Source organism: Streptococcus salivarius (genome assembly GCF_009738225.1).
Classification (GTDB): domain Bacteria; phylum Bacillota; class Bacilli; order Lactobacillales; family Streptococcaceae; genus Streptococcus.
This window is the reverse complement of record NZ_CP018187.1, coordinates 1-57,671: the sequence shown is the minus strand read 5'-3', so window position 1 is coordinate 57,671 and position 57,671 is coordinate 1. Positions and strand designations below refer to the sequence as shown.

The following is a 57,671-nucleotide window of genomic DNA, read 5'->3' as shown; positions in this document are numbered from 1 at the left end:
CAACTCATGATAATGGGTCGCAAACATGGTTTTAGCCCCCACCTTGTCATGAATAAACTCAATGATAGACTGGGCCAGAGCCATACCGTCATAGGTGGCTGTCCCACGTCCCAACTCATCAAAAATAATCAAGGAATTAGGTGTCGCTCGCTTAATGGCCTGATTAGCCTCCATCATCTCAACCATGAAGGTCGACTGGCCTGAAATCAGGTCATCTGCAGCACCAATACGTGTATAGATGGCGTCAAAAACTGGCAAGTCAATACTATCTGCTGGCACGTAAGACCCCATCTGAGCCATAACGACTGACAAGGCTAACTGACGCATATAGGTGGATTTACCACTCATATTTGGTCCTGTGATGAGCTGAATATTGGTCTGACTGTCAAAGGTAATGGTGTTTGGAATGTATTCTTGAACGCCCATAACCTTCTCAACCACTGCATGACGGCCTTGATCAATAACAATACGATGCTCATCATTGAACACAGGACGAACATAATGATTGGTCTCTGCTACAACAGCTAGACTCTGAAGCACATCGACTGTCGCAATAGCTTTAGCCAAAGATTGCAAACGGTCAATATAGCGTTCCACCTGCTCACGGACACGCATGAAAATATCATACTCTAGCGTTGATGATTTTTCACGCGCCTCAAGCATCTCACCTTCAATTTTAGCCAACTCAGCAGTTCCAAAGCGCTCTGAATTTTTCAGAGTTGCCTTGCGGAAGAAATGGTCAGGAACCAAGCTAAGGTTAGAGTTGGTCACATGGAAGTAATAACCATCTTTACGGTTATAATCAATCTTTAGTGTTGTAATACCAGACGCTTCACGTTCTTTAGCTTCGATATCTGCGATCCATGAGGTTCCCTCACTCATCACCTTGCGATACTTGTCCAAGGTCTCATCAAAACCAGCACGGATAATGCCACCTTCTGTAATGGTTGCAGGAGCATCTGGATCAATAGCCGACCGAATCAAACTCTCTAATTCTGGCAGAGCATCTAACTCTTGTAAAAGGCGTGACAAGGCCTCATCATTAAAGGACTCCAAAATCGCCTTAATCACCGGTACTTGAGCCAAAGTATGACCTAGCTGAATCAAATCTTTTGGATTAGCCTTGCCAAAGGAAACACGACTGGCCAGTCGCTCAATATCGTAAACACCTTTTAGACTCTCAGTCAAGTCACTACGCTCGAAGAAATTGTCCAAGAAAACTTGGATAATATTCTGACGCTCGGTGATAGTGGCTTGATTCACTAAAGGACGATCAATCCAAGTTCGCAAGAGACGCATTCCCATAGCTGTCTTGGTTTCATCCAAGAGCCAGAAAAGAGATCCGTGTTTCTTGCCCGTTCTAGCATTTTCCAGTAAATCCAAACTTGACTTGGTCGCATAGGACATCTGCAAGTAATCCTTAATCTCATAGTGCTGAGCCTTTTGTAAATGACTGAGCTCTCGCATCTGAGTACGATGAACATACTGGAGAAGTTTACCCGCCACACTGCTTTCCAAATCTGTCAAACTAGTGTCAATCAAGTGGACATCATCGTAAACCTCCGTTTCCTTGGAGAGAAGCAGGTTGAGTTGCTTCACCAAAACTTGTTCATCAGCTTCAGGTAAATCATACCCAACGACTACTTCACGTGCCTTAAGATTCTGAATTTCACTGCAAACTGAACTAAAATCATCCAACTCTGTCGCAAAAAATTCACCCGTTGATACATCCATATAGGCCAGGCCGAATCGACTTCCAACCTTGTCAATGGCTACTAAGAAATTGTTGGCATTATCAGGTTTAGAGCTGTCAACCACTGTCCCTGGCGTGATAACCTGAACTACCTCACGCTTAACCACGCCAACAGCCTGTTTAGGGTCCTCCATCTGCTCAGCAATGGCTACTTTGTAGCCCATCTCAACCAAGACATCAATATAGGCTTGAGCCGAATGATAAGGAACACCTGCCATAGGAATGGGATTATCTGCGTTCTTATTACGACTGGTTAGGCTAATTTCCAAAATTTGAGCAGCCTTAACGGCATCATCGTAAAATAATTCGTAAAAATCCCCCATCCGAAACAGCAAAAAAGCATCTGGATAATTTTCCTTGATATCCAAATACTGCTGCATTCCTGGAGATATCTTTTCCTTAGCCATGTCTTAACTCCTCGTTAATCTTTTCTTCGATAGACTTGGTCACATATTGAATCAAGTCACTGGCATCTTGCATCTTTTGACGGTAATCCTGAACAATGGGCAAATTTTCCAACTCATTCTGAATCAAATCTGCCTGCTCACCTGCCTCCTCATAGGCACGTTGTTTCTCAATTTTTTGAAAAAGCACCGCTTCTTGTTGATAGGCCTTCATCTGTCCAGCCATAGAACTAATCTGAGGGATCTGTCCAATAGCTTTCTCAGCCTCTTGAAAAGCAAGAACCGCCTCATGGTGTTTGAGGAGGTCGATTAACTCTTCTTTGGCTTTTTGGAAATCCTGATGGGGAGTCTTCATCAGTGAAACTCACTTTCCAATCTTTCAGCAACCACTGCGTCCTTACAGATTACCAATAGGGTATCTGCGCCAGCAACGGTTCCTAAAATTTCAGGATTACCGTCACTATCAATCAGGTTAGCCAAAACATCTGCTTCACCCAATTCTGTATGGAGAACCAGCATAAACTGGGCACGGGAAACTGATTTGACATAGTCCTTAACCGTAGGATCCAAACTTGAAAGCACATGCTCAGACAAACTATAGTAAAGTTTACCTTCCTCATCACGAAGCTTCAACAGGCCAATCTCACGCAAATCACGTGACAAGGTAGCCTGTGTAACCGTGATACCTTCCGCCTCTAGGCGTTGCTTAATTTCCTCTTGTGTCCCAATCTTATCTCTTGAAATCATCTGTTTGATAACAGCTTGACGATCTCTCTTCATTATCTTTCCTCTTTTTATGTATATTCCTTGCATATTATAACAGAATTTTTGTATTTTTTCATGGAATACTTCCTAATAGATGCTTTCTTGTCCCTACCCTATTAACTAAAATAATGGTAAAATAGGTATGAATGACAAGATTTGAAATGGAGTACCTATGAATACTAAAGAACTCATTGCAGCAGAAATTGCTAAAGTTGTTCCCGAATTGGAGCAAGAAAACATTCAAAGTCTGCTTGAAACCCCTAAAAATGCTGACATGGGGGACCTTGCCTTCCCTGCCTTCTCATTGGCTAAAGTCTTACGCAAGGCTCCTCAAATGATTGCAGCAGACATCGCTGAAAAAATTGATGCTTCAAACTTTGAAAAAGTTGAAGCTGTTGGTCCTTACATCAACTTCTTCCTTGATAAATCAAAAATCTCAGCGGACGTTCTTGGACAAGTCATCGCTCAAGGCAGCCACTACGCTGACCAAAACATCGGTCACGGACGTAACATTGCCTTTGATATGTCTAGTCCTAACATCGCTAAACCTTTCTCTATCGGTCACTTGCGTTCAACAGTTATCGCTGACGCTCTTGCTAACATCGTAGCTAAACAAGGCTACAAACCAGTCCGCATCAACCACTTGGGTGACTGGGGTAAACAGTTTGGTATGCTGATTGTTGCCTATAAGAAATGGGGTAGCGAAGAAGCTGTCAAAGCCAACCCTATCAATGAACTCCTTCAACTTTATGTGCGTATCAATGCTGAAGCTGAAGAAGACCCTTCTGTAGACGAAGAAGCTCGTGAATGGTTCCGTAAATTGGAGGCTGGTGACGAGGAAGCAACTGCCCTCTGGCAATGGTTCCGTGACGAAAGCTTAGTAGAATTCAACCGTCTCTATGATGAACTTGGTGTTTCTTTTGATAGCTACAACGGTGAAGCCTTCTACAATGATAAGATGGATGAAGTCGTTGACATCTTGACTGAAAAAGGACTTCTCCAAGAATCTCAAGGTGCCCAAGTGGTTAACCTTGAAAAATACGGTATCGAACACCCAGCCCTCATCAAAAAATCAGATGGTGCGACACTCTACATCACACGTGACTTGGCTGCTGCCCTCTACCGTAAACGTACTTACGACTTTGCCAAAGCCATCTATGTGGTTGGTAATGAACAATCTGCCCATTTCAAACAGTTGAAAGCTGTTCTTAAAGAAATGGGTTACGACTGGTCTGACGAAATGACTCACGTTGCCTTTGGTCTAGTAACTAAGAACGGTAAGAAATTGTCAACTCGTAAGGGTAACGTTATCTTACTTGAGCCAACTATCGCTGAAGCTGTTAACCGTGCTCAAGCTCAAATCGAAGCTAAGAATCCAAACTTGCCTAACAAGGAAGCTGTTGCCCACGCTGTTGGTGTCGGAGCTATCAAGTTCTACGACCTTAAAACAGACCGCATGAATGGTTATGACTTCGACCTTGATGCCATGGTATCCTTCGAGGGGGAAACTGGACCTTACGTACAGTATGCTCACGCTCGTATCCAATCTATCTTGCGCAAGGCTAACTTCACGCCATCTGCAGATGCCACATACAGCCTAAACGACGTTGAAAGCTGGGAAATCATCAAACTCATCCAAGACTTCCCACGTATCATCAACCGTGCATCAGACAACTTTGAACCATCTATCGTTGCTAAATTTGCTATCAGCTTGGCTCAAGCCTTTAACAAATACTATGCCCATACACGTATCTTGGACGAAAGCCCAGAACGTGACAGCCGTTTGGCTCTTTGCTACGCAACAGCAACAGCCCTCAAAGAAGCACTTCGCCTTCTCGGTGTTGAAGCTCCAGACGAGATGTAAGCCATATTTAAAACGCCTAAGGGCGTTTTTTTAGTGACCAAAAAAAGAACCCAACACATGGTGTTGAGCTCTTTTGGAGATTATGAAAAAGAAAAGTTCGTTGTTCTACAAAAAGTGTAAGCCAACGAGACTTACTGAACAAGGTTCAGTAAAAGTTATTTAGGAGACTTAAAGTATAACCTCCCTACCTTAAAGAAACCTTAAATCGCAGAAAAAAATCCCCAAAGGGATTTTCACAGCAGCCCAGAGACCACTGAAAAGATACGATTGTACAGGCTTCCCAACCTCTTCTTCCTAATCCTCCAAGGTGACCACTTGTCCAATAGAATCTTTATATAACTATATTACCTTGTTTTGGAAGGGTTTTCAAGTATTTTCTTAAAATATCCTAATAAAACCTCAAAAAAGAAGAAAAAAGCCTAGATTTCTAGACTTTCTTCGGGGAGATTTGTTATGAAAAAATTATGTTTACCTCTAGCTCACAAAAGCTAGTTGCTTTATTAGGATGGTTATAATATATCTTAATAAGCTTAAAGGTAACTTAAGAAATCGTTATCTTGCATCACTTTTTAAAACGATAAGTAAAATAAGTAATAGTAAGCACCCATTAGGAATATCCATATCTAAAAACCAAGACGGTGCTTTAAGACTACCAATATCATTCATAATCCGGATGATATTATAAGCAACACTTACTATTAAGAGACTAAGTTCCGGTAAATAGCTAAGTCGTCCTTTTAAGATGGCTAACTTCTCCTTTCTGATAGTTTTCTAGCGATGACTCTATTATAAGGCTGAAAAGAGAACAAAAATAGTGACATAAATGTCACCATCAAAAAAAGCAGGTCAAACCTGCTTTCTGCTATCTTGCTTCAATTAGTCACCCAAACCAATGCGTTCAAAGATTTCATCAACACGTTTAGTGTAGTAAACAGGGTTGAAAATTTCGTCGATTTCTTCTTGGGTGAGGCGAGAAGTTACCTCTGGATCTGCTTCAAGAAGTGGTTTGAAGTCTACTTGGTTATCCCATGATTGAGCAGTCTTTGGTTGAACAAGGTCGTAAGCTTGCTCACGCGTCATGCCTTTTTCAATCAAAGTAAGCATCGCACGTTGGCTGAAGATCAAACCAAATGTAGAGTTCATGTTGCGGATCATGTTTTCTGGGAAGACCGTCAAGTTCTTGACGATATTTCCAAAACGGTTAAGCATGTAGTCAATCAAGATAGTCGTGTCTGGTGTGATGATGCGCTCAGCTGATGAGTGAGAGATGTCACGTTCGTGCCAAAGAGCAACATTTTCATAGGCTGTGACCATGTGACCACGGATAACACGCGCAAGACCTGTCATGTTTTCAGAACCGATTGGGTTACGTTTGTGAGGCATTGCTGAAGACCCTTTTTGTCCTTTGGCAAAGAACTCTTCCACTTCACGTTGTTCTGATTTTTGAAGACCACGGATCTCAGTCGCCATACGCTCGATAGAAGTTGCGATGCTAGCAAGAACTGCAAAGTACTCAGCGTGAAGGTCACGAGGAAGTACCTGTGTAGAGATTTCTTGAGCACGGATACCAAGCTTGTCGCAGACGTATTTTTCAACGAATGGTGGGATGTTGGCAAAGTTCCCAACCGCACCAGAAATCTTACCAGCTTCCACACCAGCAGCAGCATGCTCGAAACGCTCGATGTTACGTTTCATTTCGCTATACCAAGTGGCCAATTTAAGACCAAATGTTGTAGGCTCAGCGTGCACACCGTGGGTACGACCCATCATGATGGTGAATTTGTGTTCTTTCGCCTTATCTGCCACGATTTTAGTGAAGTTTTCAAGGTCACGACGGATAATTTCATTGGCTTGCTTGTAGAGGTAACCATAGGCCGTATCTACCACGTCAGTAGATGTCAAACCATAGTGAACCCACTTGCGCTCTTCGCCAAGCGTTTCAGAAACCGCACGTGTGAAGGCAACCACATCGTGACGCGTTTGCTGCTCGATTTCCAAAATACGGTCGATGTCAAAGTCCGCTTTTTCACGAATCAAAGCTACATCTTCCTTAGGGATTTCTCCCAACTCAGCCCATGCTTCGTCAGCCAAGATTTCCACCTCAAGCCAAGCACGGTATTTATTTTCTTCACTCCAAATGTTCGCCATTTCTGGGCGAGAGTAACGTTCGATCATGTTGTTTCTCCTTTAAATTATCTAAAAAATGCAAATATCAAAAATAAAACTAGAAATACTGCCGTAGCAACTGCCCACTTTAGTCTTTCTTCCTTAGAAGTCTGAGTTTTTTCTGCTGAAGTTACATTTGAATAAAATGTTGCGTTTTCATCTAATTCATCTTCATTATCATCAGAAGATAAACCTAATGCATTTCCCCCACACCCAATAAATAGTACTAAAAATAACCACTTCATCTATAGCTACCCCTTCAGTAGAGTCTGTCTATATTCGAATGCTTCAGCGTTCTCATTTAATTCTATAGTCAACTCTTCGTGTTTATCTAAAAGTGCCTTAATTTTTTCAAATGGAACCTTGAAGTACTCTTTACGGTTATTTACTTTATTAACCTTATACTCACTAAGTTGATTATGTAATTCAGTCTCTAATGCAAAAGCTTCTTCACTAAAAATCAAAGCATGGACATCAAATTGAAAAGGTACTGATGCGCTACTTAATTCCCTGATGCGTTCAAGAGGTTCTAAACGACGAGTAACTCCAATTTTATAAACATCTTCACCAAAGGAACCAATGTTAGAAATAACATATACGTAGCCTGCAGTTGCATGACCTTCACGATAATCAATATCTTCTTCGATTTCATCTAGTTCGGATAATTTATCTTGATACTCAGATAACTGTCTCTGAAGTTCTTCAAGCTCCTCACCAGTAGCATTTTTCAAAAGTTCCTCAACCTTAGAAACCATATTTTTAAAGTGGGTTCTATCTTTTTCCAATTGCTTTCGACGTGCTTTAATTTCAGCCTGAAGTTTTTTGTCCTCACGCTCTTTTGCTCTTTGCTCACGAAGCAATTCTTTTTCTTCTTGCTTCTGTAATTCAAACTCAGCAGCTAGGCGCAATTCTTCAATTTTTAAATTTAGATAGGGTATCGTTATTTCAATTTGATTACGTGAATACATTCTATTCAGTTGTTGGAATGCTTTCTTCAATGCCTGAATTTTCTTTTCAACATTCGAAACAGAAACTTTTACTAACAAGGCATCCGCTTCACCATTAAAACCACGAATAGCCGCTTTAATAAGCTGATTCTGCATTGCCTTCCCCTTGCTTTTATTATTATCTAAAAGCATAGGTACTATAATTCTACCAGCCTGACCAGATTTAACTAAATCTTTCTGCTGTTTTCGCAAATTATCCAAAGCTTCCTTATATTTTGTGCTATCGGAAAACTTATACTGTCTCTCAAAGAATCCAAACTCTTGTAATCCAAGTGTGTCATTAGCTAAAGAAATCTCGTTCTGAATAGCAAATAATTCTGACCGCTTCTGAGATAACTCCGTATTTAATGAGACTATCTCGTCTGCTATCTTTATTTGAGCTTTTAAATCTGCCAATTTTGCTTTTTGAATAGCAATCTCTTGATTTAATCTCTGAATTTTATTTTCTAAAGCTTCATCTTTGGGTTTTCCAAAATTAAATATCGACATTAAGGTCTCCTATTCAAACTCCTCTTTCCCAATCCACACTGATGGATAGTGATCCAGTGTATTCAAATCAGTATCCATCGGCAAATCATAGATAGCTAAATAGTTTTCAGGATATTGAGCAATCAACTCTTCATACTTAGCTCTCACTTTTTCGTGATTGCTACTAGCATACAAGACTTCGACGACTGCTCCAGTCTTATCTTTTTCAACAAATGCGTTGACGATGAGTTGAATCATAAAACCTCCTAAATCGAAATTCCCTTCATGTTTGCTTCTAGAATGGGCATGTCCACACCTAACTCCTGACCGGTCTGATAGACACTTTGACAACAGTAGAAAATATCCTGTTTATCATTGTGTAAGGTCATGATTTTTCGGGTCAGCTCATTTTTCGCAAACATGACTTTCATGGCTTTTCCTGCAATCCAAGCGGGAATTTTGTATGGCAAGAGTTCTGCCTTATAAAGCTTCAAATTTACGCCACGCGCTTCTACGACTTTCAAAGCCTCTTGAATGGCCTTGATGGCCAATGACAATTCCGAAGAACTATTCATCAAATTCAGAGCCAGCTGTTCTGGATTTTCCAAATTTCCTGAACGAGCAGCTGTCGAAGTAACACCCGCATTAATCGCCATGTGAATCCAAATCCACTCGACCATATCATGAGGAACTTCCCACTTCAAATCTGCAGAAGTCAATAAATCTGTCAGATCAGCATAGTTAGAAATGTCTGCTTTTTGCTCACCTTCTAGCATTAAATGGTCGAACAAGACACCATCCAAATGGTCCTCATGCATATGACCGCCCGCTGTCGGAAAAGCCAGAATATAGTCGTAATCTCCTGCCCACTCTTGAACCTCTTTTCGTGTATTCCAGAAATTGCAGAAGAAAACGAGGGTGCCTTTGATATTATTTTTTCGCAAGGTTTCCACGGCTTCTTTGACAAAACCATGACGCACACTCAGAAAAATAAAATCATATTCTGAATGAGCTTCTGCCACATGAACTTCATAGGTGTCGTGTTTGTTCTCACCTTTGGAATGATAGCGACCATCTAGTAGATCAACCAACAACTCCTTGGGAGCATTGTTTTTCTTACTATCTCTAAGTACGTGTTCCACTTGATGGCCTGCTTTTTGAAAAGCGTAGGCGTAAGTGGTCCCGATAACTCCGAGTCCTAGGATTGCTATTCTCACCTAAAAATCAATTCCTTTCCCGAACTCAACCACACTATCTGGTTCATTACTAAACAAAGTCACATGTCCCATTTTGCGGTTGTGCTTCGCTTCTAGTTTACCATACATGTGGAGGTGGGCGCTTGGATTTTCTGTGACATAACGCTCAGCAGCCTCGACATGTTGGCCGAGGACGTTGAGCATGACAGCAGGTGCATGGAGGTGAATTGCTGGGAGTGGCGCTCCGAGAACGCCCAAGATATGCGTGTCAAACTGTGAAAAGTCGCAAGCTTCGATTGAGTAGTGGCCTGAATTGTGTGGGCGTGGCGCAATTTCGTTGACGATGATGTCATCAGCAGTCGCAAACATTTCCACACAGAGAGTACCAGAGAGGTTAATCTGCTCAGCAATCTTCACCGCCATAGCTTTCGCTTTCTCAGCTAGACTGTCAGAAATGCGAGCAGGCACGATGGTTTTAGAGAGGATGTTGTTGCGGTGAATATTTTCCTGAACTGGGAAAACTGTCACGTCTTTACCATTACCAGACACGATAACCGAAATTTCAAGGTCGAAGTTAACGAACTCTTCCAAGACACACTCGGCTGAGTTAGCAAGGGCATTTGCCTCTTCCAAATCGTCGGCTGACGTGATGACCTTTTGACCGTGACCATCGTAACCACCTGTCGCAGTCTTGAGGACGTTTTTTTTAGAAAGGTCAATATCTTCCAAATCAAGACTAGATGTCACAACCTTGTAAGGGGCAACGGTCACTTTAGCCTTGTTTGAGAGGAAGTCTTTCTCAAAGATACGGTTTTGCGAAATGCGAAGCAGGTCTGTTCCTTGTGGAAGCTGACCGTCTTTGATAACAGCGTCAAGGCCGTCAGCATCGACATTTTCAAACTCATAAGTGAGAACATCACAGCGGTCCGCCAACTGACGAAGGGCATCTACGTCATCGTAGGGTGCCACGATAACCTCAGACACACGAGAAGATGGACAATCTGCTGCAGGATCAAGGGTGATAACCTTGTGGCCCATGTAGATAGCTGAGATAGCCATCATCTGACCGAGCTGGCCACCACCGATGATACCAATGGTTTTAGTTGAGCTCATTTGTAGACTCCTCTGCGATTTTTCCTTGTTCTTCAGCAAAGTTAGCAAGCGCATCCGCAATGGTCTTGTCTTCTACTGATAGGAGACGGAGGGCAAAGAGGGCAGCGTTAGTCGCACCCGCTTCACCGATAGCCATGGTTGCGACAGGTACACCACCCGGCATCTGAACGATAGAATAGAGCGAATCTACACCGCTAAGGGCACGTGATTTGACTGGCACACCGATGACTGGAAGGGTTGTTTTAGCAGCAACCATCCCTGGCAAGTGAGCAGCGCCACCAGCACCTGCGATGATGACCTTGATGCCACGGCTACGTGCTTCTTCCGCATGTTTGAACATGAGGTCCGGTGTACGGTGTGCGGAAACAACTTTCTTTTCGTAAGCGACGCCGAAGTTGTCGAGAACTTCAGCAGCTTTTTGCATGGTTGCCCAGTCGGATTTTGAGCCCATGATAATGGAAATTACTGGTTTAGTCATAATTTTTCCTTTTCTTTTTTGATAATGGTCTTAGGTGGTGGGGACGGAAGCAAACCTTCGGTTTCATTCCTAAACTTTGAGACTAAAGTCTCAAAGTTTCCCCCGACCAGAACAGATGCTGTTCTGGTCTTTTCACCACGGCGACCATTATCGGATTGGCGACTTCGTCGCCTAAAATAGCATTGATATTCGAAAACTCAAAGAAAATCATAGAGTGACAAGGCAAAGCGACGAAGATAGAACTAAAGTTCATCAAGGAGCTTTAACACAGTCAATCGAAGGTTTTCAAAGAGTTTTATTTATTCGCCTTGCTACCGATATCCGTACGGTAGAAGAGGCCTTCTGTGTTTTGTTTGTTGAGTTCGTTGTAGATGATATTTTGGCCATCTTTGACGGTATCTGCTGTGGTAACCAGCATGTAGACACGTCCACCGTTTGAGAGAAGGTCTTGGCCATTTTCAGCGATTTTGGCACCGGCATAGTAAGTGATGATATCGCCTTCTGTCTTGGTAGGAAGCTTGACACCTTTCTCATAAGCGAGTGGGTAGCCATTTGAAGCTACAACCACGCCCAGTGTCACACCCTTATCCGTCCAAGTAATAGCTGGCTCTTTGCCATCCAAAATGTCAGTGATATTTTGCGCAAAATCAGAAGTCAAACGAGGCAAGATGATTTGCGTTTCAGGATCGCCGAAGCGAGCGTTAAACTCGATGACTTTCGGTCCGTCAGCTGTCAAGATAAGCCCCGCGTAAAGGACACCAAGGTACGGACGGTCTTCTTTAATCATACCTTCAAGAACTGGCTTGACAATGGTGTCAACCGCTCTGTCAACTACGCTCTGTGGCAAGTGAGGAACTGGCGCATAGGCACCCATCCCACCAGTGTTAGGTCCCTTGTCGCCATCGTAGGCACGTTTGTGGTCCTGAGCTGTTGGCATAATGTAGAATTTATCTCCATTGACAAAGGCAAAGAGAGAAAACTCTTCCCCGTCAAGAAATTCCTCGATGACTACTCGCGCACCTGAATCACCGAATTTATTGTCCAAAAGCATCTCGTGAGCAGCTTCGACGGCTTGCTCAACCGTCTCCGCAACGACGACACCTTTACCTAGGGCCAATCCGTCTGCCTTGACGACGATTGGAGCGCCTTTTTCCTCGATGTAGGCCTTGGCTTCCTCGAAATCTGAAAAGGTCCCATAGGCTGCTGTCGGAACGTCGTATTTGACCATGATTTCCTTAGCGAAATCCTTAGACCACTCCAGCTCAGCCGCAGCCTTGGTCGGACCAAAAGCCTTAAGACCAACTGCATTGAAATCATCCACAATTCCAGCCGCAAGCGCATCATCTGGACCGATAAAGGTCCAAGCAATATCGTTCGCTTTTACAAAGTCAATCAGCTTAGAATGTTCGGAAATTCCGATATTGATCAAATCAAGACCGTCCAATGTCATCCCGTCATTACCAGGAGCTACGAAAACTTGCTCAACGTCTTTAGACTCCAATAATTTCTTGGCAATCGCATGTTCACGACCACCAGAACCAACAACCAAAAGTTTCATTTGAAAGATACCTCAATATCAAATAAGACTAGGGGCAAATGCCCGTTAACGACAATCATTCGGAAAAATTAGCAATTTTCACGAATTATACATAACCATTATAACATATTTGTTCGGAGATATGGGTATGTATCCAAATTTGGACATAAAAAAGGCATCCCTTCAGGTAGCGGAATGTACTGCTCCCTCAAAGCTAGACAATTTATCATAACGAAAAAGTAGTAAGTACTTTCTCCCGTCGGAGATTTCCTCACTACTAATCTTAATTTTTTTATAACAACTTGATATAGTCGCTTTTAGAACTAAAGATGTGGGAGACTACAATCTCTTTTCTACTTTCGTCTATAAAATAAAGTATGACATAGCGTTTAACGACAAGTGCTCGTGTCTCAAATGTGTCATTGATTCTTTTACCATAACGTTGATCTGCATTAAAACCAGCCTCAGGAAAAGTCTTCAAACTTTCCATTCCTTGCAAAAGCTTCGAAACTATCTTCTTGGCAGCAGTTTCATTAGAAAGTACATCACGAATGTAGTCATATATACTTCTCAAAGAAGAGCGAGCACGCTTAGTGAGTGAAAGACTATAGGTTGTATTCATCCTTAACCTCCTCAAGGGGTATTATATTACCCGCCTGATACTCAGCTACACTCTCTGCTACTTCAGCTTTAAGCTGCCTAAACAGTCTTTCTTTTAGCAATTCATCCTCCGTCATTACTGGTATTTGCTCGGTAGCAACAATCGTCTCCAAAAACAAATTAAACGATTTACTCATATCTAAATTATTTGCCTTTACAATTTTTCTTGCCCTTTCCAACAAAATCGGGTTAGTTTGGAAATTTACTTGAACACGCTTCTCTACAACAGTCATAATTAACTCCTTATATATTATTTTATATAATTATATATAGTTTTTTGAAAATAGACAAATTATCTTCATTTTCCAGAAAAACTACGAATAAGTAGGTGGAGGTTAAAATGAAGAAAAAAATACTAAATTGTCTTTTACCGCTAGCTTGTCTAGCGACTGTATCGGTTTCGTGTGGCTCCTCTGCTCAGGCGGCTGTCCTCGGAGATGACTATCCTTCCTCTTGGAAATATGGAGGCTTCGGCGTTGATCCTTGGACCATGTACTGGCGTCAGTGTACATCCTTTGCGGCCTATCGCCTCAGTAACACGAATGGTTTCAACCTACCTGTAGGCTATGGGAATGCCATTACATGGGGAAGCATCGCACGTGCCAATGGTTACCGTGTCGACATGAATCCTGCCGTAGGGAGCATCGCTTGGTTTTCAGCTGGTGTCAACGGGGCCGGTCACATGGGGCATGTAGCCTGGGTTGCTGACGTTCAAGGAAATCAGGTAACGATTGAGGAGTACAACTACGATGTGGGGCAAGGACCTGAGAAATACCACAAACGTAGCTTCCATAAAAGTCAAGTATCCGGCTATATCCACTTTAAAGACCTTGAATCAGGAACTCAGACTAGTAATACAACCAACTCTTCTATCAACATTGGTGATACTGTCCGATTTACAGGTACTTTCCGTGTAACATCTATAGTAGGAAATAACATCACCAGCCAAGATTTAGCAGGAGGCACACCAACCAAACACAATATCGTTGATCCTGGACCTGTTCTTGAAGTTGATGGACAAGGCAATCCAACTTCAGACCAGTACCTCAATCCTGGTGAGACCTTTACTATTCCAGGTAACTTCAAAGTGCTAGCCATTGACCCACCTAGCGATGGCGTCCTCGTCCAAATCGGAAATCGCAAGACTTGGGTAACCCAGTCTGTCCTTGAAAAGGTTTAAATCTATTGAACAATCGTGAGAACGGTTGTTTTTTTTGATGCGCTGAAATAAAAAAGCCCAGCGGATACTGAGCTCTTAGGAGATTTATGAAAAAGAAAAGTTTTTTAGGATGGTATTAGTATAGCTTGGAGAGCTTAAATTATAAAGTAGTTAAATCATATTTATCTTTTCTCTCCTGATCTTTTTTTACCACAATGTGAATTTTCACTTCATGTTGAAAACTATAAGATTCTATCACCAATTTCAATAATTGTAGTCTCTGCATTGAGTTTAAATTTCCTTCTTTAAATTGAATGTTTCCTCCTATAACTGAACAAACTACGGACTTTCCATGTGAGTTAGTATCTATAAATTTACAGAGTTCATAAATCATAGAAAAATAATCATTATACGTGTCTAATTCAATATTATCTCCATTTACATACTCTGAGACTCTTAATAAGAAAAAATTATCAATCGCTATTATTCTTTCATTTCTTTTCCTCAATTTCTCTAATCTTTCGTATGTTATGAATTCTTTTTGTCTAAACTGGTACTGAACTGATTTTTCTCGGATATTACGTCTATCACAATCTAAGTCTTGATCCATTGGAATAACACGAATAAATTCATTGAATTTTATATCAAATATGTCATCATAATAAATATTTAAAATCAATTTAGAGTCCCTACTAATATAGCGATATAAGTATTTTTCTAAAATTCTATATTCTAATACTTTATTCCAAATTATAGCTAGAATAACGGTTATAACCAAAACTATTCCTTCAAATTTATAAAATGATAGATCTGGTTTAAAAGGTTGAAAAAACTGAAAGAAGCTAAAAATAGCGGTTAGGGGAAAAAGCCACTTTAATATTATTTCTATTATATCTTGAATCTTTTTTTGTATTTCTATACTCATTTTACTTTCCTAAATTTCTATAATAATGCTTTGGTGGGTTCTGTTTCATAGTACTGTCTAAGTTATTTAATCGCTTATGCTTTATTGCTTCCAAATCAATATCACAAATATCAACATGAGTATTTTTAGCACCTTTATGTAGTGAGATTTGTCGCTTATACTCTTCCTTGTAGGGGCTAAATACTTCAACTCCTCCAAATTTCGAATAGTTTGTTATCGTAGATACTGCCATTAGATCTCGTGATAGACTCTCTGCTATCTGATAATAATACTTAATATCTTTATTATTAGTAATTAAGTGAACTATTTCTGGCTCTTCCTTGGAAATTTCATATTTTAAATCTATTGAGGTGGCCTCATAACAATTTAATATTGCGTGGTAACTTCCTTTAAATTCTATTATATGCTGATTTTTCCATTCATCCGGGTTGGGGATATAAATTTCCCAATTGTCTCCTGAATAAGCTCTTGAATTATGAAATGTTTCATATTCAATTGGTGATGGATAGATCTTTGGAAGTAGTATTATCTCTACATCTTTATACTCTTTCTCTCCTTTCAATACTTTAAATGGTCTGATAATAAAGGTTAAATTCAGAACCTTTTCTTTCTCCTTCAGGTAAATAAAGTCCATTCCTCCGATAACTAGTGTTTTTGTTTTTTTTGAAAATCGTACAAGTGAGTATATCTCTTGAATTGGTATTCCTTGTTCTGGATACAATAAAACATCTGCATTATTTCTATCTGACTCATTTAGAGTAATAACAATATCAGTAATATTAGATTTATTTTTAGAATTTGAAAGAAAATACTTTTCCCTTTTACTATAAGTTTCAAAGTTACTCTGAGATAGCACAATCCTATCTTTTGATTCATAACCTTCAATTTTCGTATCTGCATTATCAAAAACTTTTATATCTTGTGCAGCAGGAAAATTATTACAAAAATTCTTCTTTATTATAGTCAAAAAGTCTTCATTTTTACTCGAAATAGATAGTGACTGAGAGCACTTAAATTGCACTAACTTCCTTAATTGTTTTTCAAAATAAAATAAACTAGTCTCATCAATTATATTTTCTAATTTATATCTTGGGTATCTAAAATACTCCTGAATCTGATATAATGGTGTATTTATTTTACAACTAAAAATTTTTTCAACTTTCTTTTCAAAGTTCGATAAAAACACATTTAGGTAATCATTTTCCTCATTTACATTTTCTTTTAGCAATTGAAATCTGTTCCAAAATTTCAATTTATACTTTTTTATACTAATTGGACTTTTAGAATGCTCACTTAATAATAATTTCTTTGATACCAATTCAATAACAATCAATTGATACCAATAATCAAATAAATTTAGTAAAAATTCATCATCCACAAATGAATAAAAATAATCAATAAATTTCTTCGATAGCCTTACATTATCTCCATCGATATCTTCTTTAAGATTCCAAAAAATATAATTAAAAATTGTCGATATTGTTCGGCTAATATACTTTTTATCCCTTACAATTGTAAACAAATCTGAAAGTTTCGTTAATCCCTGGGTTAATTTATATGCATTCTCAAACTCTTTATCATATTCATTAGGATCTATCAAACGATAATTATCACTGGAAAGCTGTTGAGTTTCTTTCTCAAATTTATTCAAATAATTAATATCATTTTGTTTATTAACAATAAAAAACAAGGTTTTCTCTTCATTAAGTTCAACTGAATTCTTCAAAGAATTCTTTATTAAACTAAGCTTACTTTTGATACGTTCAACTTCTGGTAACTCCGATGATAAATAATTCTCAGAAATATCTGTTTTTATCAAAAAAACAATATCATCTACATAACGACTATAGTTAACCGGATAAAATTCTTCTTTAATTTTTTGGTCTAACTCTAACAAGTAAAGATTGCTCAAAATATTACTAGGCAAAAAGCCTATGGGAAGCACTCTATCAATACTCTCTTGATTTTTTTCTTCTGAGTTATTTAAAGTTGCTAAAAATTCTCTTACCTCTTTTAAATTGTTATATTTTTCAATAATTGAAAAAATATATTCTGTAATAAATTCAAGACCACTTATAGAATGTTTTCTTAGTTCGTTTAGCAATCTCTCTTTAATATTTTGTACACTAACATTATAATAACACCTTGACAAATCAGTCTGTATATATATACCTGTCTCCTTATTATTTATCCATTGACGCATCTTATCAAAGTTCGAATCACGAAACTCAGAATATGCATCAAAATATGGTTTAAAAAAACTACTTTGCGATACTGACAATCTGTTAGCATAAATATCACTATCAAACCCATTATCAACTATTTTTCCAACAGTTTCTACCCAAATCACACTCACAATAAAATCTTGTAAACTTAACTGAATGAAATAATTAAATTCTATTTTCCCAGTAATTTTCTTAGAAGAAGAGAATGTAATAACATTATGAGATTGACTTCCTGAATTATCCTTAACTTTTTTATACATTGGGATGGCTTCGATTTCTTCCAATTTAGGATTAAGAGTACCTTTTAGTAACTCGTTTTTTATATTAGAAATCTCTGAAACAAGTAATTCTCGAATATTCTCTTCTTTATCTCCCCTAAACCATATCGGCCAATTATAAAACATTCTCTTGTTATACTTAAGCTCATTCAAAATCTTTATTGCTAAAATCCCTGCATTAATACTTTCAATCTCCACTTATTTATAATCCTTTCTCTTAATTACTCTAGTATACCAATTTTTTTACTTTATTATCTTTTATATTACACTCAAAGGAAAAACATCCAATTTCTTGGATGCTTTGAAAATTCTTAATGACGGAAATGTCTTACGCCTGTAAAGATCATTGTCAAACCATGTTTATCAGCCGCTTCGATTGACTCTTGGTCACGTACTGATCCACCCGGTTGGATGATTGCTTTAATACCTGCTTTAGCGATTTCTTCCACATTATCCGCAAATGGGAAGAAGGCATCTGAAGCAAGAACAGCGCCGTCAAGACGGTCTTTAGCTTGGTCAATGGCGATACGGACAGAAGCCACACGGTTAGTTTGACCAGGACCAACACCAAGTGTCATGTGGTCGTTAGTCACGATAATACCGTTTGATTTGACGTACTTGATGGCTTTCCAAGCAAACTCAAGAGCTGTTGCTTCTGTTTCAGTTGGTTGGCGTTTAGTAACCACTTGCCAGTCAGCTGGACTTTCTTTAACAACGTCTTGGTTTTGAACGAGAAGTCCACCGACAACACCAGTGTATTCTGCTTCCACTTCGCTAGCATCTTGAGCGTCAAATGGCAACTCAAGGATACGCAAGTTTTTCTTCTTGGTTGTCAAGATTTCAAGCGCTTCGTCTGTGTAGCTTGGTGCAATGATGATTTCAAGGAAAACACCATGCATTTTCTTAGCTGTCGCAGCATCAACTTCACGGTTGAGGACTACAATACCACCGAAGATTGACACTGGGTCAGCTTCATAAGCGTAGTCCCAAGCTGTTTCAATGTCATCAGCTTGACCGATACCACATGGGTTCATGTGTTTGAGAGCTACAACTGTTGGACGGTCTTTGAAATCACGGATGATACGGATAGCGGCATCAGCGTCACGGATATTGTTGAATGACAATTCTTTACCGTTAAGCTGTTTAGCTGAGGCAATTGAGTAAGCCGTTGGCAAACCTTTTTGGTAGAAGTCTGCGTCTTGTTGAGGGTTTTCACCGTAACGCATAGGTTGCTTGAGGTCATAAGTCAAAGTGAGTTTTTCAGGTTTTGTTTCACCCACTTGAGCTGTGAAGTATTCTGCAATCAAAGCGTCGTATGAAGCTGTGTGACGGTATACTTTCGCTGCCAAACGTTGGCGAGTTTCGTAGCTTGTTTCGCCGTTTGCTGACAATTCATCAAGAACAACAGCATAGTCAGCAGGGTCTACAACAACTGTCACGCTAGCATGGTTTTTAGCTGCTGAACGAAGCATTGATGGACCACCGATATCGATGTTTTCAACTGCGTCAGCGTAAGTCACGTCTGGTTTGAGAATGGTTTCCTTGAATGGATAAAGGTTTACCACAACAAGGTCAATCAATTCGATATTATTGTCCTTAGCCGCTTGAAGGTGGCTATCGAGGTCACGACGAGCGAGGAGACCACCGTGGATATTTGGGTGAAGGGTCTTAACACGTCCGTCCATCATTTCTGGGAAACCAGTCACATCGTCGATGGCGATAGTGTCTACCCCAGCATTGTCAAGGGCAACTTTGGTACCACCTGTTGAGATGATATCCCAACCTAATTTTTTGAGTTCTTGGGCAAATTCAACGATGCCCGCTTTATCTGAGACTGAAATAAGTGCTCGTTTAGTCATGTATTCTCCTTACTAAAAATAAATTTATTGCGTTATCTAATCTTCATTATTAGAATATTTCTTTTTTAGTTCATCGTAATAGTATATGATATCAGAGAGATTTTCACTTTTATCTAAAATATGATATTGTCTTTTAAATTTAGGGATTTCTTCCTTTATCCACTCTCTGCGTATAGATCCATTATTATTTGATAAACCACCTATTGTCTCTTTCAATTGTTGTTTATGAGTTTCTACTTGAAGAAGGTAATAATCTGAAAAATCAGAGCTATTTCTCACTATCATGTATAGTACTGTATTACGTTCACTAGAAATAGAAAAGCTAGAAATTGTATTATATCTTAGCGAATACTTCAAATATCTTTTTTTATCTGTGTATTTTATTACAAAAAATGCTTGTAATATAAGGCGGAATAAAATCAGACAATTTACACTCCATAAAATATTTAAAATATTACTATTTTCTTGGTTTTTTAAAAATATAAAATAATCGTCAACTATATAAAAGTTTGGATTGATAATAAAGATTAGGCAACAGTAAAATATAAAATAATCAGTTGATAAACTAAAAATCAAACTAAATAATCTATTGACTGCACTAAGTGGATTCCAAGAAACAACCGTTCCATCAGTATACTCAATATCTTCTGGTAATTTATTAAAAATATTAGTTTTCTTAAATAACACCAAAATTAAAAGAGCAATGAGAGTTACTATCAGAAGAATCCCAATATAGTTGTTAAAAATTATTGATAATAATTCAGTTAATAATGTTATAATCTGCCTTATAACATTACTCAAAGTAATAACCTCTGAAATTTGTTGCCCTTTACCAGAATAGATTAATACATTTAAGAGAAAGAACATCATGTATGTGAAAGGAACCTTAATCGTTTCCTCAGTTATTTCCTTCAGTTTTGACCAAATATCAATAATATTATTCATTAATACCTCTCCACTCCCAAACTATCCAAGACTTCTGGATAGAGTTTGTACTCTGCTTCGTGGATGCGAGTTTCGAAAGTATCAAGGGTATCACCTTCAAGGCGTGGCACACGGACTTGTTTGATGACCTTTCCGGTATCAACGCCAGAATCCACCCAGTGAATAGTTACACCAGACTGGTCAACACCTGCATTCCAAGCATCCTCAATACCATGAGCCCCTGGAAATTCAGGGAGATAAGCCGGGTGAATATTGATAATACGGCCTTCATAAGCTGCTAGCAAGGTTGGGCCGACGATTTTCATATAACCGGCCAAACAAACCAAATCAATCTGGTGATCATCCAAGAGTTTGACGATAGCCTCTTCATAAGCCGCTTTATTGTCAAATTCCTTGAGTTCAAAGGCATGGCTAACCACATTGAGATTCTTGGCACGTTCTAAGACATAGGCATCACGGTGATCTGAAAAGACAAATTCTACTGGAAATTGTTCTGCAATCACCTGAAAGTTTGAGCCGTTGCCAGAGGCAAAAACAGCAATCTTTTTAGCCATTATTTAATCACCACACTTGCGCCATCTTTCTTCACAATACGACCGATTTCATAAACAGGTTCGTCAAGAAGTTCTTTGACGCGTTCAACATTTTCTGGTTTAACCGCAAGCATGAGACCAATACCCATGTTGAAGATTTCAAACATTTCTTCATGTTTGATTTCACCATATTTTTCAAGGGCTTTGAAAATTGGAAGGACTGGCACTTTGCTTTCGTCAATTTCAGCAGCCAAGTCATCTGAGAACATACGTGGCACATTTTCGATGAAACCACCACCTGTGATGTGGGCAATACCGTTAACCAATTCTTCTTTGATAGGTGGCAAAGCTGCTTTAACGTAGATACGAGTTGGTTCAAGAAGAACGTCTTTAAGTTTTTTGCCTTCAAGTTCTGGGAGAACTTCTTCACCTGTGTAATCCGCAAAGACACGACGCACGAGTGAGTAACCATTTGAGTGGATACCACTTGAAGCAAGTCCAAGAAGCACGTCACCTTCAGCTACTTTTGATCCGTCGATGATTTGAGATTTTTCTGCGATACCTACCGCGAAACCTGCCAAATCATAGTCGTCTTCACCATACATACCAGGCATTTCAGCAGTTTCACCACCAATAAGGGCTGCACCAGCTTGCACACAACCTTCAGCAACACCAGCAACGACCTGCTCCAATTTAGCTGGTTCATTTTTACCAGTTGCTACGTAGTCAAGGAAGTAAAGGGGCTCAGCACCTGCGGCGATGATATCGTTAACACACATAGCGACACAGTCTTGACCGATAGTATCGTGTTTGTCGTACTTAATAGCAAGCATGAGTTTAGTACCGACACCATCTGTACCTGAGATCAAAACAGGCTCTTTGACACCTGTTTTTGAAAGGTCGAACATACCACCGAAGCCACCTAGAGCTCCCATGACACCTGCACGCTCTGTACGAGCAACGTGTTTTTTGATACGTTCAACAACTTCATAACCTGCTTCAACATCTACACCCGATTGAGCGTAAGCATTTTTAGACATAATTTTTTCCTCTTTTTTCTTCTGCACTGCTCTTAATAGAAAGAAGTGTGTTCTTTCAAACTTTCCAAATAGCGTTCTTCGTAGTCATACAATGGTGTTGGATATTTACCATCAAAGTAAGCCACACAAAGGCCACCGTTTGGTGCATCTGTGTCAATTCCAATAGAATCAATCAAGCCATCAATAGACAAGTAAGTCAAGCTATCCGCACCAATAATTTCGCGAGTTTCTTCTACTGTATGATTGGCCGCAATCAATTCCTTACGTGTTTGAATATCGATACCGTAGAAACATGGGTAAGCAAGGGCTGGGCTACCGATTGCCACGTGGACCTCTGTTGCTCCTGCTTCTTTTAGCAAATTAACGATACGGCGTGATGTTGTCCCACGTACAATAGAGTCGTCAATCATAACCACACGTTTTCCTTTAACAACACCGGATACGGCAGAGAGCTTCATACGAACCCCTTGCTCACGCAATTCTTGTGTTGGTTGGATAAAGGTACGTTGGGTGTATTGGTTTTTAATCAAGCCCATTTCATTTGGCAAGCCTGATTCTTCCGCAAATCCCATGGCTGCGCTAAGTGATGAATTAGGCACACCAACGACAATATCTGCTTCATGTTTGAACTCACGTGCCAATTGAGCACCCATACGTTTACGAGCTGTATGGACATTGACCCCTTGGATATTTGAATCAGGACGGGCAAAGTAGATATACTCCATCGAACAAACAGCCAATTGTGTATCCGTTGTATAGGTATCGTAAGTGATGCCATTATCATCGATGATAACAACCTCACCTGGATTTACATCCCGAATCCATTCTGCACCAACACCCTCAAAGGCACATGTTTCAGATGAAACCACGATAGCACCATTGCTCATCTTACCAAGAGAAAGGGGACGGAAGCCATTTGGATCCAAAGCTGCAATAAGCTTGTCCTCAATCATAAGAAGATAAGCAAATCCACCTTTAACAGTGCTCAGAGCTTCTTTTACTTTACCCATGAATGATGGGTTGTGGCTACGGCGAATCAAGTGAGCTAAGATTTCTGAGTCAGAAGTTGAGTTTAAGATAGCTCCATTTTTCTCCAACTCATGTCTTAGTGACTCTGCATTAGTCAAATTCCCATTATGAGCAAGACCAAGCTGTCCATCGTGAAACTTAAACATGAATGGTTGAATATTGTCTACAGAAGCTTCACCAGCAGTCGCATAACGAACATGACCGATAGCAGCCGTTCCAGTTAGCTTATCCAAGTTGGCTGGATCACGGAAAACTTCTGAGAGAAGCCCCATATCACGATGACGCTTCAATTGACCCGCATCATTTGAGAGAATTCCTGCTCCCTCTTGACCACGGTGTTGGAGACTGTGAAGTCCGAAATAAGTTAATTTGGCAGCATCCGGGTGACCCCAGATACCAAAAACACCACATTCTTCATTAAGAGATTTAACTTCGTATGTCATTTTTTATACCTTTTATTTTTGATATTTTCCTAATGTTATGCAAACGAAAAACTGTTCCTAGCCGCTCATTTCACTAATGTGAACTCAAGTTTTCAAGCTCTTTAAAACTACTGCTACATTGAAAAATATCATTACTGAGTGCACTTGGCACTCTATTATTTTCCAGTAAAGTATTTAACCGCTGACGCAAAGAGGTGTTGGTCTTTATTTCCTGGAATATTTTGGAATAGACCGTCTTCGAAACGTTCTGAGTGACCCATCTTACCAATAATTTGACCGTTCTTACTTGTGATACCTTCGATAGCATTCACAGATCCGTTAGGATTGTATTTAGAATCCATGCTTGGTTTACCTTCGAAGTCAACATATTGGGTAAAGATTTGACCATTGTCACGAAGCTCTGCAAAGTCCTCATCTGTCACGACAAATTTACCTTCACCGTGTGATACTGGGATGGCATGGATGTCACCAACTTCTACTCCGGCAAGCCATGGTGAGTTAGTGTTGGCAATACGTGTTTCAACCATCTTAGCCACGTGTTGGTTGGCATCATTGTAGAAGAGGGTTGGACTCGTGCTGCTTGCATCTTCAAAGTTACCGTATGGAAGAAGACCTGATTTAACAAGGGCTTGGAATCCGTTACAGATGCCAATAATCAAACCACCACGTTCGATGAAGCTATCAATGGCTGCACGTACTTTTTCATTGAGCAAGATGTTAACGATAAATTTAGCTGATCCATCTGGTTCATCCGCTGCTGAGAAGCCACCTGCAAAGAAGATAATGTTAGCTTTTTCGATATTGTCAACCATAGTGTCAACAGACTTGACAATAGCTTCTTCATTAAGTGTTACAAATGGTACCAAGTTAACTTTTGCACCTTCTTTTTCAAAGGCCTTAGCTGAATCGTACTCAGAGTTAGTACCTGGGAATACTGGAATGTAAACTACTGGTGTCTCAACTGTTTCTTTAGCTTTGATCACAGCATCTGATGCCACAGCTGGCACTTCTTCCAACTCAGTTGCTTGTGCAAATTCCGTTGGGTAAACTTCTTCCAATTTACCTTGGAAGGCACTGTCAAGTTTGTGTCCATCAAGCGTTACATCATTGACAGTTAGTGTAAAGTCAGCTACTGTTTGTCCAATCTTGGCAACACCTGAAATCTCTTCCGGAGATGTGAAGACGAATCCACCCAATTGAGCTGTCAAGGCAGTCTCAAGATTTTCAAGGGTTACAGTGGCACCAATATGGTTACCAAATGTTGCAAGGGCAAGAGCTTCAACGACACCACCATATTTGACAGCTGATGCAGATGTGACTTTATGGTCACCTTGGATGGCTTCAAATTGAGCAAAGTTAGACTTGATAAGATTGAAGTCAATTTCTTGTGCCAAAGCTTGACCAGGAATGTAGTAAATATTTTCACCAGCAGCTTTGAATTCTGGAGAAAGAACCTTACGGCTATCTGCAGTTGTTACCCCAAAAGCAACCAAGGTTGGTGGTACTGTCAATTCTTCAAAGGTACCAGACATAGAGTCTTTACCACCGATAGATGGCAAACCAAGTTGAATCTGAGCTTCGATTGATCCAAGGAGAGCTGATACTGGTTGACCAAAGCGCTCCGCTTGTTTATCCATACGCTCGAAGTATTCCTGATAAGAGAAGCGAGCCTTAGACCAGTTTGCACCAGCAGCAACCAAACGAGCTGTTGCTTCGATTACTGCATAGGCAGCGCCATGATATGGAGACCATTCTGCTACATAAGGGTTGAATCCTTGCGCCATAACAGAAGCAGTTGTTGTCACGCCATGTTGGACTGGCAATTTCTGTACAGAAGCTTCCGTTGGTGTGATTTGGTAGCGACCACCGAGTGGATGATTGACTGTTGAACGACCAACTGAACTATCAAAGATGGTTTGTAAACCTTTTTGACTGGCATGGTTAAGGTCAGCCAAGACTTCAAGAGTATCAGCTTCAAGGGTTTCAGCAGATGTTTGACGTTCTTCTGGAAGCTTGACATCCTTGTCAACCACCTTAGCATCTACAACCACACGTACACCGTTTGTATCAAGGAAACGACGTTCCAAATCAACGATGGTTTCACCATTCCAGTGCATGACAAGATTTGGTTTTTCAGTCACTGTCGCAACAACAACAGCATCAATATTTTCTTTGTTACATTCAGCAACGAAGGCATCTACATCTTCTGGACGAACCACTACGGCCATACGTTCTTGAGATTCAGAGATGGCAATTTCTGTACCGTTCAAACCTTGGTATTTCAATGGCACTTTGTCTAGATCAATTTCAAGACCATCTGCCAATTCACCAATAGCCACACAGACACCACCAGCACCAAAGTCATTTGATTTCTTGATAAGACGTGTCACATCCCCATTACGGAAAAGACGTTGAATCTTACGTTCTTCGATGGCATTCCCTTTTTGAACTTCAGCACCAGCTGTTTCAACAGATTCAACCGTTTGAACTTTAGAAGAACCTGTCGCACCACCGACACCGTCACGTCCAGTCTTACCACCAAGCAAGATAATCACATCACCTGCTTCAGGTTTTTCACGGACAACATTTTCTTTAGGAGCCGCACCGACAACTGCACCTAGCTCCATACGCTTAGCAACGAAACCTGGGTGGAAGTATTCACGAACATAAGTTGTTGCCAAACCAATTTGGTTACCGTATGAAGAATAACCGTGTGCCGCTGTTTTAGAAATCACTTGTTGTGGTAATTTACCAGCACGAGTTTCAGCAATTGGTGTTGTAATATCACCAGCACCTGAGATACGCATGGCTTGGTAAACATATGAACGCCCTGACAATGGGTCACGAATGGCACCACCGATACAAGTAGCCGCACCACCAAATGGTTCGATCTCAGTTGGGTGGTTATGCGTTTCGTTCTTGAACATGAGAAGCCATGGCTCTTTGACACCATTGACATCCACTTCAATTTCAACAGAGCAGGCATTGATTTCATCAGACACTTCCATATCATCCAAACGACCATTGGCACGCTCATAACGACCAAAAATAGTCGCCATATCCATCAAGGTTTGAGGTTTTTCGGTACGTCCCAGCTCATCCCGCATGGCAATATACTTGTCATAAGTCGCTTGCAATTGTTTTTCAAATTTAGAAGCTGAGAAGTCGATATTCTTCAACTCCGTCTCGAAAGTTGTATGACGACAGTGGTCAGACCAGTAAGTGTCCAAAACCTTAAGCTCCGTCTCAGTTGGCACTCGTCCAATAGACTTGAAGTAATCTTGAATGAAGAGAAGGTCATCCACTTCCATTGCCAATCCTTGCTCAGCCTTATACTGTGCAAAATCTTCTGCCGTATAAGTTTCAAAGAAATCCAAGTTTGGAATGGTCTTGTCAGACTCAGAGAAATCCTGTTTCGCAATACCAACAGTGATATCTTTGAAACGAGAATCCACTGGGTTCAAAAGGTAGTTTTTGACAGCTTCCAACTCATTCGCATCAATATCCTTGTTAACCAAGTACAATTGTGCTGTATTCACCGTTACATCATTTGAGCTACCAAGCAACAGCAAAGCTTCCTGTGAAGATGCCGCACGTTGGTCAAATTGACCAGGCAAACTTTCGATCGCAAAGAAAGCAACCTTCTCAAGATCAGCCTTAACTGTAGCTTCATCCAAAACAGTATCGGTCACCTGCTCAGAGAAGATGTGTTTTTCCGCACGCGCAAACAAATCCTCTGCCAAACCAAAAACATCATAAACCTGAACGATCCGAAGATCCTTCAAGGTTTTCAACTGAAGATTATGCTGTAATTCTTTTACTAAAGAGTCAGATTTCACACGAAAATCAGCTTTTTTCTCAACGAAAATACGTTTATCCATTTTATTTCCTTTAATTCTATTCAAACATGTTATCGAAGACGAAGTTTTCCGTTTCAAAAAGATCACTTCAAACCTTGCAATTTTTCCAATACAACTTCATAAACATCTGTCAAGCTACCAAGATCACGACGGAAAACATCCTTGTCCATATGGTGCCCTTCCGCATCCCAAAGACGGCAGTTGTCTGGTGAGAATTCGTCTGCCAAGATGATCTTGCCATCCTTATCAAAGCCAAATTCCAATTTGAAGTCAATCAAACGAAGACCAATTTGTGCAAACCAATTTTTCAGCAATTCATTGATACGACGTGTTTCTTCCTTGATATAGGCAATTTGTTCGTCATTGGCAATATCCAAAAACTTCACATGCTCATCATTGATGAATGGGTCATCCAACTCATCGTTCTTGTAGTAAAATTCAACGATTGGAGTTTTCAAGTCCAAACCTTCTTCAACGCCAAAACGTTTGGAGAAAGAACCCGCAGTCACATTACGAAGAACAACCTCCAAAGGAATGATGGTCACTTTCTTGTTGAGTTGTTCGGTATCAGAAATACGTTCGATAAAGTGCGTCGCTACCCCAGCAGCATTCAATTTTTCAAAAATAAGAGACGAAATCTGATTATTCAGCACACCTTTTCCTTCGATGGTCTCTTTGCGAGCCCCATTTAGCATAGTGGCCTGGTCCTTGTAGACCGACTTAATCACATTTTCGTCTTCTGTACTATAAATATCTTTAGCTTTACCAGTATAAATTAGTTGGTTTGACATGGTATTGTTCGCCTTTCAAGTTTATTCTTCCTAATTATACCATACCAGAATCCAAAAACCAATATATAGCAAACTTTATTACTTTAGTAAAAAAACAACGTTCGTATTTTGATTCTTTTTTAGAGTTTCCTAATAAAAAATGTATAGAAAAAAGGAGTGTGACAGAACTAAATCCATATAACATTTAGTTTCTTGCCTCACTCCCACAAAATAACAATCGTATAGTACACAACTATTATCTATCTCTAGCTTTCTTATTCTTTATTCAATTCCTCAGACAAATAGTCCAACAAATCAGCTACCTTAACCATATGGTCAATAGTGTCATCGGAAATCTCAAGAGCAAACTCATCCTCCAAATTAATAATGAATTCCATAAGCTCTATTGAATCTACACCCAAGTCATCTAATTTGGTGTCTTCAGTTAAAACAATGTCCTCTTTACCCATCTGCTCTTGAATCACGAGCTGCATTTTCTGAAGAATTTCTACTCTACTCATCAGTTAGCCTCCTCTTTCGGACTAAAGGCTTCAACTAGCTGCTCAACAACCTTAGTATCAAGCATCGTACGAACCTGCTTAATGGTGTAGTAAACTGCCTTAGCATCACTAGATCCATGACATTTTACTACGGGAGCTTTAAGACCAAAGAGAACCGCACCTCCGGCGCTAGAGTAATCCATAGTCTCTTTCATACCTTTTAGACTATCCTTCAATAGGAAGGCACCTAACTTAGCTTTAAGACCACCATTCATGATAGCTGACTTAAGAGTCTTCATGGCACCAAGTCCCGTTCCTTCAATTGCCTTAAGAACTGCATTTCCTGTGAAACCATCAGCGACTACTACATCAGCAGCTCCTGACATAATTTCACGCGCCTCAACATTACCAACAAAGTTAATACTTGGCTCCTTAGATAGGAGTTCAAAAGCCTCCTTACGAAGACTATCCCCCTTTGTTTCCTCAGTCCCATTATTAAGGAGACCTACACGAGGGTTGGCAATACCACGCACATTTTTAGCATAGAAAGAGCCTAAAATAGCATATTGATGCAAATGACTAGCTGTATTTTCCGCATTTGCACCTAAATCAAGCATATCAAAGGGTTGACCAGTAAAACTTGGCATTGTTGACATAAGACCTGGACGCTCAACTCCCTTAATACGTCCGACCACGAAGAGACCTGCGGCAAGAAGGGCACCTGTATTTCCCGCAGAAATCACGGCACCTGCTTTTTTCTCCTTAACAGCTTGTGCACCTAAGACCATTGAAGCTTTTTTCTTCTTGCGAATAGCTTTAGCTGGCTCATCATCCGAATTTATCTTTTCATCAGTATGCACAATGCTCACACGTTCATTCGCTGTCAAATAAGTCTTGATTTTAGCTTCATCACCATAAAGCTGGATTTCAATATCTTTGAAATCTGCTATAGCTTGGTTGACTCCCTCTACAATTGCTTGTGGCGCATTATCGCCACCCATAGCATCTACTGCAATTACATGCATAGCATTCTCCCTCTCGTCCTCTGCCATAAAAAACAAACTCAGATTTCTTTCAATAAAATATTAGGTAACTAAAATAGACTAGTTCACTGTTTCTAGCAGAGTCTTTCAGCTTATTATCTTATTATTATAGCACGAACTGACCTGCATTTTAACCCCTGAGACTGAAAACCATTACTTTCCTGTTTCACGTGAAACAAAAAGAAGATAATGTCTAGTCAGCACTATCTTCTTTATTCATAATATGGCCCCAAGAATTTAGATTATCAATAAATTTCTTACTTTTAAGATGTATTCCAACATAATTATCATAGAGGTCATCGATAAAATATCGTAGCTTTCGTTTCATGTCATCCTTAACAGATATGCTTCTCAATTCTTCAAAGGAAAGCCCCTGAAAACGATCTAAAAGATAAGGCACATTAGGGTCCAAGTGACTACGCCTTTCATCCTCTGCAAAGTGATTTGGACAAAGTAGCCCCGAGAACTTAAACGAGAAATCAAAAGGAAGGCCTACACGATGACAAAAGACACACTCGTGAAAATTCAAGCGTACGCCGAAACGGTCTAAAACCTGAATCTCAAAGATATTAGTCAATATTTCATGATCCAAGCCTTCTTCCATTAATTCAAGCGTCTTCTCCAAGAATACAAATAATTGCGCATCTGTCACACCATCAGCAATAGTAGCATCTGTCAATGCAGCCAAATAAGTCGCATAAGACAGCTTGAAAATATCGCCTGTAATTTCCTTGAAGGACTCTGCCTGGCTATAATCTTCTATGAAAGATAGACCTTCATCATTTACAGTTATCATGAATTTAGCGATGGTCAAAGGTTGAATGACAGCACTTAATTTACCTGCCCCACCACCTCTAACAAAAAACATCCGTTTACCAGCTTGCTCGGTAAAAATTTTAACTAGTTTATCATTCTCACGATAATTACGATTGAAGAGGACAAGCCCTCTACTCTCAAGCTTCTGCATGTTCTTCCATAAACTCTTTCAAACGAGTCATAGCTGTTTCAATAGTATCCATGCTAGCCGCATACGACAAGCGAACAAAGCCTTCGCCATACTTCCCGAAAGCGACCCCTGGGATAATCGCAATAGCTTTTTCACGAGCAAAGTCTTGGCAGAACTTAAAGGAGTCTTGAGTATACCCTTCTGGAATCTTAGCAAAGATGTAGAAAGCACCATCAGGTTTAATAATTCTGAAACCAAGTTCAGTCATTTTTTCAAGAATATAATCACGACGCTTCAAGTACTCAACTTTCATTGGTTGGGCATCATCCTTACCAGCAGATAAGGCTTCAATAGCTGCAAATTGTGCCATAGTAGCTGCAGCTGTTACCAAATACTGGTGACTCTTAATCAACTGAGCCGTTAAAACTGCAGGTGCAAAAATCAAACCAATACGCCACCCTGTCATCGCATGAGATTTAGACAAACCATTAATCAAAATCGTTTGTTCCGGCAAATACTCAGCAATAGATACATGGTGATCCACATAAGTTAGTTCAGAGTAAACTTCATCACTAACAACAAAAATATCGTATTTTTTCAGAACTTCAGCCAGATCCTTAATCTGTTGACGTGAGTAGGTCACACCTGTTGGGTTGGTTGGGTAGTTAAGCAAAACGGCTTTAAGCTTATCTCCCTGCTCCAAAATTGCCTTTTCTAACATCTCCGGAGTCAAAACAAAATCATTAGCTGTTGTGTCAATTTCGACAATTTCAGCACCAACTAGATTTGCAATCGGCTCATATCCTGGATAGGCTGGTGCAGGTAAAAGAATCGTATCACCTGGCTCCAAAATCGCTGTCAAAGTTGCAGAAAGGGCTTCTGTAGCTCCAATAGTCACCAAAATTTCATTATCTGGGTTATAAGTAAGATTGTATTTTTCCTTAACAAACTCCGCAGCTGCCTGACGTAAGGCAGGAAGCCCTGCCATACCTGTATAGTGCGACTGGTTAGCATCAATAGCAGCTTTAGCAGCCTCTTTTACATGATCTGGAGTTGTAAAATCAGGTTCACCAAGTGTCAACTTTTTGATCCCTGGTACATCTGAAATTGATTGGTCAAACTGACGAATCATTGAAACTTCAATCTTATCTAAATTTTTATTAAAACGTTGCGTTAAATCCATCACGGTCACCTCTTTGCAATTATGCCTTACATTATATCAAAAACTCAAACGCATTTAAACACCAAAAAAGCTAGCCTAGGCTAGCTTTAGTCTATTTATGGCCCATTTCAAACAAAGGTGACAATGGACGTTTTTCATGAATCCGAATAATTGCCTCTGAAATCAAATCAGCAATTGAAATTTGTTCAATTTTATCGATCAAACGTTCTTCTGGAAGATAAATCGTGTCCAATACGACAAGCTTCTCAATAGCAGATTTTTGAATATTATCAAGTGCTGGACCTGACAATACAGGGTGAGTACATGAAGCATAAACATGAGTTGCACCAGCTTCAGCAAGCGCATCCGCCGCATGACAGATTGTACCCGCAGTATCAATCATATCATCAATCAAGATACATGTTTTACCTTCAACGTTACCAATAATATTCATAACCTCAGAAGTGTTCATTTTATCAACACTACGACGCTTATCAATGATTGCAATTGGTGTTTTCAAACATTGAGCAAGTTTTCGTGCACGAGTCACACCACCATGGTCTGGAGAAACAACAACAACATCATCTCCAGTAAGACCAGCACGATCAAAGTAATCTGCGATAAGTGGCGCCCCCATCAAATGGTCTACAGGAATATCAAAGAATCCTTGAATTTGAGAAGCATGGAGGTCAACTGTCAAAAGTCGATCAACACCTGCAACCTCAAGCATATTAGCAACCAACTTAGATGTGATTGGTTCACGTGAACGTGCCTTACGGTCTTGACGTGCATAACCATAATAAGGCATAACAACACTGATCGTTTCTGCACTTGCACGTTTTAGCGCATCAACCATAATCAAGATTTCCATCAAGTTATCATTTACAGGGGAGCTTGTAGATTGAAGAATAAAAACGTGATGACCACGGATAGATTCTTCAATATTAACTTGAATCTCACCATCTGAAAATTCACGAACACTTGATTTTCCGAGTTCAATACCCATTTTATCAGCAACTTTTGCTGCTAATTCCTGGTTAGACGATAAAGCAAACAACTTCAAATTCGTATAAGACATGATTTCCTCCAAAATATCTACTAAACCATTCTACCTTTTTTTAGATTGATTTTCAATGCAAAATAAATGGTGTCACAGTAACTTAACAAGACTAAAAAGATTTAACCTTAACCTCGACATTTTCCCGTCTAAAAGCAGTTCCAGAAAGTAAAGACATTTTGCCATAAAATAAAAACGATTCGAGAAAATTCGAATCGCCTTTTTGTATTCATTATGGGTAAATATAGTATACAGAACCACCATGAGCTGATGATGTTGGATCAAATGTACCACGGTAGTTACCGATTGACATGTTACCAGCATAGTTTGATTCCATAACTTGAATTGAATTTGCACCTGATGCTGATGTGACGTAAGCTACGTGACCATAACCACCACCATCATTTGGCCAAACCGCAATTGCACCGGCTACAGGAGTTGTACCAACTGAGTGACCAGCTGCTTGTGCGCTAGCAATCCAGTTTTTAGCATTACCCCAGTAATTACCAACCCATGAAGCTAATGATTTAGCACCCCAAGTACATTGACCAACAGGATATGTATTAGGAGTTGATGCAGCTGATACTTTAGGAGTTTCAGCTGCAGGGGCTGGAGCTTCTGAAGCTGCTGGCGCTTGACTTGCAGGAGCTTCTGAAGTTGCCGCAGGTGCTTCGCTAGCAGGAGCAGGAGCTTCTGAAGCTGCTGGAGCAGCTGATTCTGGTTGTGCTTCAGATGTTACTGGAGCAGCAGGCTCTTGTTGTGCCTCTGACGTAGCTGATTCTGGTTGTGCTTCAGATGTTGCTGGAGCAGCAGGCTCTTGTGTTGCTTCTGAAGTTGCAACAGTTGGCTCTTGAGTAGTTTCTGAAGTTTCTGATGAAACCGGTTCTTGTGCTACTTCTGAGGCTGTCGCTGTTTCTGAAACAGTAGCTTCAGAAGGTTGAGCTACAGCTTCTGAAGTTGCTGCCGCCTCTGATTGAGCTACAAATGCTGCCGCTTCTGAAGATGCTACTGCTTGTGCTGCTGCCTCTGATTCTGCAATTGCTTGAGACTGAGCAACTGATGCTGCAGTTGAAGCTGCCACAGCTTCTGCAGTTGATTTAGCAGAAACAAGTGAAGTTTTTTCATCTTGTGCTGTAGCCAATTCTGCAGCCAAAGTAACTTGTGCTGCTTCTAGTTCAGCTTGTTGAGTTGTCAAACCAGCTTCTGTTGTTTCAAGCTCAGCTTTATTAGTTGCAATTTCATTAATAGCAGCTTGGTTTTGTTCTTGCTTAGCAGCAAGCTCTTTTTGATCAGACTCTTGTTTTGTCAACATGTCATTATTAGCCGTAACAACTTTTGAAATAGCTGTGATACGAGTAATAGCTTCAGAGATTGACTTAGAGTTCAAGATAGAGTTGATGTAGCTAGTCGCAGTGTTATTTTGTTGAGCACTACGAGCTTGTTTCGCCAAAGAATCTTGACGAGCTACAATTTTACTTGATAATTCTTGAATTTCAGATTCCAAATCTGCTGATACTTTTTCAAGTTCAGCATTTTTAGTTTCCAAATCTGATTTTTGTGTTCTAAGTGTAGATACTTGAGATTGGATTGTAGCAACTTGCGCTTGTGCAGTCTCTTGTTGAGAAGCAAGGTTACTAATTGCGTTATCTGCAGCAGCGATTTGCGAATCATAATCCTCTGCATGTACTGATGCAGCTGCTGATAAGGTTACACCACTTACCAACACTGCTGAAAGAATACGTTTTTTCATAATATAAAATACTACTCCTTTTCGATAAGACCTTCTTATTGTATCAAAAAATGGCGCAAACTTTGTTACGCCAATATTACAGTTCTATTTAAATCTATCAACTGACAGATACAAAAATAATTTTTCAAGAATAGATTTAATAAAGATAAAGATCAAAATATTAAACACTATACTAGGACTTAGTTGATAAATAATAAAATCAGTCACAGACTCATTGGAGAAACCATAGAATAAGGCAAAGCCAAAATTTATGGTATCAAAGAGAAATAAGAATAAAAACATTAACAAAAAATCAACATAGGTATTTCTCTTAACAATTCGTCCTAGCTGAGTTAACAGATAGCATAACAGTGGCAGAGTTAGAATCACTATACCAACTGTTTTGAAATAATAGGTATCATAAAGAAATCCAAAACAAATAAGGTAAAGAAATGCATACTTATTTGGAAAATCAAGAGTTAAGATGAAAATATAAATAATAAAAAGATGAGATGATAGAAAAAAGTCAGGGGATAAATAATGATTAAGTATCATAGAAATATGACCATCCCATAGAAAAGGGACAATACTCAGTAAGAAAGGAATAATAGAATACTTGGATAATTTCATATTATTTACCATCTCCAACTAAAGTAACATAAGAAATTTTATCAAAATCAGCATAAGGTTTTACCAAAATCGTACGATTTCCTTCATAATCAATAACAGAGTCTACAGTACCAATTGGAACATCCTTTACTGATACATCATCAAGACCACTTGTGACTACTACAGTGCCGACCTTAACGTTAGAAGATGAATTGAGTTGTGTCATCTCTAATAGCTTCTTTTTATTATCATAACGTGATATAATCCCGAAAATCTGATTATCATCCTCTGATTTAACACTAGATGCAAGGTAGCTATCACTAGAATTACTAGAAAGTAAAGAAATAGTTGTTGTATCATCATAAACTTTAGTTACAAAGCCAATAACTCCACCATTAGAAGTTGCTAGCATAGATTTACTAACATTCTTAGACTTACCCACATTAATAGTTAACTCTTTTAACCAAGTCACAGAAGGCCTCATAGAAACTTCAGCAGTGAGAACATTATCACGACTTAGCTTGTCCGAAAGATTAAGCGATGCTCTTAAAGAATCATTCTCTTCTTGCAAGTTAGAAATAATAGCCGATTGATTTTCTAAATTTGATAAAGATTTTTTTAAATCACGATTCTCAGAATAAGTTGATAAAAGATCAGAAAGAACATTGTGAGATTTTGATAGTGCAGTAAATGGAACTGAAACCACAGAGTCTACTTTTGTAACTAAACCGGATACATTAAAAGAGATATCCTTCGTTAATTTTTTATTAGTAAAGACAAAAGAAAAAAGCATTACAAAAAATAGAATAATAATAAACCCATAAAGAAGAAATCGATAAAAACTATTTTTCATTTGTCACCTCAAAAAAAAGAAAACGAATTATCTAAAAGATAATTCGTCATAATACTACGGAGAATGGGGGATTCGAACCCCCGCGCCAGTTACCCGACCTAACGATTTAGCAAACCGTCCTCTTCAGCCTCTTGAGTAATTCTCCAATATGGGCACGAGTGGAATCGAACCACCGACCTCACGCTTATCAGGCGTGCGCTCTAACCATCTGAGCTACGCGCCCAAGCAAATGCTTGGCTATAATATCCAAATAAAGCGGGTGACGAGAATCGAACTCGCGACAACAGCTTGGAAGGCTGTAGTTTTACCACTAAACTACACCCGCTTAACAAAATGGCGCGAGACGGAATCGAACCGCCGACACATGGAGCTTCAATCCATTGCTCTACCAACTGAGCTACCGAGCCATATTGCGGGAGCAGGATTTGAACCTACGACCTTCGGGTTATGAGCCCGACGAGCTACCTAGCTGCTCCATCCCGCGTTAATTATAAGGAGGATGTGGGATTCGAACCCACGCACGCTTTTACACGCCTGACGGTTTTCAAGACCGTTCCCTTCAGCCGGACTTGGGTAATCCTCCAAATATATAATTAATATATGGACCTTGTAGGACTCGAACCTACGACCGCTCGGTTATGAGCCGAGTGCTCTAACCAGTTGAGCTAAAGGTCCAAGAAATCCATATATATAGCGGCGAAGGGGATCGAACCCCCGACCTCCCGGGTATGAACCGGACGCTCTAGCCAGCTGAGCTACACCGCCATAAATCGGGAAGACAGGATTCGAACCTGCGACCCCTTGGTCCCAAACCAAGTGCTCTACCAAGCTGAGCTACTTCCCGATAAAATGCACCCTAGAGGAGTCGAACCTCTAACCGCCTGATTCGTAGTCAGGTACTCTATCCAGTTGAGCTAAGGGTGCTCATTATTATATTATGCCGAGGACCGGGATCGAACCGGTACGAAAGTTTCCTTTCGCAGGATTTTAAGTCCTGTGCGTCTGCCAGTTCCGCCACCCCGGCTCCTCAAGCGAACGACGGGATTCGAACCCGCGACCCCCACCTTGGCAAGGTGGTGTTCTACCACTGAACTACGTTCGCATTTTATGCCGGCTACATGACTTGAACACGCGACCCTCTGATTACAAATCAGATGCTCTACCAACTGAGCTAAGCCGGCTAACTTTTCTAATGCGGGTGAAGGGACTTGAACCCCCACGCCGTTAAGCGCCAGATCCTAAATCTGGTGCGTCTGCCAATTCCGCCACACCCGCATATATGACCCGTACTGGGCTCGAACCAGTGACCCATTGATTAAAAGTCAATTGCTCTACCAACTGAGCTAACGAGTCTCAAATATTTCTACTTGAACGGTCCCGACGGGAATCGAACCCGCGATCTTCGCCGTGACAGGGCGACGTGATAACCGCTACACCACGGGACCTATGGGAGTTAACGGGATCGAACCGCTGACCCTCTGCTTGTAAGGCAGATGCTCTCCCAGCTGAGCTAAACTCCCTTTGCGCTAAGCGACTACCGTATCTAACAGGGGGCAACCCCCAACTACATCAGGCGTACTAGGGCTTAACTTCTGTGTTCGGCATGGGAACAGGTGTATCTCCTAGGCTATCGTCACTTAACTCTGAGTATTCTCAACTCAAAATTGAATATCTATACTGTATCAAGAAACCAAATCGTTGTCAATATGTCTCAGTTACTTTCTTTGGATAAGTCCTCGAGCTATTAGTATTAGTCCGCTACATGTGTCACCACACTTCCACTTCTAACCTATCAACCTGATCATCTCTCAGGGCTCTTACTGATATAAAATCATGGGAAATCTCATCTTGAGGTGGGCTTCACACTTAGATGCTTTCAGCGTTTATCCCTTCCCTACATAGCTACCCAGCGATGCTCTTGGCAGAACAACTGGTACACCAGCGGTAAGTCCACTCTGGTCCTCTCGTACTAGGAGCAGATCCTCTCAAATTTCCTACGCCCGCGACGGATAGGGACCGAACTGTCTCACGACGTTCTGAACCCAGCTCGCGTGCCGCTTTAATGGGCGAACAGCCCAACCCTTGGGACCGACTACAGCCCCAGGATGCGACGAGCCGACATCGAGGTGCCAAACCTCCCCGTCGATGTGAACTCTTGGGGGAGATAAGCCTGTTATCCCCAGGGTAGCTTTTATCCGTTGAGCGATGGCCCTTCCATGCGGAACCACCGGATCACTAAGCCCGACTTTCGTCCCTGCTCGAGTTGTAGCTCTCGCAGTCAAGCTCCCTTATACCTTTACACTCTGCGAATGATTTCCAACCATTCTGAGGGAACCTTTGGGCGCCTCCGTTACCTTTTAGGAGGCGACCGCCCCAGTCAAACTGCCCGTCAGACACTGTCTCCGATAGGGATAACCTATCTGGGTTAGAGTAGCCATAACACAAGGGTAGTATCCCAACAACGCCTCACTCGAAACTGGCGTCCCGAGGTCATAGGCTCCTACCTATCCTGTACATGTGGTACAGATACTCAATATCAAACTGCAGTAAAGCTCCATGGGGTCTTTCCGTCCTGTCGCGGGTAACCTGCATCTTCACAGGTACTAAAATTTCACCGAGTCTCTCGTTGAGACAGTGCCCAAATCATTACGCCTTTCGTGCGGGTCGGAACTTACCCGACAAGGAATTTCGCTACCTTAGGACCGTTATAGTTACGGCCGCCGTTTACTGGGGCTTCAATTCATACCTTCGCTTACGCTAAGCACTCCTCTTAACCTTCCAGCACCGGGCAGGCGTCACCCCCTATACATCATCTTACGATTTAGCAGAGAGCTGTGTTTTTGATAAACAGTTGCTTGGGCCTATTCACTGCGGCTGACCATAAGTCAGCGCCCCTTCTCCCGAAGTTACGGGGCCATTTTGCCGAGTTCCTTAACGAGAGTTCTCTCGCTCACCTGAGGCTACTCGCCTCGACTACCTGTGTCGGTTTGCGGTACGGGTAGAGTATAATTAACGCTAGAAGCTTTTCTTGGCAGTGTGACATCACTAACTTCGCTACTAAACTTCGCTCCCCATCACAGCTCAATGTTATAAATATAAGCATTTGACTCATATCACACCTCACTGCTTGGCCAGACACTTCCAATCGTCTGGTTTAGTTAGCCTACTGCGTCCCTCCATCACTATATACTCTAGTACAGGAATATCAACCTGTTGTCCATCGGATACACCTTTCGGTCTCTCCTTAGGTCCCGACTAACCCAGGGCGGACGAGCCTTCCCCTGGAAACCTTAGTCTTACGGTGGACAGGATTCTCACCTGTCTTTCGCTACTCATACCGGCATTCTCACTTCTATGCGCTCCAGCACTCCTCACGGTACACCTTCTTCGCACATAGAACGCTCTCCTACCATACCTATAAAGGTATCCACAGCTTCGGTAATATGTTTTAGCCCCGGTACATTTTCGGCGCAGGGTCACTCGACTAGTGAGCTATTACGCACTCTTTGAATGAATAGCTGCTTCTAAGCTAACATCCTAGTTGTCTGTGCAACCCCACATCCTTTTCCACTTAACATATATTTTGGGACCTTAGCTGGTGGTCTGGGCTGTTTCCCTTTCGACTACGGATCTTAGCACTCGCAGTCTGACTGCCGATTATATCTCGTTGGCATTCGGAGTTTATCTGAGATTGGTAATCCGGGATGGACCCCTCACCCAAACAGTGCTCTACCTCCAAGAGACTTAACATCGACGCTAGCCCTAAAGCTATTTCGGAGAGAACCAGCTATCTCCAAGTTCGTTTGGAATTTCTCCGCTACCCACAAGTCATCCAAGCACTTTTCAACGTGCCCTGGTTCGGTCCTCCAGTGAGTTTTACCTCACCTTCAACCTGCTCATGGGTAGGTCACATGGTTTCGGGTCTACGACATGATACTAATGCGCCCTATTAAGACTCGGTTTCCCTACGGCTCCGTCTCTTCAACTTAACCTCGCATCATATCGTAACTCGCCGGTTCATTCTACAAAAGGCACGCTCTCACCCATTAACGGGCTCGAACTTGTTGTAGGCACACGGTTTCAGGTTCTATTTCACTCCCCTCCCGGGGTGCTTTTCACCTTTCCCTCACGGTACTGGTTCACTATCGGTCACTAGAGAGTATTTAGGGTTGGGAGATGGTCCTCCCAGATTCCGACGAGATTTCTCGTGTCTCGCCGTACTCAGGATACTGCTAGGTATAAAGACTATTTCGAATACGAGGCTATTACTCTCTTTGGCCTACCTTCCCAGGTAGTTCTTCTATAATCTTTAAGTCCACGTTGCAGTCCTACAACCCCGAAGAGTAAACTCTTCGGTTTGCCCTCTTGCCGTTTCGCTCGCCGCTACTAAGGCAATCGCTTTTGCTTTCTCTTCCTGCAGCTACTTAGATGTTTCAGTTCACTGCGTCTTCCTCTACATTACCTTAACAGTAATGAGTGACAGGCATTACCTGCCGGGTTCCCCCATTCGGACATCTCTGGATCATTGCTCACTTACAGCTCCCCAAAGCATTTCGTCGTTAGTCACGTCCTTCATCGGCTTCTAGTGCCAAGGCATCCACCGTGCGCCCTTATTAACTTAACCTTATTTTGGTCTTGCGACCTAACTCATTAAATATTCACAGCGTTTCGGTTTATTTTCTTGTTACTATCTATATGTAATTAATTACATATGGAATTTGATATAGATATTCAATTTTCAATGGACAATACTTGAATCTTTCGATTCAATGGAGCCTAGCGGGATCGAACCGCTGACCTCCTGCGTGCAAAGCAGGCGCTCTCCCAGCTGAGCTAAGGCCCCACAAGACCTCTCAAAACTAAATAAGAAACTCAAGTACATTCCGTTTTTCCTTAGAAAGGAGGTGATCCAGCCGCACCTTCCGATACGGCTACCTTGTTACGACTTCACCCCAATCATCTATCCCACCTTAGGCGGCTGGCTCCAAAAGGTTACCTCACCGACTTCGGGTGTTACAAACTCTCGTGGTGTGACGGGCGGTGTGTACAAGGCCCGGGAACGTATTCACCGCGGCGTGCTGATCCGCGATTACTAGCGATTCCGACTTCATGTAGGCGAGTTGCAGCCTACAATCCGAACTGAGATTGGCTTTAAGAGATTAGCTTGCCGTCACCGACTCGCAACTCGTTGTACCAACCATTGTAGCACGTGTGTAGCCCAGGTCATAAGGGGCATGATGATTTGACGTCATCCCCACCTTCCTCCGGTTTATTACCGGCAGTCTCGCTAGAGTGCCCAACTGAATGATGGCAACTAACAATAGGGGTTGCGCTCGTTGCGGGACTTAACCCAACATCTCACGACACGAGCTGACGACAACCATGCACCACCTGTCACCGATGTACCGAAGTAACTTTCTATCTCTAGAAATAGCATCGGGATGTCAAGACCTGGTAAGGTTCTTCGCGTTGCTTCGAATTAAACCACATGCTCCACCGCTTGTGCGGGCCCCCGTCAATTCCTTTGAGTTTCAACCTTGCGGTCGTACTCCCCAGGCGGAGTGCTTAATGCGTTAGCTGCGGCACTGAATCCCGGAAAGGATCCAACACCTAGCACTCATCGTTTACGGCGTGGACTACCAGGGTATCTAATCCTGTTCGCTCCCCACGCTTTCGAGCCTCAGCGTCAGTTACAGACCAGAGAGCCGCTTTCGCCACCGGTGTTCCTCCATATATCTACGCATTTCACCGCTACACATGGAATTCCACTCTCCCCTTCTGCACTCAAGTTTGACAGTTTCCAAAGCGAACTATGGTTGAGCCACAGCCTTTAACTTCAGACTTATCAAACCGCCTGCGCTCGCTTTACGCCCAATAAATCCGGACAACGCTCGGGACCTACGTATTACCGCGGCTGCTGGCACGTAGTTAGCCGTCCCTTTCTGGTAAGCTACCGTCACAGTGTGAACTTTCCACTCTCACACTCGTTCTTGACTTACAACAGAGCTTTACGATCCGAAAACCTTCTTCACTCACGCGGCGTTGCTCGGTCAGGGTTGCCCCCATTGCCGAAGATTCCCTACTGCTGCCTCCCGTAGGAGTCTGGGCCGTGTCTCAGTCCCAGTGTGGCCGATCACCCTCTCAGGTCGGCTATGTATCGTCGCCTAGGTGAGCCGTTACCTCACCTACTAGCTAATACAACGCAGGTCCATCTTGTAGTGGAGCAATTGCCCCTTTCAAATAAATGACATGTGTCATCCATTGTTATGCGGTATTAGCTATCGTTTCCAATAGTTATCCCCCGCTACAAGGCAGGTTACCTACGCGTTACTCACCCGTTCGCAACTCATCCAAGAAGAGCAAGCTCCTCTCTTCAGCGTTCTACTTGCATGTATTAGGCACGCCGCCAGCGTTCGTCCTGAGCCAGGATCAAACTCTCATTAAAAATTTAATAATTGTTCGAGCGTTAACTCATTACCGTCGTCTGACGATTTATTCTTGTAAATTGACAGGTTATAATTTCTTCTATCATAACCCTGCACTTGGTTTCTTATTCAGTTCTCAAAGGTCTTTGTCTCTCTTGAGACAACTCCTATATTCTAGCAAATCCAGAATAACTTGTCAACACTTTTTTTGAAGTTTTTTTCACTTCTCGTGTTGGCTGTCTCTCGCGAAACAGCTTATTTATAATATCATCTCTGACCTGTCTTGTCAATAACTTGTGTTGATTTTAATTTTCTTTTTTTATAATACTTTTTAATAGTAATTCTTCTCTCGATTTATCTAAAAAAAGAAGAGTAAAACTCCTTACTCTTCTTCATCTTTATTTTTATTTTCAATTCTTTCTTTGACTTCGTCGTAAGATAGGGCATGGTTATCTTCTTCTGAATCTCCAAGAGAATCCTCCGGCATCTTACCAGTCTCAAAAATCGACTTGATTTGTGCAGCATCAAGTGTTTCATACTTAAGCAAAGCTTCTGCAATGAGAGCATGTGTTTCTCGGTTTGCATTGATAATTTCAGCTGCTTTGTCATGTGCCTCAACTAAAAGTGATCGAATTTCTTCGTCAATAAGTTGAGCTGTATGAGCTGAGTAAGACTTATCTGTCGTAAATTGTCCTGGATTCATCGCATGATTACCTTCATATTGGACTGGTCCAAGTTTTTCGCTCATACCATATTCAGTAACCATTGCACGTGCTAACTGTGTTGCTTGCTCAAAGTCATTTGAAGCGCCTGAGGTTTGAACGTTGAAAATAATTTCTTCTGCAACACGTCCACCCATAAGTCCTGCCAATTGTTCTTTTAGCTCATCTTTAGATGACAACATCTGATCCTCTTTTGGTAGAGAAATCATATAACCACCTGCGCGACCTCGTGGAACAATAGTAACCTTGTGAACATCACGAGCGCTAGAAAGTGTTAAACCAACAATTGTATGTCCTGCTTCATGGTAAGCCACAACTTTACGTTCGTGTTCTGAAACTTGGCGGTCTTTCTTAGATGGTCCAGCAATAACACGATCCTCTGCTTCGTCGATATCACTAGCATCAATTCTAGTCTTACTACGTCGTGCAGCAACTAGGGCTGCTTCATTCAAGACATTCTCTAAGTCAGCTCCAACAAAACCTGGAGTTTGTTGAGCAACAACTTTAAGGTCAACATCTTCAGCCAATGGTTTATTCTTGGCATGGACTTTCAAGATAGCTTCTCGGCCTTTTACATCTGGGCGACCAACAAGAACTTTACGGTCAAAACGTCCTGGACGTAGGAGGGCTGGATCAAGAACATCACTGCGGTTGGTTGCAGCAATGACAATGATATTCTCATTTCCATCAAAACCATCCATTTCTATCAACAGTTGGTTAAGGGTTTGTTCACGTTCGTCGTTACCGCCGCCCATTCCAGTACCACGACGACGGCCAACCGCATCGATTTCATCAATAAAGATAATAGCACGTTCGGCCTTCTTAGCGTCTTCAAAAAGACTACGAACACGACTTGCTCCGACACCGACAAACATCTCTACGAAATCAGAACCTGAGATACTAAAGAAAGGAACATCTGCTTCACCAGCAACAGCTTTAGCAAGCAGTGTTTTACCTGTCCCTGGAGGGCCTTCAAGGAGAACACCCTTAGGGATACGTGCACCAAGTGCTTTATATTTACGTGGATTTTTGAGGAAATCTACGACTTCTACAAGTTCTTCTTTTTCTTCTTCCGCACCAGCCACATCTGTGAAACGAACTTTAATATTCTCTTTTGATTGAGTCTTAGCACGGTTGCGGCCAAAATTCATAGCACCACGGTTACCGCCTTGATTCATCATGAAAAGGAAGAAAATAGCAATCCCAATCAAAGGTAGGTAACTAAAAAGATATGAAATCCAAGCACCACTTGAACTTTCACGTATCATTTTAACATTAACATCAGCTGCTTCTGATGCTGACTGCAATTTCTGCATGGTTGTTTCATTCTGCAGCACAGTCGATGTAAAGCTACGTGTCTCTGATGATGCACTACCTAAAAATGGTAGACTAAGATCAGTATCAACCTTTTCGGCCTTTTTGTAGCTACCTTTAACTTCAATGATACTACCGTCTGGCTGATAAGTGATAGATTTTACCTTACCATCTTCAATTTTCTTAACCAACTGTGTGTAAGACAATTGTTGACTTGGGCTTTGGCTTCCTCCTGCAAAGTATTGTACTCCGGTTACAACCGCAATAATAACTATGATGTAGAGAAAAGCGTTCCGTAAGAAGCCATTATTATTTTTATTATTCATAAATTAATTAGACCTTTACTTATTTTGTATAAATTTCTTCTTTTAGGACACCGACATAAGGGAGGTTACGGTATTTTTCATCATAGTCTAGTCCGAAACCAACGATAAATTCATTAGGAACATCGTAACATACGTAATCTGCCTCAATATCAACAACACGACCTTCTGGTTTATCAAAAAGAGTTGCGATTTTGACTGAATTGGCTTTACGGTACTTGAACATATCTCGAAGATAAAGGAGCGTACGACCTGTATCAATGATATCTTCAATAAAGATGATGTCTCGTCCTTCAACATTAGTGTCAACATCTTTAAGAATCTTTACTTCACCACTGCTGACAGTTCCGCCACCATAACTTGAAACGACCATAAAGTCCATCTCAATATGGGTGTCGATATGTTTGATAAGTTCTGCCATAAATGGAACAGCACCTTTCAAAACACAGACTAGAAGAGGATTTTTCTCCGCATAATCCTCTGTCAGTTGTTGTCCTAGTTCTTTAGTTTTAGCTACGATATCCTCTTGGGAAAAGAGGACTTTTTTAATGTCTTTTTCTAACATTTGGGTTCCCTTTCTCGAAGTCAATATTCTGTTATTATACCACTTTTACTTCAATCATCGTTATTTGAACATGGTATTTGATTAGAAATTCTTATAAATGACTACAGTGCCATAAAGTATAGCATTTTCAGGTCTTTTTTTCAAATAGAGACGCCCAGCAACATAAAGAAAAATAATATGACCATCTTGTTCTCCTACGATAGCTTTTTGACGATCCTTCTCTAAAATCTTATTGTCTATAAACAGTCGTCTTAATTTTTTATGGTGACTACCAAGGTCAATCTTATCGCCTTCTTTTCTATGACGAATCACTATTGGGGCCTCTGACCAAATACTAATAGCATCTGTGTTAGAAACGTCATTGAATTCTGAAAAAGTCAAGGTATAATCCTCAAACTCAACAGATTTTCCAAATTCTAAGAGACAAGGAGGCGATAAAGAAATAGACGCTTCTTTCCTTATCAAGAAATCTGTCTGTGTTTTTACTAGTTCATAACCATTTTTTAGGGGCATCTTTCCTGAAGTATTTTTCCTTAGATAACTTATTAATTGATTAAATTGGCCTTTAGAAAGCTGTAAATCAGGAAAGGAGTCTAAATAATTCTGAAGAAGAAAGAGCTGGACAGCATCTGACTGTTGCTGAAAAACAGATAAATCAGTGATACTAATATCCTTTGTTAACTCTCCTAGAGCTTGCTCTATAAGACCAATCTCCTCGGCTAAAAGACAAAGGTGCTCCTTAATTTTAGGATTTTCCTGAGATAAAGTAGGAAGATAGGACAGTCTGATGCGATTCCGAAGGTAGGCTAGTGAAGTATTACTCCTATCTTCAAAATGGAAAGTTACGGGAAGCTGAGCTTTCGTAAGATGCAAAAAGGGACGAATAATCTGACCAGTGCCAAATGGTCTGATAGCTGAAATTCCTGTCAGGTGTCTTAAACGACTTCCTCTCAACAGTCTCATAAAAATTGTCTCTGCCTGATCATCTGCATGATGGGCTGTTACAAGAGCAGAGTAATCATAATCTTTCATGACCTGCTTAAAAAACTCATAGCGAAAGGTACGGGCAGCATTTTCTGAAAACTTTCCTGAGAATGCACTATAGTGAAAAGGGACCTTGTGTTCCTCTGCCCAATGATGTAAATACGCTTCTTCATGCTCCGACTCTTGTCGTTGTTTATGATTAACGTGAGCAATCCCCAACTGAATATCCAAATCTTTTTGATGGTTATACAAAAAGTGCAGCAAACTCATAGAGTCTGCTCCACCTGATACTGCTACTAAAATTTTCTTGTGCCGGTTAAAATAACCCTTGGCTTGCATCATTTGCAACAATTTTTGTGTCATTATTTCAAAATTCCATAAACATCATCTGCAATTGAGGTGATTTTGTCATAGCCTTCTTTATCCGTAAAAATCGATAAAATAAAGGGAGAATCTGCATAAACAATAGCGACGTCATGTTTAAAGTCGTAGGCATCCCCTATTTTATGTGCAACAGGGACATCAATGTTTTTGGAAATACGTTCGCCATCATAGTCCGTGCTTGAAAGATAATTGATAATATCTCCATTTTGTCTATAAACAGCCTCCATCAAAGTACCTGCGGCTCTAGCAGTCAACTCCTTTTTATCCATATTCCACGAGGTCGCTGCGGCTTTATCTACTGATTTTTGGAAGGCTTTATCATACTGATTGGCTACATAATAACCTAATATATTTGTCGCTACATTATCTGAGTTTTGGGCTACAGCCTTCAACAGATTTTCTAAGCTATAATTTTTATCATCAGGCATCTTACTAATCTTTCCAGAACCATCTGGATCATAAGCACCTGGAAAACCATTCACAGCAGAGGTATATTGATACTCATCTGATAATGCTAATTTCTCTTGAGACAGACGTTCCTGTGCATAGTAGAGTAGACCAAGCTTCGCTACACTAGCTGCATACATGCTTTTTTCGTCATTGATAGCAGCTACTCGGTTCGTATCAAGCTGTTTAACATAAACTGAAATGCGCTCTTGATTGTTATACTTCTCATTAAGGACTTTTTGAACAGACTCGATGCGATTATCAGTCGTTGATAAATCAGAAGCGTTAATCCACCCCTCTCCGTCTACCAAATAGTAGGTCCCTGCATGCGTCTGAGCTACTTGGCTAACCTTAATAGGTTTGAAACTAGCGAGTTTAGAGTCAGCTTTTTCGGTTCCTAACACGTAAGGTTCTTTGTATACCGTTAAACCATCTTTAGTCCAGAAGGTCATATCTACTGGTTTTTGATTATAGATACTATCATCCACAATTGATTTCTGACTAGCGGCTACATAATCACCATCTTGAAGTTGGAAAACAGGTTCACCTTTAGCATTCCAAAAAATAGCAGAAATCGATAGTTTGGTATCCGCTTGGATACTGGTTTTAAATTCTGTTAAATCCTTGTTCTTATAAGTTAGGATAGTTGTTATCGTTCTTGGATTTTTAGGAATCTGTTTAAATTGAGTCAAACTAGCTGTAGTATTTTGAGTCAATTTTTGGACCTGTTTTGGGGTCAGAGTTAGCTCCTTCTCCATAGGAAGTAGGACCAGGGGGCTAGAAGATACAAGCACAACAGTTGCAGCTATTAAGAGCTTTTTCATGCTTGCTTCTTCACCTCCTCTTTCCTCGGTAATTCCGTTTTAAGTTGCTGATTTTTTTCTGATAGTTCCTTTAACTTGGCTTCTGAATAGGTTAAAAAAGTTTCTACAGTTTTAAGTAAATCTTTCATTAGGGTAATAAGCTTGGTACAGGATAGATAGACTCTCCTTCACGTGAATAATAGTACTTAGCACGCGCATATTTCTCGGCGAAAGCATCATCCTTAAGTTTCTTAGCCAAATCCTTTCGTTCCTTTGTCTGATCTGACAATTTATCATAGTCTTTCTGAAGCGACAAGACTTCCTTCTCTTGCTGTTTGATGTTCATATAGGTCTCAACCAGATTGTAGGTTGGCAAGATAAAGAGTAAAACAACCACAAAGAGAATCCACCCCATAAAGCGATTCCTTTGTTCGTGTTCGGCACGCTCTAATCGTTGCTCTTGATTGGCACTATCAATGTAATCATTCGTAAGCTGTACAATATTAGGCTTCTTGCTCATCTGCTTCAATCCTTGTTTCACTTATAATCTCGTACATTTTTGCCGCATCTTCTTTTTTCGTACTATCTTTCATTTCTAGAACACGGACAGTCAAGAGTTTATTTCCAAAACGAACTTCCACTTGGTCACCAATTTTTAAATCTGTAGATGACTTAGCGAGTACACCATTTACTTTTATACGCCCTTTATCAGCCACTTCTTTAGCAACTGGACGGCGTTTGATAATTCGTGATACTTTTAAATATTTGTCTAATCTCAATGTTACTGTTTCCTTTTCGTTAGGATATCTCTTCTATGATAGCATTTTTTTTAGAAAATAGGGGACTAAAGCCTTTTCAATACAAAAATAAGAGGATCAACACTAGTCGACCCTCTCAGGAGATTTATGAAAAAGAAAAGTTTTAGGATGTTTTATAGTATAGAGAGACTTACTTAAACTTTCCTTAAGCTTCTTTTTTTTCTTTACGTTCTTTGATTTCCATAAATGTCTGTCCAAAAATCTTTAATTCTTCAAGAATTTCATAGTCTTTCTTGTTACGAACATCAAAAGTAATCTCTACTTTCCCCTGGTTATCACTGATTTTTGCTTTTAAATGCGTTTTAGAGATGGCTTCGAAATAATCTTGAGTCAAGAAGAATTTGAGAGAGGCTTTTTCGAAACGAACAGTGATAGTATCGTTCTTACGCTCAACTAATTCTGCAAAGGCAGCATCCAAATAGGCCTTAACCAGACCAATCTCAATGAGATAGGCAACTTGGTCTGGATATTCTCCAAAGCGGTCAATAAGCTCATCTTGAAGGTCTTGATAGTCTTTCTGATTCTCAATTTCTCGAATACGCTTATAAATTTCAATTTTTTGACGCTCGTCAGAAATATAGTCAGAAGGGAGATAAGCATCAATCTGAAGATTGAACTCTGCATTTCCTTTACGTCGAACTTGAGTTTTACCTTGACGTTTATTAATAGCCTCTTCCAAGAGTTGCGAGTACATCTCAAACCCGACTGAGTCGATGAAACCACTTTGAGAAGCACCAAGAATGTTCCCTGCACCACGAATTGATAAATCACGCATGGCAATTTTGAAACCTGATCCCAGCTCTGTAAAGCCTTTAATAGCATCCAATCGCTTCTCAGAGACCTCCGTCAACACTTTGTCAGGACGATACATGAGATAGGCGTAAGCAATTCGATTACTACGTCCCACACGACCTCTCAACTGATAAAGGGTAGATAAGCCCATATGATCTGCATTCTCAATGAAGAGAGTATTAACGTTGGAGATATCAATCCCTGTCTCGATAATGGTCGTTGCTACCAATACATCGTAATCACCATTCAAGAAATCCAAGAGGGTATTCTCCAACATAACCTCACTCATCTGACCATGAACAAATCCGATACGTGCTTCAGAGACTAGCTCATGTAATTCAGAAACTTTTTGATCAATGGTTTCAACACGATTATAAACATAAAAAATCTGACCACCTCGGTCCATCTCTCTTAATATCGCTTCTCGAATAAGACCAGGATTGGTTTCCATAACATAAGTTTGAACTGGATAACGGTTGGTAGGTGCTGTCTCAATAATCGACAAATCACGAATACCTAACATAGACATATGAAGCGTACGAGGAATAGGTGTCGCAGTTAGAGTAAGGACATCAACCTTAGCTTTCAACTCCTTAAGTTTCTCTTTATGCTTCACGCCAAAACGTTGTTCTTCATCAATTACTAGCAAGCCTAAGTCAGAAAACTTAACATCTTTAGACAGTAGGCGGTGGGTACCAATAATAATATCAATACGCCCTTTAGCTAGATTTTCAATAGTCTCATTCTGCTCTTTTTTACTTCTAAAACGACTGAGTTCATCTACTTCAACGGCATGATTTTCAAAACGCTCTTTAAAATTCAAATAGTGCTGATGGGCAAGAACCGTTGTAGGAACTAAGATAGCAACTTGCTTTCCATCATTGACTGCCTTGAAGGCGGCACGCATAGCTACCTCTGTCTTACCAAAACCAACATCACCAACCAAGAGACGATCCATGGGTTTGTCTGACTCCATGTCTGCCTTAATTTCCTTGATAGAACGCAATTGATCCTCTGTCTCAGCATAGGCGAAATCATCTTCGAAATCTCTTTGATTATCATCATCTGGTGAAAAAGCAAAACCTTTAAGTTGACTACGCTCAGCGTAAAGTTTTAAGAGATCATCAGCAATATCCTCTACTTGCTTACTTACTTTTTGTTTAGTCTTTTGGAAACGCCCATCATTGAGTTTATTAATTTTAGGCTCTTTCCCGTCCGCTGACACATACTTAGAGAGACTCTCAATCTGCTCAACAGGTAGAGAAATTGTTGCAGCATCCTGATATTGGATGGTCAAGTAGTCACGATGCACCCCTTTAATCTCAATAGTCTCAATACCTTTAAATTGTCCGATACCATGAGTCTGGTGTACAACATAATCACCTTTTTCAAGCTCATTGTAATCTTTTAGACGCTCAGCATTGGAAACGTGACTGGCACGCGCACGACGTTTTACTTTTTTATGGAAAATCTCACGTTCAGTGACCAGAACAAGCTTTTCATCAGCAAAGTAAAAACCATTGGATAAGTTTCCTAGAACTAATTGAGGCTTATGAGGAATCAAATTTCCAAAACTACTAAGTGGTAAATCTAAATCATATTCTTCCAAGGTTTCCTTCAAAGATTTGAGTTGCTTTTCAGACCCCACTTGTAAAATAACTGTAGCCTTATTCTTGGTATAGCGATGTATTTCATCAACTAGAAGTGGAAACTGGTTAAAGAACTCCTGCATTGGGTATTGCGTAAATTGATACAACTTATCAAATTTAAGATTTCCCAAGCCCTTATGAAAATTCGAAAAGAAACTAGCTGGCTGATAGTTACGTAAAGTCTTAAATGAATCCACTAAGTAATTTAGATGACTCAGAGACTTGCCTTGGTGAAGATCCTCAGTTAAAAGATTAGCCACCTCCAATTCAAGACGTCCATGGCGGTCCACTATCTTTTGAAAATCATCAATGAATACAGGAGTTCCTTTGGGAAGGTAGTCAAATAAGGTATAAGCCTTATCATAAAAGAGAGACAAAAACTTACGTAAATCTTTATGACGGTATCCATCAATCGTAACCGACAGAACTTCCTCAAGGTAAGCCTTATGAGGACCTTCTGCCTTCGAGACCGCACTTTCTAGGGCCTTCTCAGCACGCTGGTAATCCTCTCTTGTTAAGATAATATCATCTGCTGGTGATACGATAACATGCTCTAAATTGTCTAAAGATTTCTGACTATCGCTATCAAACTGACGAATGCCATCAATCTCGTCTCCAAAAAATTCTAAACGGTAGGGGAGCTCTGAAGTCAGTTCATAAATATCTAAAATATCGCCCCTCCGACTAAACTCACCAGGTGAGAGAACCTGTTCTACTCTTTGGTATCCAATATGAGTCAGATGCTTACTGAGAGCCTCTAAATCATGTTCCTCCCCTGGTGTTAAGTCAATGCGAGAGTCTTTATAAACCTTAGGGTTAGGCAAATGTAACTTAGTACCAACTAAACTCGTGACCAAAACCCCACTGGCCTCTTTATCCATTAAAAAATTAAGACTTTCAAGACGAGAATGGGTCTTTTCTGGAGAAGCGAAGATAAACTCTGCAGCTACTACATCATCTGCAAAAAAAGAATAAACCTTATCCTCTCCTAAGATAGCTGACAAATCTCCTGTCAGTTGCTCAGCTTCATTTTGTGTTGAAGTAACGATTAAAATCTTAGGAACTTGCTCAGAAAGAGCGGATGCCATGACAACTGCCTTGCTGGAACCAGAAAATCCCATGACCAACTGCCTACTCAATAGGGTTACTTTATCACGCCACTCAAGCAATTGATGATTCTTCTCAAAAAGATCTAATAGAGTATTAGCCATTATAACGCCTCATAGTATCTTCGAAATCATTGGTTTTCAGGTAATGATTGAGGGCTGCCTCCACCTTGTCTAAAGTCAGTAAAATTGTGGCATAGTCGTCTTCACTAAATTTTCCAAGGACATGATTAACGACCGTCATTCCTTTCTGTGGGCGGCCAATACCAATTTTTATACGGTCAAATTCTTGAGTGCCAGTTTCAGCAATGATAGATTTAATACCATTATGACCACCCGCTGAACCTTTTTGACGAAAGCGCAATTTCCCAACTTCCATATCTAAGTCATCGTAAATGACGATAAAATCCTCCATGGGAATATTGTAATAAGCTAGTAATGCTCTAACAGCTAGACCTGATAGATTCATAAAGGTTGTTGGTTTCACAAAATAAACCTTCTCACCGTTTAAAAAGGTCGAAGCCACTTCAGCCTTAAAGGTCCTTTCTTCAGAAAAAGTTAATCCCAGTTCCTTAGCCATTAGGTCAATAGCCATAAAACCAACATTGTGACGTGTCTCATGGTATTTTGAACCAGGATTTCCCAAGCCAACTACTAATTTTGTCATTATTTCTCCTCTTTGATAAACAGCAAAAGGACTGAAAAATACTTTTCAGCCTTGTGCACTATTTTTATTTTCTAAACGTTGAAACGGAATTCCATGATGTCGCCATCTTGGACAACGTATTCTTTTCCTTCTTCACGAAGGCGACCAGCTTCCTTAACAGCTTTCTCAGAACCATATTTAATGAGATCATCGTAAGACATGGTTACGGCACGGATAAAGCCTTTCTCGAAGTCAGAGTGGATAATTCCGGCTGCCTGTGGTGCCTTGATACCGCGTTTAAAGGTCCAAGCACGTACTTCTTTCTCACCAGCAGTAAAGTAAGTTCCAAGACCAAGCAAGTGATAGGCTGCGCGTGTCAGTTTATCAACTCCTGATTCTGTCAAACCAAGGTCTTCCAAGAACATTTCTTTGTCTTCATCATCCAATTCAGAAATTTCTTCCTCAACACGTGCCGAGATAACAACTACTTCTGCATTTTCAGTCGCTGCAAACTCGCGAATTTGTTTGACATAATCAATATCATCAGGATTTGCGACTTGGTCTTCATCAACATTAGCCACATAAAGTACTGGTTTTGTTGTTAAGAGGAAGAGTCCCTTAACAATTTTTTGCTCTTCCTCAGTAAAATCAATCGTACGTGCAGACTTACCATCTTCTAGAACGGGTTTAATCTTTTGAAGAATATTAAACTCTGCTAAAGAATCTTTATCTTTTTGTGTACGTGCAATTTTTTCGACACGCGCATAACGTTTGTTAATTGATTCAAGGTCAGCCAAAATCAATTCTAGATTGATTGTATCAATATCAGCCATCGGATCTACAAAGGCATCCTCACGCCCTTGTTCACGCATAACGTTTTCATCATCGAAAGCACGAACGACATGGACAATCGCATCTACTTCACGAATGTTCGCCAAGAACTTATTTCCAAGACCTTCACCCTTTGATGCTCCTTTTACGATACCCGCAATATCTGTGAACTCAAATGTGGTTGGAACTGTCTTTTTAGGGGTAATAAGTTCAGTCAGTTTCGTCAAACGCTCATCCGGTACCTCAACCATACCGACGTTTGGATCAATTGTTGCGAAAGGATAGTTAGCAGCTTCCGCACCCGCTTTTGTAATTGCATTGAAAAGAGTTGATTTACCAACGTTTGGCAAACCAACGATACCTGCTGTTAAAGCCATTAATTTATTTCTCCATAAAAAAGTAATTCAGTTAATTATAACACAAAAATTGTTAAAAATAGGCAACTTCCCTTTGAGAACCAGAAAAAGGAAAGCAAGGCAAAGAATGCTATAAAAAAGATGATTATGAACTATAGAAAGTTTTTATATTGCTAGTGAACTGATTTTCTGAACATAAAACTCTCGTTATATAGTTTCTCCAACATCTGTTATAAAACCTTCTTAAGTTTCTTCTCGAAATCATGACGACTCATCATGACCACATGATCACAATTCGTACAACGAATCTTAATGTCAGCTCCAAGACGGATTACTTCCCATTCATTAGCTTTTTTTCCTGTTGCTTTGATAGTACAAGCATGTGGTTTTTTCATTTCAACTAAACTTCCAATTTGGTACATAAACTCCCTTTCTAGTAAAAAAGTTATCCACAGTGGATAACTTTTTCGATTTTAGTTTGTTCTTACAGGTGTAATCAATTGAATAAAATTCTCACTGTCATCTGCTGGCGTCAATGTAAATGGACGTACTGGTGAAATGAAACGTACACGGACAGTCTCACTCTTAAGAGCTTTCAAAGCATCTATTAGGTAGGTTGGATTGAAACTAATGACCAAATCACTACCTGAAACATCTTGCACGTCAATATCCTCATTCACCTTTCCGACTTCTGGCGAATTAACATGGGCACTGACACTACCATTAATGATTTCGAGTTTAACGGTACCACTTTGACTAGCATTAGAAATCAAATATGAACGTTCCATAGCAGAACGAAGGCTAGCTGTCTCAAAAACAACTTCTGTTTCAAATGAATCGGACAAGAGACGATTAGTGTCTGGATAATTTCCTTCAAGTAAACGTGTATAGAAAGAAATTGTTTCACTACGGAATAGAATTTGATTTGCTGAGAAGAAGACCTCTAAGTTTTCAATATCATCGCTAAAGACTGCTGACAATTCTTTAAGTGAGCGACTTGGGATTACAACATCAAAGTTATCTGCAGAATGCTCCAGAACAAGTTGACGTTGGCTCATTCGGTGAGAGTCAGTTGCTACAGCTTTTAGATCTTTATGATTTGAAAGAACAAAATGAACTCCGGTTAAAATTGGACGACTTTCTTGTGTGCTTGCTGCAAATGAAGTTTCAGCAATGATAGATTTTAAAACTTTTGTGTCCATGAGTAATGGTGTCAAGCTATCAACTTCCTGAATACGGGGATATTGTTCAACATCTTTCCCTTTTAAAGTAATCTCTGATTTACCACTCTTTAGTAAAACTTGGTATTGTTCGATTTCTTCAAAAGTAAGGGTAACATCAGGCAAGCTTGAGACAACATTAATGAAAAAGTTTGCTTCCAAAAGGATACTACCTGGCTGTGTAATTAATAGACCTGCATTTTCTTCCGAAACTGAGATACTATTTTCAATTGAGATTTGTCCATTTGATCCTGTCAAATAGATACCATCACTGGTAACTTCGATTTTAATCGTCGATAGAATTGGGATAGCATTTTTAGAAGAAATAGCACGGCGAGTCGTATGAAGTGCTTGTAAGAAATAAGCTTTATTAATCGCAAATTGAATCATGATGCTCCTTTATTTTTATTAGTATTATTTTAGTAGTAGTAGTAGGTCTTGTGGACACTGTGCATAAGTCTACAAAACATAGTTTTATCAAGGCTTTGAACTTGTGCACAGCCTGTGGAAAAGTTTGAATGATTTTTAATAGTTATCCACAAGTGTCATTTTATCTTGTTTTTGATGGTATCAATTTCAATGCGTAAACTGTCATCTTGGGCAATCATATTTTTGATTTTATTGTATGCGTGTAAGACAGTTGAGTGGTCTCTTCCGCCAAATTCTTTTCCAATTTTTGGAAGGGAGTTATCAGTCATTTCACGCGCAAGATACATGGCTACCTGACGTGCCAAGACAATATTTTGTGTTCGTTTAGTTGCCTTAATTTCTTTTACAGTGACATTATAAAATTTCCCTACCTCAGTTTGGATATCCTCAATCGGAATAAGAGTTAACTTAGGACCATCCATTTTACGTGCACGAATAGCTTCAGCAGCTACCTCAACTGTGATAGTATCTAACTGGCGAACATTGGCAACTAAGCTAATATCTTTTAAGGCCCCCTCCAAGTCACGGACATTTGAATCAAATTGGCCAGCTAAATACTCAATTGTTTCAGGAGGAAAATGATAATCATAGTCCATAATCTTATTAGTAAGAATGGCCACTCGCGTTTCAAAGTCAGGTGGTGTGATATTGACGGTTAACCCCCATTTAAAGCGCGTGACAAGACGCTCTTCCATCTCGTTCAATTGATCTGGATTACGGTCGCTAGTCAGGACAATTTGTTTATTATTATTGTGAAGGACATTGAAAGTATTGAAGAATTCCTCTTGAGTGGCTTGCGTTGATTTTTTAGCCAATGATTGAATATCGTCAATTAAGAGAACGTCCAGATGACGATATTTAAGTTTTAGTTCGTCCATTTTATCTAAACGGATATGTACAACAAATTCATTAATGAAATTCTCTGCAGTGATGTATTTAATGCGTGCTTGAGGATTATCATGTAAGACCTTGTTTCCAATGGCATTGAGCAAGTGAGTTTTCCCGAGACCAGGTCCTCCGTAAATAAATAGAGGGTTATAAGTAGCTCCTGGTGAATCAGCTACAGCTAAAGATGCAGCAACTGACCAACGATTTTCATCCCCTTGGATAAAATTATCAAAGGTATACTTACTATTTAAGTCTGAGTCCAATGTAGGAAGAGCAGGGGTCTGCTGTTCCTTTTTATTACCAAAGTTATTATTTGCTACAGTTGGATTTGCCTCGTTTATGAGTGCTTCGTCAAAGACGTACTCAACTTTTATTTCACTATTATAGGCTTCAAAACCAGCCATCAAAATGAAAGATTGCATATTCTTTTCCCAGAATAGCTTTTTGACTTCTTCAAGCAGAATTGTAGCAACGTTATTTTGAACTTTGATGAGCTTGGTATCTAGGACATAATAATCAAAAGTGGCTTGTGTTAGTTCCTCTTTGGCCAGCTCTAAGAGCTTATTCCAAAAAAAATGCTCTTTTTCGGTCAT

The 57,671-nt window shown here is 40.4% G+C and carries 45 protein-coding genes, 18 tRNA genes and 3 rRNA genes (1 of these 66 running past the window's edge); 2 read left to right on the top strand and 64 right to left on the bottom strand.

Features of this window, described 5'->3' with window-relative positions; genetic code table 11:
* The 3 genes in view from mutS to argR are tightly spaced (at most 19 nt apart) and all read right to left on the bottom strand, a layout consistent with a single transcriptional unit that may run on beyond the window.
* A protein-coding gene (gene mutS / locus BSR19_RS00330) for a DNA mismatch repair protein MutS (RefSeq protein ID WP_414820569.1) crosses the window boundary here: on the bottom strand, positions 1–2,133 show its 5' portion. The gene continues 399 nt to the left of window position 1, outside the view; the window shows 2,133 of its 2,532 coding nt (coding positions 1–2,133); it begins with the start codon at positions 2,131–2,133; its stop codon lies off the left edge, out of view.
* A 19-nt stretch (positions 2,134–2,152) separates the two neighbouring features.
* Positions 2,153–2,512, bottom strand: a complete 360-nt coding sequence (locus tag BSR19_RS00325; protein ID WP_060972890.1) for a YlbF family regulator — start codon at positions 2,510–2,512, stop codon at positions 2,153–2,155.
* Positions 2,512–2,940, bottom strand: a complete 429-nt coding sequence (gene argR / locus BSR19_RS00320; protein ID WP_171963598.1) for an arginine repressor — start codon at positions 2,938–2,940, stop codon at positions 2,512–2,514. Before argR ends, BSR19_RS00325 begins: the two co-directional genes overlap by 1 nt.
* A gap of 154 nt (positions 2,941–3,094) precedes the next feature.
* On the opposite strand from argR, the gene argS reads away from it, so the two are divergent.
* Entirely contained in the window at positions 3,095–4,786 is a 1,692-nt protein-coding gene (gene argS, locus BSR19_RS00315) for an arginine--tRNA ligase (RefSeq protein WP_060972889.1), read from the top strand.
* 876 nt (positions 4,787–5,662) lie between these two features.
* Here the strand turns inward: argS and purB are convergent.
* The 10 genes from purB to relB form a co-directional block, all read right to left on the bottom strand.
* Positions 5,663–6,961, bottom strand: coding sequence for an adenylosuccinate lyase (gene purB, locus BSR19_RS00310; protein WP_060972888.1), 1,299 nt, complete (start codon positions 6,959–6,961; stop codon positions 5,663–5,665).
* Positions 6,962–6,978: 17 nt separating this feature from the next.
* Positions 6,979–7,197, bottom strand: coding sequence for a hypothetical protein (locus BSR19_RS00305; RefSeq protein ID WP_156246290.1), 219 nt, complete (start codon positions 7,195–7,197; stop codon positions 6,979–6,981).
* A 6-nt stretch (positions 7,198–7,203) separates the two neighbouring features.
* The gene (locus BSR19_RS00300; protein ID WP_060972886.1) at positions 7,204–8,448 is read right to left on the bottom strand and encodes an SNIPE associated domain-containing protein; all 1,245 of its coding nucleotides are present in this window, start codon (positions 8,446–8,448) and stop codon (positions 7,204–7,206) included.
* A gap of 9 nt (positions 8,449–8,457) precedes the next feature.
* The gene (locus BSR19_RS00295) at positions 8,458–8,685 is read right to left on the bottom strand and encodes a phosphoribosylaminoimidazole carboxylase (RefSeq protein WP_060972885.1); all 228 of its coding nucleotides are present in this window, start codon (positions 8,683–8,685) and stop codon (positions 8,458–8,460) included.
* 8 nt (positions 8,686–8,693) lie between these two features.
* Complete coding sequence (locus tag BSR19_RS00290; RefSeq protein WP_060972884.1) at positions 8,694–9,644, bottom strand: ketopantoate reductase family protein; 951 nt, start codon at positions 9,642–9,644, stop codon at positions 8,694–8,696.
* A complete protein-coding gene (gene purK / locus BSR19_RS00285; RefSeq protein WP_156246289.1) occupies positions 9,645–10,736 on the bottom strand; it encodes a 5-(carboxyamino)imidazole ribonucleotide synthase in 1,092 nt (363 codons plus the stop codon).
* Positions 10,723–11,214: a 5-(carboxyamino)imidazole ribonucleotide mutase gene (purE, locus tag BSR19_RS00280; RefSeq protein ID WP_060972882.1), complete on the bottom strand. Its 492-nt coding sequence runs from the start codon at positions 11,212–11,214 to the stop codon at positions 10,723–10,725. Before purE ends, purK begins: the two co-directional genes overlap by 14 nt.
* A 295-nt stretch (positions 11,215–11,509) precedes the next feature.
* Positions 11,510–12,772: a phosphoribosylamine--glycine ligase gene (gene purD / locus BSR19_RS00275; protein WP_156246288.1), complete on the bottom strand. Its 1,263-nt coding sequence runs from the start codon at positions 12,770–12,772 to the stop codon at positions 11,510–11,512.
* Positions 12,773–13,043: 271 nt separating this feature from the next.
* Positions 13,044–13,373, bottom strand: a complete 330-nt coding sequence (locus BSR19_RS00270) for a type II toxin-antitoxin system RelE/ParE family toxin (protein ID WP_002889576.1) — start codon at positions 13,371–13,373, stop codon at positions 13,044–13,046.
* Positions 13,357–13,644: a type II toxin-antitoxin system RelB/ParD family antitoxin gene (gene relB, locus BSR19_RS00265; RefSeq protein WP_002889575.1), complete on the bottom strand. Its 288-nt coding sequence runs from the start codon at positions 13,642–13,644 to the stop codon at positions 13,357–13,359. The genes BSR19_RS00270 and relB overlap by 17 nt, the downstream gene beginning before the upstream one ends.
* Positions 13,645–13,751: 107 nt before the next feature.
* Between relB and BSR19_RS00260 the strand changes: the two genes are divergently transcribed.
* Positions 13,752–14,591 carry a CHAP domain-containing protein gene (locus BSR19_RS00260; protein ID WP_156246287.1) on the top strand — a complete coding sequence of 280 codons (840 nt, stop codon included), beginning with the start codon at positions 13,752–13,754 and terminating at the stop codon, positions 14,589–14,591.
* A gap of 139 nt (positions 14,592–14,730) precedes the next feature.
* On the opposite strand, the gene BSR19_RS00255 is transcribed toward BSR19_RS00260, so the two are convergent.
* The 51 genes from BSR19_RS00255 to dnaA form a co-directional block, all read right to left on the bottom strand.
* The gene (locus BSR19_RS00255; protein ID WP_156246286.1) at positions 14,731–15,495 is read right to left on the bottom strand and encodes a hypothetical protein; all 765 of its coding nucleotides are present in this window, start codon (positions 15,493–15,495) and stop codon (positions 14,731–14,733) included.
* Between the two features lies 1 nt (position 15,496).
* The gene (locus tag BSR19_RS00250) at positions 15,497–18,196 is read right to left on the bottom strand and encodes an RNA-directed DNA polymerase (RefSeq protein ID WP_156246285.1); all 2,700 of its coding nucleotides are present in this window, start codon (positions 18,194–18,196) and stop codon (positions 15,497–15,499) included.
* Positions 18,197–18,309: 113 nt separating this feature from the next.
* On the bottom strand, positions 18,310–19,857 hold the full coding sequence (purH, locus tag BSR19_RS00245; protein ID WP_002889572.1) for a bifunctional phosphoribosylaminoimidazolecarboxamide formyltransferase/IMP cyclohydrolase: 1,548 nt from the start codon (positions 19,855–19,857) through the stop codon (positions 18,310–18,312).
* A gap of 36 nt (positions 19,858–19,893) precedes the next feature.
* Entirely contained in the window at positions 19,894–20,802 is a 909-nt protein-coding gene (locus BSR19_RS00240) for a hypothetical protein (RefSeq protein ID WP_060972880.1), read from the bottom strand.
* Positions 20,802–21,356, bottom strand: a complete 555-nt coding sequence (gene purN, locus BSR19_RS00235; RefSeq protein WP_060972879.1) for a phosphoribosylglycinamide formyltransferase — start codon at positions 21,354–21,356, stop codon at positions 20,802–20,804. The genes BSR19_RS00240 and purN overlap by 1 nt, the downstream gene beginning before the upstream one ends.
* Positions 21,356–22,378 carry a phosphoribosylformylglycinamidine cyclo-ligase gene (gene purM / locus BSR19_RS00230; protein WP_331462065.1) on the bottom strand — a complete coding sequence of 341 codons (1,023 nt, stop codon included), beginning with the start codon at positions 22,376–22,378 and terminating at the stop codon, positions 21,356–21,358. Before purM ends, purN begins: the two co-directional genes overlap by 1 nt.
* A gap of 29 nt (positions 22,379–22,407) precedes the next feature.
* On the bottom strand, positions 22,408–23,847 hold the full coding sequence (gene purF / locus BSR19_RS00225; RefSeq protein ID WP_004181972.1) for an amidophosphoribosyltransferase: 1,440 nt from the start codon (positions 23,845–23,847) through the stop codon (positions 22,408–22,410).
* 155 nt (positions 23,848–24,002) lie between these two features.
* Positions 24,003–27,728, bottom strand: coding sequence for a phosphoribosylformylglycinamidine synthase (locus BSR19_RS00220; RefSeq protein WP_156246284.1), 3,726 nt, complete (start codon positions 27,726–27,728; stop codon positions 24,003–24,005).
* Positions 27,729–27,790: 62 nt separating this feature from the next.
* Positions 27,791–28,498, bottom strand: a complete 708-nt coding sequence (gene purC, locus BSR19_RS00215) for a phosphoribosylaminoimidazolesuccinocarboxamide synthase (RefSeq protein WP_060972876.1) — start codon at positions 28,496–28,498, stop codon at positions 27,791–27,793.
* A gap of 254 nt (positions 28,499–28,752) precedes the next feature.
* Positions 28,753–28,998: a phosphopantetheine-binding protein gene (locus BSR19_RS00210; RefSeq protein WP_002889565.1), complete on the bottom strand. Its 246-nt coding sequence runs from the start codon at positions 28,996–28,998 to the stop codon at positions 28,753–28,755.
* Positions 28,998–30,002 carry a phosphate acyltransferase PlsX gene (gene plsX, locus BSR19_RS00205; protein ID WP_013989885.1) on the bottom strand — a complete coding sequence of 335 codons (1,005 nt, stop codon included), beginning with the start codon at positions 30,000–30,002 and terminating at the stop codon, positions 28,998–29,000. The genes BSR19_RS00210 and plsX overlap by 1 nt, the downstream gene beginning before the upstream one ends.
* Before the next feature lie 211 nt (positions 30,003–30,213).
* Positions 30,214–30,987 carry a DNA repair protein RecO gene (recO, locus tag BSR19_RS00200; protein ID WP_060972875.1) on the bottom strand — a complete coding sequence of 258 codons (774 nt, stop codon included), beginning with the start codon at positions 30,985–30,987 and terminating at the stop codon, positions 30,214–30,216.
* A complete protein-coding gene (locus BSR19_RS00195) occupies positions 30,974–32,149 on the bottom strand; it encodes a pyridoxal phosphate-dependent aminotransferase (protein ID WP_049545078.1) in 1,176 nt (391 codons plus the stop codon). Before BSR19_RS00195 ends, recO begins: the two co-directional genes overlap by 14 nt.
* 91 nt (positions 32,150–32,240) lie before the next feature.
* Entirely contained in the window at positions 32,241–33,206 is a 966-nt protein-coding gene (locus BSR19_RS00190) for a ribose-phosphate diphosphokinase (RefSeq protein ID WP_002886286.1), read from the bottom strand.
* A 211-nt stretch (positions 33,207–33,417) separates the two neighbouring features.
* A complete protein-coding gene (locus BSR19_RS00185) occupies positions 33,418–34,935 on the bottom strand; it encodes a PcsB-like coiled-coil domain-containing protein (RefSeq protein WP_156246283.1) in 1,518 nt (505 codons plus the stop codon).
* A gap of 84 nt (positions 34,936–35,019) precedes the next feature.
* Positions 35,020–35,544: a rod shape-determining protein MreD gene (gene mreD, locus BSR19_RS00180; protein WP_156246282.1), complete on the bottom strand. Its 525-nt coding sequence runs from the start codon at positions 35,542–35,544 to the stop codon at positions 35,020–35,022.
* Between the two features lies 1 nt (position 35,545).
* Positions 35,546–36,376, bottom strand: coding sequence for a rod shape-determining protein MreC (gene mreC, locus BSR19_RS00175; RefSeq protein ID WP_060972872.1), 831 nt, complete (start codon positions 36,374–36,376; stop codon positions 35,546–35,548).
* 57 nt (positions 36,377–36,433) lie between these two features.
* Positions 36,434–36,521: transfer RNA gene (locus BSR19_RS00170), tRNA-Ser, on the bottom strand.
* Positions 36,522–36,525: 4 nt separating this feature from the next.
* Positions 36,526–36,599 (bottom strand) — tRNA-Ile (locus BSR19_RS00165).
* Between the two features lie 31 nt (positions 36,600–36,630).
* A tRNA-Gly gene (locus BSR19_RS00160) sits at positions 36,631–36,701 on the bottom strand.
* 9 nt (positions 36,702–36,710) lie between these two features.
* Positions 36,711–36,783 (bottom strand) — tRNA-Phe (locus tag BSR19_RS00155).
* 3 nt (positions 36,784–36,786) lie between these two features.
* Positions 36,787–36,860 (bottom strand) — tRNA-Met (locus BSR19_RS00150).
* A gap of 9 nt (positions 36,861–36,869) precedes the next feature.
* A tRNA-Ser gene (locus BSR19_RS00145) sits at positions 36,870–36,959 on the bottom strand.
* An 18-nt stretch (positions 36,960–36,977) separates the two neighbouring features.
* A tRNA-Ile gene (locus tag BSR19_RS00140) sits at positions 36,978–37,051 on the bottom strand.
* 16 nt (positions 37,052–37,067) lie between these two features.
* Positions 37,068–37,141 (bottom strand) — tRNA-Met (locus BSR19_RS00135).
* Positions 37,142–37,146: 5 nt separating this feature from the next.
* A tRNA-Pro gene (locus BSR19_RS00130) sits at positions 37,147–37,220 on the bottom strand.
* A 6-nt stretch (positions 37,221–37,226) separates the two neighbouring features.
* A tRNA-Arg gene (locus BSR19_RS00125) sits at positions 37,227–37,300 on the bottom strand.
* A gap of 14 nt (positions 37,301–37,314) precedes the next feature.
* Positions 37,315–37,400: transfer RNA gene (locus tag BSR19_RS00120), tRNA-Leu, on the bottom strand.
* 6 nt (positions 37,401–37,406) lie between these two features.
* Positions 37,407–37,478, bottom strand: a tRNA-Gly gene (locus tag BSR19_RS00115).
* Positions 37,479–37,484: 6 nt separating this feature from the next.
* Positions 37,485–37,557: transfer RNA gene (locus tag BSR19_RS00110), tRNA-Thr, on the bottom strand.
* Positions 37,558–37,569: 12 nt separating this feature from the next.
* Positions 37,570–37,651, bottom strand: a tRNA-Leu gene (locus BSR19_RS00105).
* 5 nt (positions 37,652–37,656) lie between these two features.
* Positions 37,657–37,729: transfer RNA gene (locus BSR19_RS00100), tRNA-Lys, on the bottom strand.
* 19 nt (positions 37,730–37,748) lie between these two features.
* Positions 37,749–37,821 (bottom strand) — tRNA-Asp (locus tag BSR19_RS00095).
* Between the two features lie 2 nt (positions 37,822–37,823).
* Positions 37,824–37,896: transfer RNA gene (locus tag BSR19_RS00090), tRNA-Val, on the bottom strand.
* Positions 37,897–37,901: 5 nt separating this feature from the next.
* A 5S ribosomal RNA gene (rrf, locus tag BSR19_RS00085) occupies positions 37,902–38,017 on the bottom strand.
* A gap of 83 nt (positions 38,018–38,100) precedes the next feature.
* Positions 38,101–41,000, bottom strand: a 23S ribosomal RNA gene (locus tag BSR19_RS00080).
* Between the two features lie 146 nt (positions 41,001–41,146).
* A tRNA-Ala gene (locus BSR19_RS00075) sits at positions 41,147–41,219 on the bottom strand.
* Positions 41,220–41,273: 54 nt separating this feature from the next.
* Positions 41,274–42,821, bottom strand: a 16S ribosomal RNA gene (locus BSR19_RS00070).
* The 16S, 23S and 5S rRNA genes sit together here with 18 tRNA genes alongside, the layout of an rRNA operon.
* Positions 42,822–43,183: 362 nt before the next feature.
* On the bottom strand, positions 43,184–45,163 hold the full coding sequence (gene ftsH / locus BSR19_RS00065; RefSeq protein WP_084869521.1) for an ATP-dependent zinc metalloprotease FtsH: 1,980 nt from the start codon (positions 45,161–45,163) through the stop codon (positions 43,184–43,186).
* A gap of 19 nt (positions 45,164–45,182) precedes the next feature.
* Positions 45,183–45,725 (bottom strand): hypoxanthine phosphoribosyltransferase, encoded by a 543-nt coding sequence (gene hpt, locus BSR19_RS00060; protein WP_060972955.1) that lies wholly within the window; start codon positions 45,723–45,725, stop codon positions 45,183–45,185.
* An 81-nt stretch (positions 45,726–45,806) separates the two neighbouring features.
* The gene (gene tilS / locus BSR19_RS00055) at positions 45,807–47,072 is read right to left on the bottom strand and encodes a tRNA lysidine(34) synthetase TilS (RefSeq protein WP_156246281.1); all 1,266 of its coding nucleotides are present in this window, start codon (positions 47,070–47,072) and stop codon (positions 45,807–45,809) included.
* Positions 47,072–48,364, bottom strand: a complete 1,293-nt coding sequence (locus BSR19_RS00050) for a serine hydrolase (RefSeq protein WP_049545972.1) — start codon at positions 48,362–48,364, stop codon at positions 47,072–47,074. Before BSR19_RS00050 ends, tilS begins: the two co-directional genes overlap by 1 nt.
* Positions 48,361–48,492, bottom strand: a complete 132-nt coding sequence (locus tag BSR19_RS00045; protein WP_156246280.1) for an SP_0009 family protein — start codon at positions 48,490–48,492, stop codon at positions 48,361–48,363. The genes BSR19_RS00050 and BSR19_RS00045 overlap by 4 nt, the downstream gene beginning before the upstream one ends.
* Complete coding sequence (locus BSR19_RS00040; protein WP_037597264.1) at positions 48,492–48,863, bottom strand: FtsB family cell division protein; 372 nt, start codon at positions 48,861–48,863, stop codon at positions 48,492–48,494. Before BSR19_RS00040 ends, BSR19_RS00045 begins: the two co-directional genes overlap by 1 nt.
* The gene (locus BSR19_RS00035; protein WP_002883975.1) at positions 48,847–49,122 is read right to left on the bottom strand and encodes an RNA-binding S4 domain-containing protein; all 276 of its coding nucleotides are present in this window, start codon (positions 49,120–49,122) and stop codon (positions 48,847–48,849) included. Before BSR19_RS00035 ends, BSR19_RS00040 begins: the two co-directional genes overlap by 17 nt.
* 184 nt (positions 49,123–49,306) lie before the next feature.
* Positions 49,307–52,813: a transcription-repair coupling factor gene (gene mfd, locus BSR19_RS00030; RefSeq protein ID WP_156246279.1), complete on the bottom strand. Its 3,507-nt coding sequence runs from the start codon at positions 52,811–52,813 to the stop codon at positions 49,307–49,309.
* Positions 52,806–53,375, bottom strand: a complete 570-nt coding sequence (gene pth / locus BSR19_RS00025) for an aminoacyl-tRNA hydrolase (protein WP_060972959.1) — start codon at positions 53,373–53,375, stop codon at positions 52,806–52,808. Before pth ends, mfd begins: the two co-directional genes overlap by 8 nt.
* 71 nt (positions 53,376–53,446) lie before the next feature.
* Positions 53,447–54,562: a redox-regulated ATPase YchF gene (ychF, locus tag BSR19_RS00020; protein ID WP_060972960.1), complete on the bottom strand. Its 1,116-nt coding sequence runs from the start codon at positions 54,560–54,562 to the stop codon at positions 53,447–53,449.
* Positions 54,563–54,771: 209 nt separating this feature from the next.
* Positions 54,772–54,963: a DUF951 domain-containing protein gene (locus BSR19_RS00015; RefSeq protein ID WP_037599384.1), complete on the bottom strand. Its 192-nt coding sequence runs from the start codon at positions 54,961–54,963 to the stop codon at positions 54,772–54,774.
* Between the two features lie 51 nt (positions 54,964–55,014).
* Positions 55,015–56,151 carry a DNA polymerase III subunit beta gene (gene dnaN, locus BSR19_RS00010; protein ID WP_002883965.1) on the bottom strand — a complete coding sequence of 379 codons (1,137 nt, stop codon included), beginning with the start codon at positions 56,149–56,151 and terminating at the stop codon, positions 55,015–55,017.
* A gap of 155 nt (positions 56,152–56,306) precedes the next feature.
* Entirely contained in the window at positions 56,307–57,671 is a 1,365-nt protein-coding gene (dnaA, locus tag BSR19_RS00005; RefSeq protein ID WP_060972961.1) for a chromosomal replication initiator protein DnaA, read from the bottom strand.

What these genes read in the sequence shown, in the direction of transcription:
- purE (WP_060972882.1), bottom strand. Translation starts at nt 11,214, where the DNA reads ATGACTAAACCAGTAATTTCCATTATCATGGGCTCAAAATCCGACTGG.
- purB (WP_060972888.1), bottom strand. Translation starts at nt 6,961, where the DNA reads ATGATCGAACGTTACTCTCGCCCAGAAATGGCGAACATTTGGAGTGAA.
- purN (WP_060972879.1), bottom strand. Translation starts at nt 21,356, where the DNA reads ATGGCTAAAAAGATTGCTGTTTTTGCCTCTGGCAACGGCTCAAACTTT.
- BSR19_RS00185 (WP_156246283.1), bottom strand. Translation starts at nt 34,935, where the DNA reads ATGAAAAAACGTATTCTTTCAGCAGTGTTGGTAAGTGGTGTAACCTTA.
- BSR19_RS00255 (WP_156246286.1), bottom strand. Translation starts at nt 15,495, where the DNA reads ATGAGTATAGAAATACAAAAAAAGATTCAAGATATAATAGAAATAATA.
- purH (WP_002889572.1), bottom strand. Translation starts at nt 19,857, where the DNA reads ATGACTAAACGAGCACTTATTTCAGTCTCAGATAAAGCGGGCATCGTT.
- BSR19_RS00050 (WP_049545972.1), bottom strand. Translation starts at nt 48,364, where the DNA reads ATGAAAAAGCTCTTAATAGCTGCAACTGTTGTGCTTGTATCTTCTAGC.
- BSR19_RS00240 (WP_060972880.1), bottom strand. Translation starts at nt 20,802, where the DNA reads ATGAATAATATTATTGATATTTGGTCAAAACTGAAGGAAATAACTGAG.
- mreC (WP_060972872.1), bottom strand. Translation starts at nt 36,376, where the DNA reads ATGAAAAATAGTTTTTATCGATTTCTTCTTTATGGGTTTATTATTATT.
- purD (WP_156246288.1), bottom strand. Translation starts at nt 12,772, where the DNA reads ATGAAACTTTTGGTTGTTGGTTCTGGTGGTCGTGAACATGCGATTGCC.
- BSR19_RS00300 (WP_060972886.1), bottom strand. Translation starts at nt 8,448, where the DNA reads ATGTCGATATTTAATTTTGGAAAACCCAAAGATGAAGCTTTAGAAAAT.
- ftsH (WP_084869521.1), bottom strand. Translation starts at nt 45,163, where the DNA reads ATGAATAATAAAAATAATAATGGCTTCTTACGGAACGCTTTTCTCTAC.
- purF (WP_004181972.1), bottom strand. Translation starts at nt 23,847, where the DNA reads ATGACATACGAAGTTAAATCTCTTAATGAAGAATGTGGTGTTTTTGGT.
- BSR19_RS00220 (WP_156246284.1), bottom strand. Translation starts at nt 27,728, where the DNA reads ATGGATAAACGTATTTTCGTTGAGAAAAAAGCTGATTTTCGTGTGAAA.
- BSR19_RS00015 (WP_037599384.1), bottom strand. Translation starts at nt 54,963, where the DNA reads ATGTACCAAATTGGAAGTTTAGTTGAAATGAAAAAACCACATGCTTGT.
- hpt (WP_060972955.1), bottom strand. Translation starts at nt 45,725, where the DNA reads ATGTTAGAAAAAGACATTAAAAAAGTCCTCTTTTCCCAAGAGGATATC.
- BSR19_RS00325 (WP_060972890.1), bottom strand. Translation starts at nt 2,512, where the DNA reads ATGAAGACTCCCCATCAGGATTTCCAAAAAGCCAAAGAAGAGTTAATC.
- dnaN (WP_002883965.1), bottom strand. Translation starts at nt 56,151, where the DNA reads ATGATTCAATTTGCGATTAATAAAGCTTATTTCTTACAAGCACTTCAT.
- dnaA (WP_060972961.1), bottom strand. Translation starts at nt 57,671, where the DNA reads ATGACCGAAAAAGAGCATTTTTTTTGGAATAAGCTCTTAGAGCTGGCC.
- purC (WP_060972876.1), bottom strand. Translation starts at nt 28,498, where the DNA reads ATGTCAAACCAACTAATTTATACTGGTAAAGCTAAAGATATTTATAGT.
- tilS (WP_156246281.1), bottom strand. Translation starts at nt 47,072, where the DNA reads ATGACACAAAAATTGTTGCAAATGATGCAAGCCAAGGGTTATTTTAAC.
- BSR19_RS00195 (WP_049545078.1), bottom strand. Translation starts at nt 32,149, where the DNA reads ATGGATTTAACGCAACGTTTTAATAAAAATTTAGATAAGATTGAAGTT.
- recO (WP_060972875.1), bottom strand. Translation starts at nt 30,987, where the DNA reads ATGCAGAAGCTTGAGAGTAGAGGGCTTGTCCTCTTCAATCGTAATTAT.
- relB (WP_002889575.1), bottom strand. Translation starts at nt 13,644, where the DNA reads ATGACTGTTGTAGAGAAGCGTGTTCAAGTAAATTTCCAAACTAACCCG.
- BSR19_RS00210 (WP_002889565.1), bottom strand. Translation starts at nt 28,998, where the DNA reads ATGAGTAGAGTAGAAATTCTTCAGAAAATGCAGCTCGTGATTCAAGAG.
- BSR19_RS00040 (WP_037597264.1), bottom strand. Translation starts at nt 48,863, where the DNA reads ATGAGCAAGAAGCCTAATATTGTACAGCTTACGAATGATTACATTGAT.
- argS (WP_060972889.1), top strand. Translation starts at nt 3,095, where the DNA reads ATGAATACTAAAGAACTCATTGCAGCAGAAATTGCTAAAGTTGTTCCC.
- BSR19_RS00270 (WP_002889576.1), bottom strand. Translation starts at nt 13,373, where the DNA reads ATGAATACAACCTATAGTCTTTCACTCACTAAGCGTGCTCGCTCTTCT.
- BSR19_RS00190 (WP_002886286.1), bottom strand. Translation starts at nt 33,206, where the DNA reads ATGTCTTATACGAATTTGAAGTTGTTTGCTTTATCGTCTAACCAGGAA.
- BSR19_RS00260 (WP_156246287.1), top strand. Translation starts at nt 13,752, where the DNA reads ATGAAGAAAAAAATACTAAATTGTCTTTTACCGCTAGCTTGTCTAGCG.
- BSR19_RS00305 (WP_156246290.1), bottom strand. Translation starts at nt 7,197, where the DNA reads ATGAAGTGGTTATTTTTAGTACTATTTATTGGGTGTGGGGGAAATGCA.
- mreD (WP_156246282.1), bottom strand. Translation starts at nt 35,544, where the DNA reads ATGAAATTATCCAAGTATTCTATTATTCCTTTCTTACTGAGTATTGTC.
- plsX (WP_013989885.1), bottom strand. Translation starts at nt 30,002, where the DNA reads ATGCATGTAATTGCAGTAGATGCTATGGGTGGCGATAATGCGCCACAA.
- purK (WP_156246289.1), bottom strand. Translation starts at nt 10,736, where the DNA reads ATGAGCTCAACTAAAACCATTGGTATCATCGGTGGTGGCCAGCTCGGT.
- ychF (WP_060972960.1), bottom strand. Translation starts at nt 54,562, where the DNA reads ATGGCTTTAACAGCAGGTATCGTTGGTTTGCCAAACGTTGGTAAATCA.
- BSR19_RS00295 (WP_060972885.1), bottom strand. Translation starts at nt 8,685, where the DNA reads ATGATTCAACTCATCGTCAACGCATTTGTTGAAAAAGATAAGACTGGA.
- mfd (WP_156246279.1), bottom strand. Translation starts at nt 52,813, where the DNA reads ATGGCTAATACTCTATTAGATCTTTTTGAGAAGAATCATCAATTGCTT.
- BSR19_RS00045 (WP_156246280.1), bottom strand. Translation starts at nt 48,492, where the DNA reads ATGAAAGATTTACTTAAAACTGTAGAAACTTTTTTAACCTATTCAGAA.
- pth (WP_060972959.1), bottom strand. Translation starts at nt 53,375, where the DNA reads ATGACAAAATTAGTAGTTGGCTTGGGAAATCCTGGTTCAAAATACCAT.